48 protein-coding genes and 11 pseudogenes are annotated in these 54,065 nt (G+C 67.0%); 33 read left to right on the top strand and 26 right to left on the bottom strand.

Annotated elements, in window-relative coordinates; all coding sequences use genetic code 11:
- The 6 genes and pseudogenes from FNH08_RS04210 to FNH08_RS04185 all read right to left on the bottom strand — a co-directional run.
- A pseudogene (locus tag FNH08_RS04210) lies at positions 1–239 on the bottom strand (excalibur calcium-binding protein); the annotation flags it as partial.
- 97 nt (positions 240–336) lie between these two features.
- A complete protein-coding gene (locus tag FNH08_RS04205; RefSeq protein WP_322723639.1) occupies positions 337–1,032 on the bottom strand; it encodes a transposase family protein in 696 nt (231 codons plus the stop codon).
- Positions 1,033–1,335: 303 nt separating this feature from the next.
- Positions 1,336–2,012, bottom strand: a pseudogene (locus FNH08_RS04200) (reverse transcriptase/maturase family protein); the annotation flags it as partial.
- Positions 2,009–2,470 (bottom strand): hypothetical protein, encoded by a 462-nt coding sequence (locus tag FNH08_RS04195; protein WP_152769867.1) that lies wholly within the window; start codon positions 2,468–2,470, stop codon positions 2,009–2,011. The gene FNH08_RS04195 and the pseudogene FNH08_RS04200, both read right to left, overlap by 4 nt.
- 157 nt (positions 2,471–2,627) lie before the next feature.
- Positions 2,628–2,741 (bottom strand): transposase, encoded by a 114-nt coding sequence (locus FNH08_RS04190; protein WP_322723647.1) that lies wholly within the window; start codon positions 2,739–2,741, stop codon positions 2,628–2,630.
- A gap of 75 nt (positions 2,742–2,816) precedes the next feature.
- On the bottom strand, positions 2,817–3,884 hold the full coding sequence (locus FNH08_RS04185; protein ID WP_152769866.1) for an extracellular solute-binding protein: 1,068 nt from the start codon (positions 3,882–3,884) through the stop codon (positions 2,817–2,819).
- 288 nt (positions 3,885–4,172) lie between these two features.
- On the opposite strand from FNH08_RS04185, the gene FNH08_RS04180 reads away from it, so the two are divergent.
- The 4 genes from FNH08_RS04180 to FNH08_RS50575 all read left to right on the top strand — a co-directional run bounded on the left by FNH08_RS04180 (position 4,173) and on the right by FNH08_RS50575 (position 7,530).
- Positions 4,173–5,102 (top strand): ABC transporter permease, encoded by a 930-nt coding sequence (locus FNH08_RS04180; RefSeq protein ID WP_152769865.1) that lies wholly within the window; start codon positions 4,173–4,175, stop codon positions 5,100–5,102.
- Complete coding sequence (locus tag FNH08_RS04175; protein WP_322723637.1) at positions 5,099–5,899, top strand: ABC transporter permease; 801 nt, start codon at positions 5,099–5,101, stop codon at positions 5,897–5,899. The genes FNH08_RS04180 and FNH08_RS04175 overlap by 4 nt, the downstream gene beginning before the upstream one ends.
- 3 nt (positions 5,900–5,902) lie before the next feature.
- Positions 5,903–7,048, top strand: coding sequence for an ABC transporter ATP-binding protein (locus FNH08_RS04170; RefSeq protein ID WP_152769864.1), 1,146 nt, complete (start codon positions 5,903–5,905; stop codon positions 7,046–7,048).
- Between the two features lie 317 nt (positions 7,049–7,365).
- A complete protein-coding gene (locus tag FNH08_RS50575; protein WP_194238362.1) occupies positions 7,366–7,530 on the top strand; it encodes a hypothetical protein in 165 nt (54 codons plus the stop codon).
- A gap of 244 nt (positions 7,531–7,774) precedes the next feature.
- Here the strand turns inward: FNH08_RS50575 and FNH08_RS04165 are convergent, their stop codons facing one another.
- The gene (locus FNH08_RS04165) at positions 7,775–8,932 is read right to left on the bottom strand and encodes a saccharopine dehydrogenase family protein (RefSeq protein WP_152769863.1); all 1,158 of its coding nucleotides are present in this window, start codon (positions 8,930–8,932) and stop codon (positions 7,775–7,777) included.
- A 321-nt stretch (positions 8,933–9,253) separates the two neighbouring features.
- On the opposite strand from FNH08_RS04165, the gene FNH08_RS52975 reads away from it, so the two are divergent.
- The 7 genes and pseudogenes from FNH08_RS52975 to FNH08_RS04140 all read left to right on the top strand — a co-directional run bounded on the left by FNH08_RS52975 (position 9,254) and on the right by FNH08_RS04140 (position 14,943).
- Entirely contained in the window at positions 9,254–9,418 is a 165-nt protein-coding gene (locus FNH08_RS52975; RefSeq protein WP_194238361.1) for a hypothetical protein, read from the top strand.
- A 14-nt stretch (positions 9,419–9,432) separates the two neighbouring features.
- A pseudogene (locus FNH08_RS53910) lies at positions 9,433–9,576 on the top strand (hypothetical protein); the annotation flags it as partial.
- Positions 9,577–9,693: 117 nt separating this feature from the next.
- Entirely contained in the window at positions 9,694–10,146 is a 453-nt protein-coding gene (locus tag FNH08_RS04160; protein WP_322723635.1) for an acyl-CoA thioesterase, read from the top strand.
- A gap of 14 nt (positions 10,147–10,160) precedes the next feature.
- Positions 10,161–11,750, top strand: coding sequence for an AMP-binding protein (locus FNH08_RS04155; protein WP_194238359.1), 1,590 nt, complete (start codon positions 10,161–10,163; stop codon positions 11,748–11,750).
- A gap of 130 nt (positions 11,751–11,880) precedes the next feature.
- Positions 11,881–13,098, top strand: a complete 1,218-nt coding sequence (locus FNH08_RS04150) for an acetyl-CoA C-acetyltransferase (RefSeq protein ID WP_152769860.1) — start codon at positions 11,881–11,883, stop codon at positions 13,096–13,098.
- A gap of 57 nt (positions 13,099–13,155) precedes the next feature.
- Positions 13,156–13,380, top strand: a pseudogene (locus FNH08_RS04145) (transposase); the annotation flags it as partial.
- Between the two features lie 171 nt (positions 13,381–13,551).
- A complete protein-coding gene (locus FNH08_RS04140; RefSeq protein WP_152769858.1) occupies positions 13,552–14,943 on the top strand; it encodes an ISL3 family transposase in 1,392 nt (463 codons plus the stop codon).
- 62 nt (positions 14,944–15,005) lie between these two features.
- On the opposite strand, the gene FNH08_RS04135 is transcribed toward FNH08_RS04140, so the two are convergent.
- From FNH08_RS04135 to FNH08_RS53445, 10 genes and pseudogenes are all read right to left on the bottom strand, one after another.
- Positions 15,006–15,635 (bottom strand): TetR/AcrR family transcriptional regulator, encoded by a 630-nt coding sequence (locus tag FNH08_RS04135; RefSeq protein WP_152769857.1) that lies wholly within the window; start codon positions 15,633–15,635, stop codon positions 15,006–15,008.
- A gap of 246 nt (positions 15,636–15,881) precedes the next feature.
- Positions 15,882–17,106: pseudogene (locus FNH08_RS54325) on the bottom strand (IS30 family transposase).
- A 113-nt stretch (positions 17,107–17,219) separates the two neighbouring features.
- Entirely contained in the window at positions 17,220–17,957 is a 738-nt protein-coding gene (locus FNH08_RS04125; RefSeq protein ID WP_152769856.1) for an SDR family oxidoreductase, read from the bottom strand.
- Between the two features lie 149 nt (positions 17,958–18,106).
- A complete protein-coding gene (locus FNH08_RS04120; protein WP_152769855.1) occupies positions 18,107–19,942 on the bottom strand; it encodes an acyl-CoA dehydrogenase in 1,836 nt (611 codons plus the stop codon).
- Between the two features lie 9 nt (positions 19,943–19,951).
- Positions 19,952–21,181 (bottom strand): acyl-CoA dehydrogenase family protein, encoded by a 1,230-nt coding sequence (locus tag FNH08_RS04115; protein ID WP_152769854.1) that lies wholly within the window; start codon positions 21,179–21,181, stop codon positions 19,952–19,954.
- Positions 21,181–21,474 carry a hypothetical protein gene (locus tag FNH08_RS51570; protein ID WP_228033869.1) on the bottom strand — a complete coding sequence of 98 codons (294 nt, stop codon included), beginning with the start codon at positions 21,472–21,474 and terminating at the stop codon, positions 21,181–21,183. Before FNH08_RS51570 ends, FNH08_RS04115 begins: the two co-directional genes overlap by 1 nt.
- Positions 21,450–21,695, bottom strand: a complete 246-nt coding sequence (locus tag FNH08_RS53905) for a hypothetical protein (protein ID WP_407704331.1) — start codon at positions 21,693–21,695, stop codon at positions 21,450–21,452. The genes FNH08_RS51570 and FNH08_RS53905 overlap by 25 nt, the downstream gene beginning before the upstream one ends.
- Positions 21,696–21,971: 276 nt before the next feature.
- Positions 21,972–22,565 (bottom strand): MaoC family dehydratase, encoded by a 594-nt coding sequence (locus FNH08_RS04105; protein ID WP_322723629.1) that lies wholly within the window; start codon positions 22,563–22,565, stop codon positions 21,972–21,974.
- A gap of 214 nt (positions 22,566–22,779) precedes the next feature.
- On the bottom strand, positions 22,780–22,920 hold the full coding sequence (locus FNH08_RS53450) for a hypothetical protein (protein ID WP_322723649.1): 141 nt from the start codon (positions 22,918–22,920) through the stop codon (positions 22,780–22,782).
- Positions 22,921–22,975: 55 nt separating this feature from the next.
- A pseudogene (locus tag FNH08_RS53445) lies at positions 22,976–23,269 on the bottom strand (SDR family oxidoreductase); the annotation flags it as partial.
- A 782-nt stretch (positions 23,270–24,051) separates the two neighbouring features.
- Here FNH08_RS53445 and FNH08_RS51565 point away from each other — a divergent pair.
- The 4 genes from FNH08_RS51565 to FNH08_RS04075 all read left to right on the top strand — a co-directional run bounded on the left by FNH08_RS51565 (position 24,052) and on the right by FNH08_RS04075 (position 29,404).
- Complete coding sequence (locus FNH08_RS51565) at positions 24,052–24,624, top strand: transposase (RefSeq protein WP_322723643.1); 573 nt, start codon at positions 24,052–24,054, stop codon at positions 24,622–24,624.
- Positions 24,625–25,161: 537 nt separating this feature from the next.
- A complete protein-coding gene (locus FNH08_RS04085) occupies positions 25,162–26,493 on the top strand; it encodes a flavin monoamine oxidase family protein (protein WP_194238358.1) in 1,332 nt (443 codons plus the stop codon).
- Complete coding sequence (locus FNH08_RS04080) at positions 26,490–27,782, top strand: flavin monoamine oxidase family protein (RefSeq protein WP_194238357.1); 1,293 nt, start codon at positions 26,490–26,492, stop codon at positions 27,780–27,782. The genes FNH08_RS04085 and FNH08_RS04080 overlap by 4 nt, the downstream gene beginning before the upstream one ends.
- A 71-nt stretch (positions 27,783–27,853) precedes the next feature.
- On the top strand, positions 27,854–29,404 hold the full coding sequence (locus FNH08_RS04075; RefSeq protein ID WP_152769851.1) for an AMP-binding protein: 1,551 nt from the start codon (positions 27,854–27,856) through the stop codon (positions 29,402–29,404).
- Positions 29,405–29,419: 15 nt separating this feature from the next.
- On the opposite strand, the gene FNH08_RS04070 is transcribed toward FNH08_RS04075, so the two are convergent.
- A complete protein-coding gene (locus FNH08_RS04070) occupies positions 29,420–30,121 on the bottom strand; it encodes a TetR/AcrR family transcriptional regulator (RefSeq protein WP_152769850.1) in 702 nt (233 codons plus the stop codon).
- A gap of 248 nt (positions 30,122–30,369) precedes the next feature.
- Between FNH08_RS04070 and FNH08_RS04065 the strand changes: the two genes are divergently transcribed.
- Positions 30,370–30,984 carry a response regulator transcription factor gene (locus FNH08_RS04065; protein ID WP_194238356.1) on the top strand — a complete coding sequence of 205 codons (615 nt, stop codon included), beginning with the start codon at positions 30,370–30,372 and terminating at the stop codon, positions 30,982–30,984.
- Between the two features lie 186 nt (positions 30,985–31,170).
- Positions 31,171–31,956 (top strand): SDR family NAD(P)-dependent oxidoreductase, encoded by a 786-nt coding sequence (locus tag FNH08_RS04060; protein WP_194238355.1) that lies wholly within the window; start codon positions 31,171–31,173, stop codon positions 31,954–31,956.
- A gap of 4 nt (positions 31,957–31,960) precedes the next feature.
- On the opposite strand, the pseudogene FNH08_RS04055 reads toward FNH08_RS04060, so the two are convergent.
- From FNH08_RS04055 to FNH08_RS04045, 3 genes and pseudogenes are all read right to left on the bottom strand, one after another.
- Positions 31,961–32,371: pseudogene (locus FNH08_RS04055) on the bottom strand (helix-turn-helix domain-containing protein); the annotation flags it as partial.
- An 82-nt stretch (positions 32,372–32,453) separates the two neighbouring features.
- Positions 32,454–33,623: an NAD(P)/FAD-dependent oxidoreductase gene (locus tag FNH08_RS04050; RefSeq protein WP_152769847.1), complete on the bottom strand. Its 1,170-nt coding sequence runs from the start codon at positions 33,621–33,623 to the stop codon at positions 32,454–32,456.
- 8 nt (positions 33,624–33,631) lie between these two features.
- Positions 33,632–33,946: a 2Fe-2S iron-sulfur cluster-binding protein gene (locus FNH08_RS04045; RefSeq protein ID WP_152769846.1), complete on the bottom strand. Its 315-nt coding sequence runs from the start codon at positions 33,944–33,946 to the stop codon at positions 33,632–33,634.
- A 41-nt stretch (positions 33,947–33,987) separates the two neighbouring features.
- Here FNH08_RS04045 and FNH08_RS04040 point away from each other — a divergent pair, with 41 nt between their 5' ends.
- Positions 33,988–35,373, top strand: coding sequence for a cytochrome P450 (locus tag FNH08_RS04040; RefSeq protein WP_194238354.1), 1,386 nt, complete (start codon positions 33,988–33,990; stop codon positions 35,371–35,373).
- Between the two features lie 1,044 nt (positions 35,374–36,417).
- Here FNH08_RS04040 and FNH08_RS04035 read toward each other — a convergent pair.
- The gene (locus FNH08_RS04035; RefSeq protein WP_152769844.1) at positions 36,418–36,822 is read right to left on the bottom strand and encodes a RidA family protein; all 405 of its coding nucleotides are present in this window, start codon (positions 36,820–36,822) and stop codon (positions 36,418–36,420) included.
- A gap of 242 nt (positions 36,823–37,064) precedes the next feature.
- Here FNH08_RS04035 and FNH08_RS04030 point away from each other — a divergent pair, with 242 nt between their 5' ends.
- The 8 genes and pseudogenes from FNH08_RS04030 to FNH08_RS53900 all read left to right on the top strand — a co-directional run.
- Positions 37,065–37,706 carry a hypothetical protein gene (locus FNH08_RS04030; RefSeq protein ID WP_152769843.1) on the top strand — a complete coding sequence of 214 codons (642 nt, stop codon included), beginning with the start codon at positions 37,065–37,067 and terminating at the stop codon, positions 37,704–37,706.
- A gap of 11 nt (positions 37,707–37,717) precedes the next feature.
- Positions 37,718–38,632 (top strand): PDR/VanB family oxidoreductase, encoded by a 915-nt coding sequence (locus FNH08_RS04025; protein ID WP_228033865.1) that lies wholly within the window; start codon positions 37,718–37,720, stop codon positions 38,630–38,632.
- A gap of 41 nt (positions 38,633–38,673) precedes the next feature.
- The gene (locus tag FNH08_RS04020) at positions 38,674–39,672 is read left to right on the top strand and encodes a heme-dependent oxidative N-demethylase family protein (RefSeq protein ID WP_152769841.1); all 999 of its coding nucleotides are present in this window, start codon (positions 38,674–38,676) and stop codon (positions 39,670–39,672) included.
- A 137-nt stretch (positions 39,673–39,809) separates the two neighbouring features.
- Positions 39,810–40,586: an SDR family oxidoreductase gene (locus FNH08_RS04015; RefSeq protein WP_152769840.1), complete on the top strand. Its 777-nt coding sequence runs from the start codon at positions 39,810–39,812 to the stop codon at positions 40,584–40,586.
- Between the two features lie 137 nt (positions 40,587–40,723).
- Positions 40,724–40,933 carry a hypothetical protein gene (locus tag FNH08_RS04010; RefSeq protein ID WP_152769839.1) on the top strand — a complete coding sequence of 70 codons (210 nt, stop codon included), beginning with the start codon at positions 40,724–40,726 and terminating at the stop codon, positions 40,931–40,933.
- Between the two features lie 244 nt (positions 40,934–41,177).
- A pseudogene (locus tag FNH08_RS04000) lies at positions 41,178–41,647 on the top strand (restriction endonuclease); the annotation flags it as partial.
- A 43-nt stretch (positions 41,648–41,690) separates the two neighbouring features.
- Positions 41,691–42,404 carry a restriction endonuclease gene (locus FNH08_RS03995; RefSeq protein ID WP_322723624.1) on the top strand — a complete coding sequence of 238 codons (714 nt, stop codon included), beginning with the start codon at positions 41,691–41,693 and terminating at the stop codon, positions 42,402–42,404.
- 431 nt (positions 42,405–42,835) lie between these two features.
- A pseudogene (locus tag FNH08_RS53900) lies at positions 42,836–43,195 on the top strand (AAA family ATPase); the annotation flags it as partial.
- Positions 43,196–43,407: 212 nt separating this feature from the next.
- Here the strand turns inward: FNH08_RS53900 and FNH08_RS03985 are convergent.
- On the bottom strand, positions 43,408–44,961 hold the full coding sequence (locus tag FNH08_RS03985) for an ISL3 family transposase (protein WP_407704332.1): 1,554 nt from the start codon (positions 44,959–44,961) through the stop codon (positions 43,408–43,410).
- A gap of 74 nt (positions 44,962–45,035) precedes the next feature.
- Here FNH08_RS03985 and FNH08_RS03980 point away from each other — a divergent pair, with 74 nt between their 5' ends.
- The 3 genes from FNH08_RS03980 (at position 45,036) to FNH08_RS03970 (ending at position 47,693) form a co-directional block, all read left to right on the top strand.
- Complete coding sequence (locus tag FNH08_RS03980) at positions 45,036–45,398, top strand: hypothetical protein (protein ID WP_152769837.1); 363 nt, start codon at positions 45,036–45,038, stop codon at positions 45,396–45,398.
- Between the two features lie 332 nt (positions 45,399–45,730).
- Entirely contained in the window at positions 45,731–46,321 is a 591-nt protein-coding gene (locus FNH08_RS03975; RefSeq protein WP_322723622.1) for an IS110 family transposase, read from the top strand.
- A 391-nt stretch (positions 46,322–46,712) separates the two neighbouring features.
- Positions 46,713–47,693 carry an AraC family transcriptional regulator gene (locus FNH08_RS03970; protein WP_152769871.1) on the top strand — a complete coding sequence of 327 codons (981 nt, stop codon included), beginning with the start codon at positions 46,713–46,715 and terminating at the stop codon, positions 47,691–47,693.
- A gap of 1,089 nt (positions 47,694–48,782) precedes the next feature.
- On the opposite strand, the gene FNH08_RS03965 is transcribed toward FNH08_RS03970, so the two are convergent.
- On the bottom strand, positions 48,783–49,538 hold the full coding sequence (locus tag FNH08_RS03965; RefSeq protein WP_152769836.1) for an SDR family NAD(P)-dependent oxidoreductase: 756 nt from the start codon (positions 49,536–49,538) through the stop codon (positions 48,783–48,785).
- A gap of 128 nt (positions 49,539–49,666) precedes the next feature.
- Here FNH08_RS03965 and FNH08_RS03960 point away from each other — a divergent pair, with 128 nt between their 5' ends.
- Both FNH08_RS03960 and FNH08_RS03955 read left to right on the top strand, forming a co-directional pair.
- Positions 49,667–50,101, top strand: coding sequence for an Rrf2 family transcriptional regulator (locus FNH08_RS03960; RefSeq protein WP_152769835.1), 435 nt, complete (start codon positions 49,667–49,669; stop codon positions 50,099–50,101).
- 203 nt (positions 50,102–50,304) lie between these two features.
- Positions 50,305–50,891: pseudogene (locus tag FNH08_RS03955) on the top strand (transposase).
- A gap of 318 nt (positions 50,892–51,209) precedes the next feature.
- On the opposite strand, the gene FNH08_RS03950 reads toward FNH08_RS03955, so the two are convergent.
- Positions 51,210–51,584, bottom strand: coding sequence for a MerR family transcriptional regulator (locus FNH08_RS03950; RefSeq protein ID WP_322723621.1), 375 nt, complete (start codon positions 51,582–51,584; stop codon positions 51,210–51,212).
- A 64-nt stretch (positions 51,585–51,648) separates the two neighbouring features.
- Here FNH08_RS03950 and FNH08_RS03945 point away from each other — a divergent pair, with 64 nt between their 5' ends.
- Together FNH08_RS03945 and FNH08_RS03940 are read left to right on the top strand one after the other, a co-directional pair.
- Entirely contained in the window at positions 51,649–52,338 is a 690-nt protein-coding gene (locus FNH08_RS03945) for an alpha/beta fold hydrolase (RefSeq protein ID WP_152769834.1), read from the top strand.
- On the top strand, positions 52,335–53,159 hold the full coding sequence (locus tag FNH08_RS03940) for a TIGR03619 family F420-dependent LLM class oxidoreductase (protein WP_322723619.1): 825 nt from the start codon (positions 52,335–52,337) through the stop codon (positions 53,157–53,159). Before FNH08_RS03945 ends, FNH08_RS03940 begins: the two co-directional genes overlap by 4 nt.
- A 55-nt stretch (positions 53,160–53,214) precedes the next feature.
- Here FNH08_RS03940 and FNH08_RS03935 read toward each other — a convergent pair.
- A pseudogene (locus FNH08_RS03935) lies at positions 53,215–53,886 on the bottom strand (IS701 family transposase); the annotation flags it as partial.
- Positions 53,887–54,065: the final 179 nt, after the last annotated feature.

Raw genomic sequence — 54,065 nt, 5'->3', positions numbered from 1 at the left:
GTCGGGGTGGTGAGGGTGGTGGCGCGGCGGGGCAGAGCTTCGCAGGCGATGCCGTCGTCCGGGCCTTGGTCCTCGTCCAGCCGGTGGGGGTCGCTGGGGTCCTGGCCGAAGACGGCCTGGGCGTCTTCCTGGAAGGTGAAGTTGCGGCAGTCGAGGTCTTGAGCCTGGGCGATTCCGCCTAGCGGAATGATCGACGCGATCGCGGTGGCTATGCCTGCGATGGTGGCGCGGCGTGGCATGAGCGTCTCCTCTGGGCCAGGGTGGCCGTTGTTTCGACGCTAACGAGCTCGTGCACGGTAAGCGGCGAGACGTCGAGAACTTCGCCGTGACCTATCTTCACGTCTGCCGTGTCGAGTGCAGGTCCACGGTCTGCTGGTGGGACAGCAGAGCGGCGACGGCTTGCACGGTGTCGCCCATGTGCTCCCGGCGACCGAGGTGTCGGGCCAGGGCCCGCCAGTTCTTCAGATGCGCGATGCCGTGCTCGACCCGAATACGACGCGAAGAGTGTGCCTTGCGCTGGCGCTCGTACATCTCCTCGTACCAGTCCGGGGCGTTCTTCTTGAACTTCCGGTGCGGTGGTGTCACCACCCGGCCGCCGGTCTGTGCGCCCAGTCCCTGGTAGCCGGCATCGGCGAGAATCTCGACCGCAGGCCCGCCGGCCAGGAGCTTGACCAGCCCTAACTGGCGGGCGTGGGTGATGTCCGCGCAGCTTGCGGGGCGGGCCTGGCTGCACCACAGCACGCGGCCTTCGCCGTCCGTGACAACCATGGACTTGACGGCGTTCTGCTTGTTCTTGCCGGAGATGAATTTGTCCCGGCCCTTGCGTCCAGCGGCGGGCCGCCGGACCCGTATCTCCGTGCCGTCGATGATTCCGGTCGTTCCGCTTGAGCCGAGGTGATCGACGACCTCGGCCAGGGTCCGCAGCCGCACGTCAGGGCTGACGGTGCACCCTCGCTCGGCGAGCAAGGGCCGCACCTCGCTGATGGCCCGGGTAATGGTGGAGCGGTCCACGCCGAACCAGCAGGCCAGCACGTCGTGGTGGCACCGTGACGAAGATGGATGAGGGTGGCCAGAAGGCGGTCGACGAACACCAGACGGTGTTTCGCACCGCCGCCCACGGCCCGCTTCCGCGGTCGGGAAGCGAGCCTGGCCTCGTGCCGCTCATGCCACAACGGGCCTATCTCAGCGACAAGTTCAGCAATCACTCCGGACGTCAGGCCCGTGATCCGACGGTTGCTGATGATCACTGCACGAGTCGCGTTCCCCACCACTCGACCATGATCAACCATCCAGGGCCCGACGTCTCGCCGCTTACCGTGCACGAGCTCGTTAGGTCGGGTTTCGGGCTCGGCGCTTCCCTCGGGTGTACTCCGGAATCAGAACTGTCTCGACGAACTCGCCCAGCTTGTGCAGGGAGATGTTGGGCAGAACCGGGGACGCCACTCCGGAGAGCGTGACACCCCACTTCCAGTCCTCCAGATATCCGGCTGTCAGCATGTTGCGCACCAGCCGTAGAAACCGCTGGTCATGGATCTTCTCGCCGGGATCGACAGCAGGACCTGATGGTCCAGGCTGGCGAAGCAATCGGCGATGTCCTCTTCGATGAACCAGGATGTCCCGGTCCAGGTGGGGGCAACCTCCCGCAATACGGTGCGGCAACCTCGACGGGGACGGAAGCCATGCGAGCGGTCGGAAAACGTCGGCTCGTAATACGCCTCTAATAACAGGCGGATCACTTCACCGACGAGCTTGTCCGACCAGGTCGACAGCCCCAGCAGACCCATCTTCCCATTCTTCTTCGGGATATGGATGCGTCGGACCGGTTTGAAGCGGTAACGCTTGTGACGTATCGCCTCGATGATCCGATCGATCTTCCGTTGTGACATGCCGTCCACGGCCCCTATGGGATAATTTTTGCCGTTGGGTACTACTACGTATAAGCGTCCGTGCAGTACCCGGTACGGGTGCGGACAGGGCGGTCCGGCACGCGGGCAATGTCGGTGCCGGTCTATGACGCCTCGGCAGCTTGAACCGTCGTGGGGCGATGCGGCGGTGCCGAACCAGTCCAGTAGCCGCAGAGTCCTGAGCGGCAGGGGCGGGCGCGGCCTCCGGCGTCTTCGCCGGGACCCGGCGGCGCAGGCCCGCGCGCATGTGCCGCCCGGTCTGCGAGCAGCGAATCGTGCCGCTGGCAGACGCTGAACCAGTTGCGACTGTCGGAGACCAGGTATCGGACCTTCCAGCAGGCCGCGCACGCGGTGCCGGGCGGCCTCGCGGCGAGTTGCCGGGCGTTCTCGCTGTCGGCTGGGTCGGCGAGGGCATTCGAGCCTGTGCAGATGCCGTCGGCGTCGCGGCCGTCGAGGTAGGCGGTGTGGCGTACCTGGTTAGAGTGTTCCGGGTCGAACACGACGGGTGTGTACGTTCCTTTCGGGTCGGTCGCGGAGCTGGCCGGGATGTCGACATCGGTCTGCACAGGACCGGACGGTACGTCGAAGCGTACGGTCACGCCGATGATCGAGCCCTCCTCCGACCGGTCGCTGATCTTGACGACGATCGCGTCGGTTTGCCGACCGTGGTATCGCGGGTTCGCCAGCAGCTCGTACTCGTGGCTGGCATTTCTTGCTGGCCGACTATGTGGCCTGAGGGTTGAAGCGGGCCCAGGAAACCAGATGGTCCGCGGTGGGGAAGCGGCTCATGTTGACACCTACCTCAGCGATGATCTCCTGGGCGCCGGTCGCTCCGATGTCGGGTACCTGAGCCTGAGACTGGACAGACCCCTGTGAGGCCCGGGCGCCCTTGTCATGCTCGATGAGCTCGGCTCAGCCTGACATGATCTGCGTCCACTTTGTGATGCCGTCATCGAGGTTGTTGGCCCAGTAGCGCGGATCGTAGGTGAGGGTCTCTTTGATCTCGCTCTTGTGGGCCTCGGGCAGGAAAGGCTTGAACTGGTCGGGCACGGCCGGCGGGTTGGTGAACGGTGTGAGATAGGGGGAGTATTGGTAGAAAGGCGCTTGGCCCTTCTCGGTGGCAACGTACTGGAGGAACTTCCACTGGGCGGACTGGTTCTTCGATCCCTTGATCGCGTAAAGGCTGTCCCAGGCGACGTAGGTCTTGTCCCACAGCTCTCCGAACTTGGCTCCGTTCGCCTTTGCAGCGACGAGTGAGCCGGCGTAACACAGACACATGCCGTAGTCGCCGGACTCCAGGGCCTGGGTCGCAGCGGCGACGGAGTCCTGCGGGGTCATCTCGTTGCCCAGCGTGTTCGCGACCTGCTTCATCTTGGACCAGTCGATGGGGTACATCTTGTCCTGCGTCACCCCGGCGGTCATGAGGATCGGCTCGACCTGCCCTTCGACGTAGTTCAGGAAAATCCGCTTGCCGGGGAACTTCTTGACGTTCAGGAAGTCGGCGCTGCTCGTGGGAGGGTTGTCGCCGTACTTCTCGGAGTTGTAGACCACCTGCACGTTGGTCACGAAGATAGGGATCCCGCAGTCGTCGCCGATGTACTTCTGCTGCATCGCGGAGAGGTCGAAGTCCTTGGGTCGTTTTTCGAAGAGCGTCCCACAGCCGGCGCGGCCGGCGCCCGGCGCGAGGTCGATGATGTCCCAGGTGGTGTTGCCCGAGTCGACCATGGCTTTGACCTTCGCCGGGTCCGACGGGCTGTCGGTGGCGAACTGGACTCCGGTCTGCTTGCTGAAAGGCTCCAGCCAACCCTTCTGAGCCGCCTCCATCGAGCTCCCGCCATAGTTGACGAAGACCAGCCGGGATCCCTTCAGGTCGCCGTCCTTGCCAGCGCTTCCTACGCTGCTACCACCGCCGCAGGCTGCCAGGACGCTGACCGCGGCCGCTATGGCAATGCAGGAGGCGAGTCGCTTTCTACTCTTCACATCAAACTCCTTCTCACAGCCGCGTCAGGACTCAGCGGATGGCCGAATGTTAGGTGTGTCACCCCGCGTCCCCTCGTCGGCAAGCGAATCCCCCCCGCCTGGGGGAGGGGCGCTTCCGTGGACAGGACCGTCCGACTGTGCTCACATACGCCGGGAGCGGTCATGAACACCGCACAGCCGTGAGTCGCGCTCATCCCCCAGACGGGTGTGAGTGGCGTTGGCCCCAAGGAGGCGGTCGGGGCCCCACCTAGCGTAGGGCTGGATCCGCCACGAGATACGGAGCTCAAGATGACTCTGATCGAGAGGACCTTGGAGGCGGCGGGTCCGCCGTCCCCGAGTGCTGCCGGCGGTCAGCGCTGGTCGACCCGGCTCCGGTCTCGTCCGGGGTCCCTCATGGTCGCGCCGGCGCTGGTCTTCGTCGCTGTCGTGTTCGCCTACCCGGTGCTGCGGATGTTCGTTCTCAGCGTGACGAACATGCCAGCGGGCCAGGCGTCGAGCTGGTACTCCAACTACGAGTGGTACCTGACGAGCGGCAGTCAGATGAATATCCTGCGACGCACGTTCGTGATCAGTGCATGGATCACGGTGTCGTGCTTCGTCCTGGGCTTCCCCTACGCCTATCTCATGACGAGAGTGGGCACGCGCGCTCGCCTGCTGATGACAGGGGCGGTGATGCTGCCGTTCTGGTCCAACCTGGTCGTGCGCACCTATGCCTGGGTGATCCTGCTCTCGGACGTCGGACCGCTACAGGCTTTCCTGCGCTCGATGGGCATTCACGCGCCCACCCTGCTGGGCAACGTCGCAGGAATGACCATCGGCGCTACCCAGGTCCTGCTCCCCTTCTTCGTGCTGCCCGTGTACGCCGGGCTCCAGGGCATCGACCGGAGGCTGCTGGATGCTGCCGTGAGTCTCGGGGCGAGTCCTGGTCGTGCCTTCCGGAAGGTCTACCTGCCGCTGGCTGTCCCTGGGATCATGGCTGGTTCGACTCTGGTGTTCGTGCTGTCCCTGGGCTTCTACTTCACTCCTGCCCTGCTCGGTAGCCCCAAGCAGAGCATGATCTCGCAGCAGATCGTGCAGCAAACGAACGCTCTCCTCGCCTTCGGCCGTGGGGGCGCGATGGCTCTCGTCCTCCTGGCGTCGACTCTGCTGATCCTGGGCGCCGCTGCGCTCGTCACTCGCCGCCACACCCGCGCTCTCGGTATCGGAGGGGGCAGGTGAGCGCGGCGTCGAGGCGCGGGATCCTCTCCCGTTCAGTGCTTCGGGTCTGGTGCGTTCTGGTCGGTCTACTGCTGGTGCTCCCGACCCTGGTGGTGGTGCCGATCAGCTTCTCCGATCGACGGAGCCTCATGCTTCCCCGGGGATTCTCCCTGCAGTGGTACGTGAACTTCTTCCAGGATCCGCAGTGGTACGGCGCAGCTCTGCTCACCCTCCGCGTCGGCGTGGTCGTGGCCGTGATCGCCACGGCACTCGGAACCATGGCGGCGATGGCGCTGCACAGTGCACTGGGTCAGTGGCGCGGGCCTGCCCGTGCCTTCCTGATGGCGCCGATGATCGTGCCGGGGGTCATCACCGCCATCGGTATCTTCTACGTCGCGCTGAAGACCGGCCTCACGCAGTCGTACTGGGGCTTCGTCCTCGCCCACACCGTGCTGGCCATCCCGTTTGTCGTCGTCACCGTGACGGCATCGCTGGCTGGATTCGACGGCCAGCTGGTGAAGGCGGCGGCGAGCCTGGGAGCGGGGCCGGTCAGTGCCTTCCGCAAGGTGATGCTTCCGCTGATCGCCCCTGGAGTGGTGACGGGGGCGCTCTTCGCGTTCCTCACCTCCTTCGACGAGGCCATTGTCAGCATCTTCCTGTCGGGCCCCTTCGCGCAGACACTTCCCGTCAAGATCTACGCCAGTGTCACCCAGACCTTTGACCCCACCGTCGCAGCGGCTTCCACTCTCCTGCTGACCGTCACGACCGTGGTCCTGATCCTCTTCGGCGTGCTCAGCGTTGTGAGGGAGAGGCGGTAAGTAATGACCACCAACTACGGCGTCGGTGTCGAGCTTCGCGGCCTGACCAAGCGTTACGGCGACGTGACAGCCCTCGACGGGATCGATCTGACCATCGCCCCGGGGGAGTTCATGACGTTCCTGGGACCGAGTGGCTCGGGCAAGACGACGACCCTCAACCTCATCGCCGGATTCGTGGAGCCCGACGCGGGCCACATCGTCGTCGGTGACAGGCAGCTCGTCGGCGTGCCGCCTCACCGGCGCAACATCGGCGTCGTGTTCCAGAACTACGCGCTCTTCCCTCACCTCCGGGTCGAAGACAACGTGGCCTTCCCCCTGCGGGAGCGTCGGATGAAGAAGGCCGACGTGACCCGCAAGGTGGGCGAGATTCTGGAGGTGGTGGGCCTGTCGCACCTGGCGCGTCGCTCCCCCCGGGAGCTCTCAGGTGGGCAGCAGCAGCGAGTCGCACTCGCGCGGGCCCTCGTGTTCGACCCCCAGCTGCTTCTCCTCGACGAACCGCTGGGCGCGTTGGACAAGCGCCTTCGAGAGGACCTGCAGCTCGAGATCAAGCGGATCCACAACGAGGTCGGGGTGACCTTCGTCTTCGTGACCCATGACCAGGAGGAGGCCCTGGTCATGTCGAACCGCATCGCCGTCTTCAACAACGGTGCCCTCGAGCAGGTCGCGACGTCGAGCGAGCTGTACGAGCGCCCGCGGACCCTTTTCGCGGCTCAGTTCCTCGGCGACTCCAATGTGCTGCGCGGCCCGCTGCAGCGCCGGGGCGACCGACTCGTGCTCCAGTCGGGCACGCTTTCCGTGGAAGTTCCGGGCCACGGCGGAGCCGACCCTGCTGTGAACGAAGCCGCTCTGGTCGTCCGCCCCGAGAAGATGCGAGTCAGGCCGCACGGCCACGCGGTCTCACCAACGGACAACTCGCTGGTGGCCGACGTTGTGGACGTGATCTACCTGGGCGGCCGGCGCCGCCTGGTCCTCGAGGGAGCGGGGCAGAAGTTCCTGGTGGACGAGATGGCTCCCGAGGAGCAATATGCCCACGGTGACCGAGTCGTACTGTCGTGGCGCATCGACGCCGGGATCCTGGTAGACGTCCACCCGGGCGGATCGACACCGAGCGCTGACGCCCCACCATCCCTCGAACGAGCGACGCTGTGAGCTTGGAGGACCCGGTGATGTCACAGCCGCGCCTCACCTTGAGATCACACAAGTGAGGCCGTGACTCGCGATGCTTCGCGTCAGCCTGCTCGTCCCAGTGGAAACGGCCATCGGCATCAGGCCACGCGACTTGCAGCACAGGGAGAGGGGGCCGCCGGCAGAACCGTCTGCCCGAGGAAGGTGAGCTACTAGCAGCGACCAACCTGCCTGAGCGCGACTTTACGACCGACAACAACGCCAGGAGGGCTCTGGCCGTCCGCCCATACCTCGCCTGCGGGGGACTTCTCGCCGGGGGCGTAGAGCATGTGGGGCATGGTGTGGACATCGAGTCCGAAGATGGCGACCGGGACGAAGCGGGCCGCATGGATCTGACGGTCAACGAGCATGTGCAGCAGCACGGATGGCATGTCGTGGTGTTCGTGAAGACGAGATCGGTCCTGGATTCGCACGACCTGCTTTGTGCACACGCACGGGGGACCTGAACCAACCGTAGTCAGGCAGAGAACGCAGCGGCACCCGAACGGATCACCAGTCATGTGCGGAGGGTATGAGGGGGGCGTTCACGTCGAGCAACCAGGATTTGGACCCCTCGGCCGAACGGAGCCGTCACCCTCGGCGACGGCTCCCCATGATCTGTGCCCGACCTCCTTGAGATGACGAAGCCACCGCCCGGCGTGGAGCGCGCTGCCCACACGGGGTCGTGCGCCGTGGCTGTCCGGCACCGCGTCAGGCGTCGTCGAGCACGATCCGGACATCGAGGGGAGCCTCGCCTGCGCGTTCCCCCGCGAACGGCGCCAGCCGCTCGACGAGCGTGACGGGAACGATGAAGCCCTCGGGGCCCATCACTCCGTGACCGGTGATCTCACCTCGCGCGAGCATGACCGCCGCGAGCGCAGTGGGAATGCACGTCGCCCGGCCCATTCCCCCGCTGGGCATCAAGGGCGTGGTGACGAAGGCCCGTGCTCGGCGCTCGTCCTTCGTACCCGCGGCGTAGGCGAACGCCCCGGGGAAGTCGGGCAGCGCGCCGGCTGATGGGCCGTGGCGGCCCGGGGTCAGGAGGAGCTCGCGACTGGCCTCCGGAACGGACAGCTCTCCATTACGGACACGGTCGCGCAGCCGTCGAGCCACGTCCATCAGGCCCCGACGACCGAACATCGCGTTCACCGAGTGCTTGATCTCCGGGAAACTGCGCGGCAGCGAGATCGGCTCCGGGTGACCGCAGGTCCACAGTGTGGCCGAGCCGATGCCCGGGTAGTCGATGGCGAACTCTTCGAGGGCGTCAGCCGTCGTTGCCGCACCGTCACGCCAGATCTGGATCGGAACGGCGAGGTTGTGCAGCCAGTGGTCGATCGCCGCGGAGGGCTTCACGGTGGCCGGGTCGTCAGGCACGGGCGGGATGCCGACGCCACCGCGCCATACCGTGTTCAACGTGTCCACAGTGTCCAGCTGAGCGTGAGCGGCAGCGGCCAGAAGGTTCGAGATGCCGGGCGAGGCGCCCATACCGACGATCGCCGTGACCTCAGCACGCACGGCCTTGCCGTGCAGCTCGAACATCTCGATCGTCGGCTCCCAGTCATCCGCGATGTCGATGTAGTGCGTGCGTGAGGCGATGGCGGCTTCCAGGACGGGGCGACCGAAGAGATAGAAGGGACCAACGGTGTTGATCACCAGGTCGACGGCCCCCAGCGCCGAGCGAAGGCCCGCGTCGTCGGTGATGTCCAGCCGCTGGGAGGAGGCCTTGGGCCCTATGGCTTGGGCGACCTGGAGGGCGCGGGTCTCATCGCGGTCCGCCACGACGACGGAAGCGATGGAAGGGTCACCGGCGATGGTCTCGCACGCCACGCGCCCCATGTCGCCCGCTCCGCCAACGACCAGAACCTGCACGAGCGTCTCCTTCACGTCCGAGGCACGCGAGCACGCGCGCCCGCTGTGGCCACGATCGCTACGCGGTGACCTGGGCGGAGCGACTCCGGCGACAAAGCCGCCCGCCTGGGGGAGTCAGCCGAGTCATGTATGAGATCGCCGCAGAGGCCTCATCCCCCGGATGGGTCGGATTCGGGCTGGCCCCACCACGTCCCGCGACCACCGAGGTGCAGGATCGCGGTGGCGTGTCGCCGAGGTGGAGGTGGCCATAGGTGAGTCCGTCGCGGACCGGATCACGTCGCGTAGCAGACGGCGAAGATCGTCGCCTGGGTGGACGGGAGCGTGACTGCGGAGATGGCCGCATCGGTCGTCGGGCGACTGGTCTCGGCGTTCGACGCCGAGCTGCACATGGTGAGCGCCAATCGCCGTTTCAATGTCGAGCGCTTCGAAGGCGGAAAGCAGGAGATCACGATCACCGCTGCAGAACAAACAGGAGCGGTGCGCTAGCAGCACGGCGCCAGGTGCTGACGTCCTTCCGCGGGGTCGACGTCCGAGCCGTTGCTCGGCATGGTCGTCCGGCCGAGGCCCTGATGAAGCGCGCCGAGTTCGAGCACGCTGCTCTCTTCTGTGTCGGCAACAAGCGCGTCCAGGGCCTGGCCCGGATCCTCGGCAGCGTCGCGCACGAGGTCACCGTGAAGGGACCCTGCGGCGTCCATGTCGCGCGCACGCACGCTGCTGGTGGGAGCTGGTTCAGACTGTCGGGACGAAAGGAGAAGGGTAGCGTGACGCACGAGCCGGCGAGGCGCTTGACGGTGCCGTCGGGATATGAGTACTGGTGGTCGGTCGAGCTGCAGCCGTGGTGGCGTGACATCGATTACCTCGGCCACGTCACCGCCGCGGTTTACGGGACCATCTATGAAGAGGCGATGGCTCGGTTCCTCAGCGAACGCTGGGAGACCGGGGACGCGGATTACGTCGTGGCCCACCTCGCGATGACGTACGTCCGGGAGGTCAGGATGAGCGAGACCCCGGTCCGTGTCTTCGTCCGCTGCGAGGAAGCCCGTCGCAGCACGTTCGTCAGTTCCCTGGTGATCGCGGGCTCGGACGGGGCGCCTCGGAACGTGGCCCACGCGGAGCACGCCGCCTGGGACCGTCAGCTGCGTCGCTCCCGACCGCTGACCCCCAAAGAGCGCAACGGGTTGCTGGGCACTACGTCCACGACCGTCGCGGAGTGAGGAGAAAAATGACTGTGAGCACGAGGCACACTCATCTGACCGAGCTCCGGGCAGCGGTGGAGGACGCCGGTGACGAGGCGTTCGTCGTCATGGACGACGTGACGCACACGTATGCCGACGTGGGCCGCGCCGTCGACAGGCTCGCCTCGGGCCTCCTGCGATTGGGTCTGACCGCGGGAGACCGTGTCCTGCTGATGCTTCCTAACTCGATCGAGGCACTGTGGGCCTGGTGGGCCGTCGACCGTCTCGGCGCCATCGACGTCCCCGTGTCTGTGGAGGCCGTGGGCTCCTCGTTGCGGCACGTGCTGCTGGAGACCCGACCGCGAGTGGTGATCGTCACCGCCGACCTCGTCTCACGCATCGCGGACGTGATGCAGCGTGCCTCTGACGCGCCGGAGATCGACTTGGTTGTGGTCGTCGGCGACGACTTCGGTGCACCACGTCTCGGCACGGCCCAGGTGACGACGATCAGTGCTGTGATGGACGCGCAGGACGGTGCAATCGAGCTCCCGACTCTGCTGGCGCGCTCGACCACCGCGACGGTCATGTTCTCGTCCGGAACGACTGGTCCTCCCAAGGGCGTCATGCTGTCCCACGGCTACTACGGTCACGCCATGCACGCCTACGACGAGGTGCTGGAGCTCGGTCAGGGGCAGCGGATTTACTGCACGCAGCCCCTGTGCCACATCGACCCGCGACTCGTGCTCGTGCAGGCGATGGCCTCACGCGCAACTGCGATCCTGACGCGGAGGTTCAGCGCCTCGGCGTACTGGGCCGACGTCGAGCGGTACGACGTCCACGCCTTCGTCTACATCGGCGCGATGCTGCACCTGATCAACAAGCAACCCCGCGGGGCGTCCTCGAGCCGGCGAAGGATTGGGATGGGCTCGGCCATCCCGCCATCCATCCATCGCGCGTTCTGCGAACGGTTCGACGTCGACTTGCTGGAGGGGTACGGCATGACGGAGATGTACACCATCCTGTGTCAGTATCCCGGCGAGCACGGGCCCGGTGACGTGGGGAGAGAGCTTCCCGGGACCACAATCCGCATCGTGGACGGCGAGGACGAGCTCGTCGACGACGGTGTGCCGGGTCAGCTGCTCGTCCGGCCGGACGACCCGTCAGCCATCATGCAGGGGTACTGGAACCAGCCCGAGGCAACCGTCGCCGCGTGGCAGGGGCTGTGGTTCCGGACCGGCGACGTCGTGAGGCGTCTGGCCAACGGGCGCATCCAGTACGTCGGCCGGGTCAAGGACTCGATCCGACGCCGTGGAGAGAACGTCTCGGCCTGGGAGGTCGAGACTGCCGTCAACCGTCTCGACGAGGTCCTGGAGAGTGCCGCTATCGGCATACCGGCCGACGTAGGTGACGAGGACATCGCCCTGTTCGTGGTGGCCCGACCTGGGATGGTCCTGGACCCGGCGAAGATGCGCGATGCGATCGCACGTGACCTCCCACGCTTCGCGCTCCCTCGCTACATCGAGGTCGTCGACTCACTCCCGAAGACATCGTCTGAGCGCGTGGCCAAGGCCACCCTCCGCGAACGAGGACTGTCCGCCCGCGCGCTCGACTTCGACACGGCACCAGGTCGGGGCCGGCGCTGAGGCCACGGCCTCCGGCGCAGGGTTGCCCGGGAGCCTCATCCCCCGGACGGGCCGTTCCCGGGCCTCGGAGCCACGCCGTAGCGACGGGTGCGGCACCCTGGCCGGACACCCCACCCCCTGAGGAGAGTCGATGCCCGAGGCCGTGATCGTCGCCACCACCCGATCCCCGATAGGCCGCGCCCACAAGGGCTCGCTCAAGGACCTGCGACCGGATGATCTGGCGGTCCAGATGGTGTCCGCCGTCCTGGCCGACGTGCCGCAGCTGGATCCTAGAGAGATCGATGACCTGCACCTGGGCGTCGGTCAACCAGCCGGAGAGTCCGGGAACAACCTGGCACGAGCGGTGGCGGTCCAGGCCGGCATGGACCACCTGCCGGGCGTGACCGTCAATCGCTACTGCTCCAGCAGCCTGCAGACCACGCGTATGGCCCTCCATGCCATCAAGGCAGGCGAGGGCAATGCGTTCCTGTCCGTCGGCGTCGAGACCGTGAGCCGTTACACACACGGCATGTCGGACAATCCCGAGGGCCAGAACCCGGTGTACGGGAGCGCGCAGGCGCGAACAGTGGCACGAGCCTTCGCAGGGACCGGGCATTGGGTGGATCCGCGGTCGACGGGCGAGCTTCCGGACCTCTATATCGCCATGGGTCAGACCGCCGAGAACGTTGCCCAGGTTCTCGGGATGTCCCGAGAGGAGCAGGACGAGTTCGGGGTCCGCAGCCAGAATCTCGCCTGTCAGCGCATCGAGCAGGGGTTCTGGGCTCGCGAGATCACGCCCGTGACCCTGCCCGATGGCACCGTCGTGTCCGTTGACGACGGACCGCGACCGGGGACCACGATGGAGAAGGTCAGCCAGCTGAAGCCCGTCTTCCGCCCGGACGGGACCGTGACCGCGGGCAACGCCTGCCCGCTCAACGACGGTGCGGCCGCGCTCGTCGTGATGAGTGACGTCCGGGCACGCGAGCTCGGCATCACCCCGCTCGCCCGGATCGTCTCCACGGCAGCCACCGGACTCTCTCCGGAGATCATGGGCTTGGGGCCGGTCGAGGCCATCCCCGCCGCGCTCGCCCGGGCAGGTATCGGTCTCGGCGACGTCGACCTGTTTGAGATCAACGAGGCATTCGCCGTGCAGTCTCTCGGCTCTGCTCAGAAGCTCGGTATTCCTGTCGAGAAGCTCAACGTCAACGGTGGCGCTATCGCCGTCGGGCATCCCTTCGGCATGACCGGCGCGCGCATCACCAGCACCCTGATCAACTCGCTGCAGTGGCACGACAAGGAGATCGGGGTCGAGTCGATGTGCGTCGGAGGCGGGATGGGCATGGCGATGGTCCTGGAGAGACTGTCCTGAGTTTCCGGGGCCGACGCGGAGACGCCGCATTCCCCAAACGGGGCGGCTTGTCCACCGGCCATCGACTCGCGGCTGTTGATGGCCTCGTGGGATCCCGCGTCGCCGGACGCAGGTCCGGCCAAAGTCGCCCACCACAAGCGATGCCAGATCCCTGTCGAGGCCACCCACGAGGAGAAGGAGCAGCTGGTCCTGGACACGATCGACGAAGCCCGCATCTGCGGCGTCGACGTCCCCCTGGTCGTCGCCGACGCCGGATACGGCCACGCCACCGCCTTCCGCCTATTGAGCCTGTCTTGAGATCTCGCTTCGCTACGTGAACTGTCTTGCGTTTCAGATCGTGGCCGGGCCGGTGGCAGTGCTGCTGTTCTTCGCTGTGCTGACGGGGACTGTAAATCGTTCGGCTCTGTCCCGTAATCGGTGGTGACGAAGCGTGACCGAGCTCGTTGGCATCGCATGCGCGATGTCAACTGCCTTGTGGGGACCGTGTTTTCTGGGCTATCGGCTCTGGTCATTGAGAACGTGACGAACCAGGATGAGGCGATCCGCCTGTCGGCGCGAACCCGGCACGAGGCGGTGTCGTGCCCGAAGTGCGGGACGCCGACCTCGAGAGTGCACGGCTTCCACGAGCGTACGGTGGCGGACCTGGCGGTGGACGGCCGACGAGTCGTGGTGTCAGTGCGGGTCCGGCGCCTGGTCTGCCCGGTGCTGGGCTGTCCGCGGCAGACCTTCCGCGAGCAGGTCCCCGTGACGCGGCTGCCACTGCCCCCGCTGCGCGTGCCGCGGGTACTCGGCGTCGACGACTTCGCCCTGAAGCGGCGCCACCGCTATGCCACCATCCTGACCGACGCCGAGACCGGCGAGCGGATCGACGTACTGCCAGGCCGCAGCGCCGACACGCTCGAGACGTGGCTGCGTGAGCATCCCGGCGCCCAGATCGTCTGCCGCGACGGCTCGGGGGCCTACGGCGAGGCGGTCCGCCGAGCCCTGCCTGACGCGGTGCAGGTCAGCGACCGATGGCACATCTGGAAGAACCTCTGCGACAAGGCGCTGGCCGAGGTCCGCTCCCACAGCTCCTGCTGGGCCACCGTCAACCCGCCCCGCCCCGCAGGAGTACATGAGCAGACCACCCGTGAACGATGGCAGCAGATCCACGACCTGCTCGGCAAAGGCGTGGGCCTCCTCGAATGCGCCCGACGCCTCAACCTGGCGCTCAACACCGTCAAGCGTTACGCGCGCACCCAGGAACCGGAAGCACTGCGCCGGGCTCCTCGTTACCGGCCCACCCTCGTCGATCCCTACCGCGACCACCTTCGCGCCCGCCGGGCCGCCGACCCCGCCGTCCCCGTTCTCCACCTCTTCCACGAGATCAAAGAGCTCGGCTACACCGGCAGTCTCAACCTCCTCTACCGCTACATCACCCAAGGCCGGGCCGAGGGCAACCGCCCCGTCCTCACGCCGCGCCGCTTCGCCCGCCTTCTACTCACCCGCCCCGACAACCTGCGGGACAAGGACACGGAACTCCTGAGAGAACTCATCTCCGCCTGCCCCGAGATGACCGAACTCGCCCGCCTCGTCCGGCAGTTTGCCGCACTGCTCACCCCTGCCACCGACAACGCCATCAGACTTACCGAATGGATCAACGCCGTCCGAGCCACCGACCTGCCCCACCTGCACGCCTTCGCCAACGGCCTGGAACTCGACCGCACCGCTGTCGACGCCGGCGTTACGCTCCCTCACCACAACGGACGCACCGAAGGCGTCAACACACGAACGAAGAGGATCATGAGGCAGATACACGGACGGGCCGGGTTCACCCTGCTCCGCCACCGCATCCTCCTCCAGTAGCCGCCACGCTTCGTCACCACCGATTACGGGACAGAGCCGCTCGTTTGACAGACCCCGATACCTCACTGACCGAGGACGACCCTGGGTGTGCTCGTCGCCGGCGCTTGTGGGACCAGGGAGCGCACGGCCAGCTCTGCGTAGGAATCGGCGATCTCGTGGGGACTGATCCCGTCGTCCCTGTACCAGCGGCAGATGTCGACGCACATCGAGATCAGGGCGTTGGTCGCCATGCGGCGGTTGGAAACTTCGAGGACACCGGAATCGGCCCCCAGATCGATCACGGCGCGGAACTCCACCACGATCTGTCGTCTCAGTGCGCCGATCTCGCGCAGGTGCTTGCGGTTGAGGGCGTTCAGCTCGTAGTTGACCACACGCGATCGCAGGTGCGACGTCGCGTGGTGCATCACGAAGTCGTGCATGAGAGCCCGCAGCTGCGCGACCGGGTTGGGGCTCGATGCACGGGCTGTCCGCACAATGCGCACGGCCTCCTCGTGTCCATCGAGGGCGATCAGGTAGAGCAGATCCTCCTTGGACTCGTGGTGCGCGTAGAGGGCGGTGGGGGAGATCCCGGCGGCCTTGGCGATGTCGCGCGTGCTGGCCGCGTGGTAGCCCTTGGTCGCGAAGCACTCGATCGCTGCGCTCAGGAGTCGCGCGCGGGTCTCCTGCCCTCGTCCCGCGTTCGTCGTCTTCATGGGCGCCTCTCTGAGCCGGTCCAGCGGCCCCGTCCGGGTTCGGCAACGGGGAACTCACACAGCATGGCGGGAGAAGAACCCGCTGAGTGAGCCCGATCCCCCACGAGCGCCCGGGTGGGGGATGCGTGGCGTGAGGAGTGAGTCTTGGCCCCTTTCAGGCGCTTGGGTTCTAGAAGTGGTGGCAACACCAGACCCTGAAGGATGCTGCATTGACCGGCAGGTTCCGATGATCATCGCAACAGGCGATCACTCAAATGTTGCGACGAGCCCAGCGCAGAGCTGCGTGGGCGTCTGCCAGCCGAGGGTCCTGCGGGGGCGGTCGTTGAGTTCGGCCGCGAGGTAGGAGAGGTCCTCGGCGCTGTAGACCGCGAGGTCGGTGCCCTTCGGGAAATACTGGCGCAGCAGGCCGTTCGTGTTCTCGTTGGAGCCGCTGTCAGGGACTCGCGGGCTCGCAAAGGTAGACCAGGATGCAAGCGGCGCAGGTGAACTCGTTGTGCCGCTCCATCTCGCTTCCCTGATCCCAGGTCAGCGAGCGGGCGAGGCCGGCCGACAGGCCGGCGAAGGTGTGCATGAGGGCGTCACAGACGTGCTCGGCGGTGCGGCCGTCGAGCAGGTGCAAGAGCTTGACGTAGCGGGTGGTGCGGTCGCACAGGGTGCCCATGACCGAGCGGCTGCCCTGGCCGACGATGAGGTCGCCTTCCCCATGCCCCGCGACCAGGCGGCCGTCGACCTTGGCCGGGCGCTGGCTGACCGGCGTGCCGGGGTATATGAACCGAGTGGTGCGCTGGTCGGCGCGGCCCCTGCGGCGTCGGGCACGGCGGCCAGTGCGCAGCACGCCAGGCGTGCGTTCCAGGCCGCCGCAGTGCGGCAGGTGGATCGCCTGGTAGATGGTCTCGTGGGCCAGGTGGCGGTCGGGCTCGTCCGGGAAGGCGGAGCGCAGGACCTGGCTGATCTGCTCCGGGCTCCAGCGCCGGGTCGAGGTACTGCTGGACGAACTCCTTCAGCTCCGGATCGCGCCGTATCTTGCCTTCCTTCGAGCGGGCGCGGCGCACGGCGGCTCGCCGCAGGGCCTGGAACGGGTGGTACTTGCCGGTGCGCGGGTCGCGGTAGCGGCGCACCGCGCGGCTGATCGTGGCAGGTTCCCGGCCGTGCTCGCGGGCGACGGCGCGCAAGGACTTCCTGGCCCGCAGCAGGTCGGCGGTGACGATCCGCTCGTCCCCGACAGGAACCGCGGCGAGCCCGCAGCGGAGTCCCGCTCCTTGGTGATGGGCAGTCAGACGTGCTCACGGCCGGATCGGTCGACGACCTTCCGTCCGTACTGCCATCGGTTCCCCGCCCTGCGGTTGATGCCCACCTTCCGGCACGCGGCCGAGTTGCTCAATCCCTGAGCCATGAGCCGAAGATATTGGGCACGCTTGTCCGCCAACGGGGCAGGTCCACGCTTCGTACGGGTCCGCTGCGGCTTGGTCAATGCAACACCCCTCAGGGTCTGGCGTTGCGACCACCTCTAGAACCCAAACCCCAGGTGGGGCCGGTTTTCACTCCTGAAGTCAGGATGCGCCCCGGCTTCGGTGTCGAGCCGGATCACATGGCCAGACCGCCGTCGACAGGAAGGACGGCACCCGTGATGTACCCGGCCTCCTCGGATGCCAGGAAGGCGATCGCTGCGGCCATCTCCACTGGATCGGCGAACCGTCGCAGGGGAATGTCCTCGGTGACCTTCTTGCGCCGTTCCTCGGGTATGGAGGCGATCATCCGCGTCTCCGCGTTCGGAGACACCGCATTGGCAGTTACGCCGAAGCCCGCCAGCTCCTTGGCGACCGTCTTCGTGAAGCCGATGATGCCGGCTTTCGCGGTAGCGTAGTTGGCCTGACCGACGGCGCCGTGGAGACCGGTGTAGGAGGTGATGTTGACGATTCGGCCGTAGCCGGCCGCTCGGAAGTGCGGGATGGCGGCTCGCGTCATCCGGAAGGTGCCCCCGGCGTGGACAGCCAGGACCGCTTCCCAGTCCGCGTCGGTGAGCTTCCACACGACCCGGTCGCGGAGGATGCCGGCGTTGTTCACGACGATGTCGACCTGTCCGGTCACCTGCACGACGTGGTCGATCGCAGCGTGCGCATCCGTGGTGCTGCTGACGTCACCCACGATGGCCGTCCCTCCGATCTCCTCGGCGGCATCGTGCACCTCGGAGGCGTCAGGGTCCATCAGGAAGACGTCGGCCCCGCTGTCGGCGAAGGACCGAGCCACCTCCTTGCCGATGCCTCGAGCCGACCCGGTCACGACGACCGAGCGGCCGTTGAAGTCGAAGTGTAGGTTTCCCATGTGTCAGCCGTCCTATGGTTGATCGATGTGCGGCTCCATGGCCGTGGTGGCGGGGAGTCCGCCGACGAGAGCCCGGAGGGCGCTCGCCGGCACGGTCGTGACGTCGCGCAGCAGCCACGATGACGCGGGAGCGTCCGTGCAGCCTCATCTCAGAAGGCATCGAGGGGCAGATCGCGACAGAGCGACTCACGACTGGCGGCGAGGTCGAGCCAGGCCTTGGCTCGGGGCAGTTCGTAGGAGAAGAAGTAGCGCGCTGCGGCGAGACGTCCCGCACTCTCGGGATGAGAGCTCACGAGTGCTGCAGCGGCCAGGTCGAGGTGCACCCAAGCGAGGACCACGTGCCCGAAGCCCTGCAGGTACGGCGTGGCATTGGCCAGCGCGTCGGCGGGATCGCCGGTCGACCAGGCCTGCTTGGTTGTCTGAACGACCAGGCGCCATGCCTGCAGGAGCTGATTGGCGAGGTCGTCCAGGCCGCGTGCCCGCGCCGTGTCGGCGGTGGTCTCCACCCGTGAGCCGAGAAGGTCGAGACCTGCGCCGCCCGCCATACGCACCTTCCGACCCAGCAGGTCCAGGCCGTGGATCCCGTGCGTGCCCTCGTGGATCATGTTGATCCGTTGGTCGCGCCAGTAGAGCTCGACGGGGTAGTCCTTGGTGTATCCCGCACCTCCCAAGACCTGGATCGCGAGGCTGTTCCCCTCGAGGCACCACTCACTGGGCCAGCTCTTGACGACGGGCGTCAGGATCTCCAGCAGGAGCAGCGCGTCCTTGGCCTGCTCGGGTGAACCGGTCTGCTGCTCGTCGAGCAGACGCGCCGCCTGGAGCGCCAGCGCGACGCCGCCTTCGGCGTACGCCTTCTGCGCCAGCAGCATCCGCTTGACGTCGGCGTGCTCGATGATGGGCACCTGCGGCTGGGACGCGTCCTTGCCGCGTGGGCCTGCGTGACGTCCCTGTCGGCGATGGCGGGCGTAGTCGAGAGACACCGCATAGCCGGCGAGGCCGATCGCCGCCGCCGAGAGGCCGATCTCGGTGCGGGCGGCGTTCATCATGTGGAACATCTGGCGCAGACCGTCACCGACCTCGCCCACGAGGTGACCGACCGCTCCGCGTGCCCCGCGAGGTTGGTAGGTGCCGTCACCAAGCGCAAGGGCCGTGTTGGGTACGCCGGTCTGACCGAGCTTGTGGTTGAGGCTGATGAGGCTGATGTCGTTGCGCTCGCCGAGCGAGCCGTCCGACGCAGGCAGGAACTTGGGCATGATGAAGAGCGAGATGCCTCGCGTGCTGGGGTCGACGACACCGTCGGCGTCGGGCACCTTGGCCAGCACCAGGTGCACGATGTTCTCGGTGAGGTCGTGTTCCGCGGCGCTGATCCACATCTTGTTCCCGGTGATGCGGTAGCGAGGCCCGAGCGGGTCGCTCCCGAAGTCCGGGCCGTCAGGCACGGCCTTGGTGGATATGTCGGACAGGGAAGATCCCGCATGCGACTCCGAAAGGCACATCGTGCCGGCCCACCTCCCGGTGAGCTGGGGCAGCGCGAAGACTCGCTTCTGCTCCTCGCTCCCGTGCTCCAGGATCAGGGAGGCGTTGGCGTCGGTCAGCAAGGTGGGACCCAGGTGCGGGCCTGACGCGGCGAAGATGACCCGTGTCGCCATGTCGACGGTCTTGGGCAGCTGCATGCCGCCATAGGCCTCGTCATGGCTGGCTCCGAGGAATCCGAAGCCGTTGTACGCGCCCCACGCGGCGTGGCTCTCCTTCGGCAGCTTCACGCCGCCATCTCGCATGACCGGCGGCTGCTCGTCGCTGGTGCGGTTCGCCGGCTCGAAGTAGTCGGCAGCGATCTGTGACGCCGCACGAAGTACCTCGTCGCAGGATTCACGTGTGTGCTCGGCGAAACGCTCCCGCTCCAGGAGACGCGGCACGTCCAACCACTCGTGCAGGAGGAAGTCCAGGGTGGGTAGCAGCTTGCGCTGCAGGACGGTGTGCGTCATCGAGCTCTCCTATGCGCCGCGCCGCGACGCCTGGTGTCGCAGCTCGTTCTTGGCGAGGGCGTTGAGGTGGACCTCATCGGGACCGTCCGCGAACCGCATCGTGCGCACGTGCGCGTAGTCGTAGGCGAGGGGGAAGTCCTGCGAGAGCCCACCGGCGCCGTGGACCTGGATGGCTCGGTCGAGGATGGTCTGGACCGTGGTCGGGGTGGCGATCTTGATGGCCTGGATCTCGGCGTGCGCCCCCTTGTTGCCGACCGTGTCCATCAGCCAGGCAGTCTTCAGCACCAAGAGCCGCAGCTGCTCGACTGCGACTCGCGCCTCAGCGATCCAGGTCCGGACGACCCCTTGGTCAGCGAGCCGGCGCCCGAACGCTTCTCGGTTCGCCGCCCGCGCAGCCATCAGCTCGATAGCCCGTTCTGCGATGCCGATCAATCGCATGCAGTGGTGGATGCGGCCCGGGCCGAGGCGGGCTTGAGCGATGGCAAAGCCATCACCTTCTCCAGCGATCAGGTTGCCCACCGGCACCCGTACGTCTTCAAGCTCGATCTCGGCATGGCCACCGTGCTGGTGGTCGTCGTACCCCAACACGTGCATGCCGCGCTTGATCACTACTCCCGGTCGATCACGTTCGACGAGGATCATCGACTGCTGGCGGTGTCGGGGCGCCTCCGGGTCGGTCTTCCCCATGACGATGAAGATCTTGGCGTTGGGATTCATGGCGCCGGTGATCCACCACTTGCGGCCGCTGACGACGTACTCGTCACCGTCCCGCACGATGCTTGTCGAGATGTTGTTGGCGTCGGAGGAGGCGATCGCCGGTTCGGTCATCGCGAAGGACGATCGGATCTCGCCTTCCAGGAGAGGTGCAAGCCACTTCGCCTTCTGCTCCTCGGTGCCGAAGAGAGTCAGCACCTCCATGTTGCCCGTGTCTGGTGCGGAGCAGTTGAGCGCGGGAGGCGCGAGATGGATGCTGCGACCGGTGATCTCCGCCAGGGGCGCGTACTGGAGGTTTGTCAGCCCGCCGCCCTGCCACCCGGGGAGGGCGAAGTTCCACAGGCCGTGACGCCTGGCCTGGGCGCGAACCTCGGCCACGACGGGGGCCGAGTCCCAGGCCCAGCGGTTGTCCATTTCGGAGAGCTGTTCCTGGAGGACGGTCTCATAGGGGTAGATGTGCGAGTCCATGAACTCGAGCAGCCGCTCGCGCAGCTCAAGCGCGGTGCTGTCGAATCTGAAATCCATCAGATGTGCTCCTTCAGGGACGTGAGGCCGAGGGCGATGGCCATCTCGGGTGTGTCGGCGAGGCGGGAGAAGCCCGGGCCGACGGTCTTTCGTAGGTGGCGAGCGCGAACGCCCTTGAGGGCGCCTGCGAGCTTGAGGGCCGCGAGAGCGAAGTAGAAGCCGAACCCCACGAGGTCGTGCCCCGAGACCGCACTGGCGGAGTCGGTGAACGACTCGTTGCCGGCCTGCTCGCCGAGCCGCTTGTAACCGACCAATAGCGCGAGGTCGGTCAGTGGGTCGCACAGCGTCGACATCTCTCAGTCGACGGCGGCGGCTGCGTCGTCGCCCAGGGCGTTGCCGAGCTTGTAGTCGCCGTGCACGATCGCGGTTCGGCTGGGGGCAGCGCCGTCGTCTCCAATCGGTGGTGGAGGTCGTCCAAGCCACTGAGCTCGCCAGTCTTGACCGCCTTCAACTGCTGACGCCAGCGACGCACCTGGCGGGCAAGGAAGCCAGTGGGTCGGCCGAAGGCGGTCACGCCGACCTCCGCGGGGTCCGCGTGATGCAGGGCAACAAGGGCGTCCCGACATCACGCGGTGCTCGCGACCCACGTCGTGCGTGGTGGCGAGGACCTCGCCCACCGTCGGACGACGCACCACGTAGAGGCGGTCATCGATCCGTACCTCGTAGGTGTACTTCGACTTGCCACCCGTCAGGTGTCGCGCCGTCCACTCCTTCCCGATGAAATCGGGTCCTTGGTGCGACAACCACGCCCGCAGCCGGGCCAGGTCGAGACCTCGAGGTGACGTGGCCATCAGTTCGGCTCCTCGGGTACGAGGTAGCCCAGCGTCTCTGCCACGCACAGTGGCTTTCCCTCGTCTCGGCCCTCAACGACCACCTGCAGCTTCAGCAGGAATGCCGCTCCTGACGGCTCGACAGACTCGAGCCGGACCCGTGCCCTGATGTCGCACGGGATCCTCGCCGGTGCGGGGAAGCGCACACGGTCGAGCCCGTAGTTGATTTCCATGGCGATGCCGGTCGTCTCGAACACCTGCCAACACAGATGTGGGACGAGGGCCAGCAAGAGGTACCCGTGTGCCACCGTGGTGCCGAAGGGCCCGTCCTGGGCTCGCTCGCGATCGACATGGATCCACTGGTGGTCCTCGGTCGCGTCCGCGAAGGCGTCAACTCGTGCCTGCTCGAGCGGATACCACTCAGAGGTGCCGAGGTCCTGACCGATGGCTGCGCGCAGCGCGTCGATCCCGTTGACGGTCTGCATGTGAGGTACCTCGCGGTTGCTGGAGTGATGGTCGGGAGACGTGCGGTCGTCGTGGCCAGTGCCGGTGCTCGTGAAAAAGTCGTCACGTTGACGGTGAGCGCGCGACAGCTGCTGCTGCGACTGGTTCATCCCAGTGAGCCAACTGTCGCGGCCGGCGGCTCGACCAACCGCGTAGTCCTGCACCTGTGGGTGGGCAGGATCAGGAAGCGCTCGTCCTGGAGTGCCGCCCAGACGTCATCTGCCAGGGCGTCAGGTTCCAGCGCATCGTCGTGGCTCAGCGTCTCTTTGAACCGTGCCCGCTGCGGTCCAGCATCCCGGTGCGGACTCCTTGCGGGCACAGCGACTACACGAAGATCCCAAGGTGCCTGTAGGCGGCCCACCATTCGGCGAAGGCCACCGCGCCGTTCTCGGTGACGGAGTACGCCGGGGCATCGAGCATGGTCAGGAGTCCGGCAGGGGACACCGTGATGACGAAGCGGGCCACCACCCCTCGAGGCCCAGTCCGGGACGGGCAGGCGAGCCGCCCGGACGTGGACCATGACGTTCACCTTCCACGACGTCGCCCACTCGTCCTCGCCGGTGCCCAGGCCGTGCCCCTGGTCGCCCCAGGCGTTGCCGAAACACACGTCGATGTCACCTGGGCGGGCTCGAGCGGTGGCGTGCAGCTCCGGGACACCCGCCGGCGAGGTGGCGTCGACCGGCACCGCCAGGCCAGGACACTGCTGCGCCACCTGTGCGTCGGCGTCGGTGTCGTTGACTACGACGTCGCCCCGGACCCGGGAGAGTCTGCGTGCGATGGCTCGCCCGATCCCGGGCGACGGCAGGTGGTGCATGGCGTCATCCTGGACGCGCAGGATCTACCCCCGGCCCGGCTCGAGGAGGAAGTCGGCCCAATCGGGGGATGCCCTGCTCACCCCTACACCCGACTGAATGGGGTGGCACGGAGCTGTGTTCCGGATGGCGCCGATGACGCATGACTTGCAGCCGTGGTGTCGCCCGAACTGCCAAGGAGCGTGCGGCCTCGTCCAATCCGTCTTCCGTCCGGGCCCCGGCGCCCATGTGGCAGATGACGATCGACCTGGACGACGCGGACTTGGACGCGGGGGACCGTGTGCCGGCCGCGGCTTGCTTCCGCCACCTGGAGGGGGCGCCTTGATGTAACTCGATCAGCACCCGACGGCCGCCGACCACACCGTCGACGAGCTGGCGTACGTACCGGCTGTGAGCCCGGGACGACAGGGTCCCGCACGCCGGACACGCGGCCTGCTCCCCACCTGTCCGGGCCCGGACGATCACCAACTCGCCTTCAGACACGGCGTTTTCTACCTCGACACCATCGATCTGGTGGAACCACAGGTCCTTGAGGAGCACATCACCCACGGCCGTTCATGATCGCGGTTCCGGTGCCCCTCCGTGGCCCTTGCACTGAAAGTGATCCAGTAACCCAAGGTCAGCCGCCGCCGACACCACTTCCACGTCCAGCGCCGGGTCGAGACGCCCCTTCGTACGTGGTCGAGCAGACCGAGGTCAACTCTCTGTTCGTGGTGTGGCGGGAGACGCTTGGGCTGAGGTTCCCCTCCTACTGTGGAGACCGTGGCCCGAGGGATAATTGAGCGTGACGGCATCCAGGAAGCGCATCTACGACGCTGAGTTCCGCGAGGGAGCGGTACGGATCGAGGCGGAGACCGGGAAGCCGATTTCGGAAGTGGCTGAGGATCTGGGTATCCACTCGGGGACCATGTACAGCTGGGTGTCGCGGGCGCGGCGCCACGGGTCGCCGTTGTCGGATCGGCCGGTGACCGAGCCATCTCCCGGCGGTCGGCCACGCGAGAGTGAGCGGGCGGAGTCGGAGCGGCTGCGCGCCGAGGCCAGGGAGAAGGACAAACGCATCCGCGAGCTGGAGATGGGCCGCGGAGGCGATGATCTCCTGGTCGATGACCGCGCTCATGACCCGCCGCCCAGCCGCACGGCGCTGAACCGGCCGTCCGGCTGCCTGACCGGCCAGTACCTTCGCGACGCCGTGCGGCACACGGACCCGCAACGCCACTTACGCGACCGTCGTCGGCTGCTTGCACACCGCGACGATGTGCCGTCGTTCGAAGGCCAGCGTCTCGTCGGGCGCCGACGGCCACGACCAGCGTCTCCAGTTGAAGGTTCGCCCGGAGTGGCTCGGACCGGCCGCGGGTGATGATGGACGGCCGGACGAAGGCCGCGTCTTTAACCGGTGCTACGCCCCTGGGGAGTTCTCCCCGCTCGGCCACCCGCCGGGCCTTGGCCCGCACCCGCTCCACCCGGCGGCTGAGGTCTCCCAGCCCAACCCCGCGAACGTCCCTCACGACGAGTCCTTTACGGCGTTCCGCGCTCGCTTCGAGGAGGCGTGCACCGCATTGACCCGCTCGCTCGACCGCGCCGGCTCGGCCGTGGTCTTCTCCGGAGGAACTCGGGGTCAGATCGGCACTAACGGCTGCGGTTCATCTGTGCCGCGGTGAACATCGGAGCGACGACGGTGGCAGTGGGCCGTCGAGGAGCCTCTCTGATCAGCTGCAATGAGCACGGACACCTCGTCCGAGCGAGCCTCAGCTATCGCTGACGAGGGAGATCTCTTCCCGGACGATCCCCCAGCTGGGCGGGATACGCGCCAGGCAGCGCACGCGCGCGGAGGCAGCCAGTTGACTGATGAGGGGGCCAGTCAGCCCCCTCACTGACGGACCTATGGAGGAACGACGTGCTGCTCAGAGACGAAGCACCGGTCATCGTCATAGGCGCGGGACTTGCGGGGCTCACGGCCGCGCGGCGCCTCCACGACGCCGGAACTTCTGTCGTCGTGCTCGAGGCGGCCTCTGTGGTGGGTGGTCGCACGCTCACCTCCTCAGCGGGATGGTCGGGGAGTCAGTACGCCAACTTCGGCGGAGAGCTGATCGACAGTAGCTACCGCGCTCTGCGGGCTCTTTGCGACGAGCTAAGCGTCGAGCTAGCCGCCCCTCAGGTCTACAGCCGTGTTGCGGAGGGCGATCTGAGCCCGATGGAGGGCTACCTCCGGGTCGCGCGCTTCGTCGTTGACGGGCATCTCCTGGACAGGCAGGAGGCAGCTCGCGCGGGGGATGAGCTCCGCGCTGCGGCTCGCGCCACACCACCGGCACACCACGAGATCGTCGAGCAGTGGATCCGTCGCGCTCGGCTGTCCACCATCACAGCGGGAGTTGTCAGGGCGCTGGCCCGGTTCTTCACGCAGCTCGATCCCTGGGACTGCGACGTGCACTTCGTCTTCGGTGCCCACAGCGGCAGCTTCCAGCGCATTCACGGAGGCACCCAGCAACTGGCGTTCGCGCTCGCCGCGGGGCTCGACGTGAGGTGCGGCAAGCAGGTCGTCCGAGCCCTGCGCGGAGGCACGGTGCGGGTCGTCACAGCCGACGGAGAGGAGTTCGAAGGCAGTCGACTGGTGTGCGCCGTGGGGCCGTTCGTGGTCAACAACATAGGGTTCGACCCTCCGCTGTCCGAGGCCAAAGTGATGGCCACCACGTCCATGTTGCCTGCGATGGCAGGCAAGGTGATGGCTCAATACGCCGAGGGAGACCTCGTCCGCTCGGCCTTCGGTTCCCTCGTGTGCACCGACGGAGATATCGACGTGGCGTGGGTCAGCGTGACGGAGCAGGACGGCTCGCCCGCGATCGTCACCTCCTTCTTCGCGGGAGCAGGACGAGGCCCCATGGCGGACCCCGGCACGGCGCTTGCCCAGCTGGACGACCTGGTGGAGCAGGCCGTTGGCCACCGTGTCGACCGGCTGCACAGCGACATCAAGGACTGGTGGGCAGATCCGCTGCAACTCGGTGTCACCATCGCGCCTCCCGAGAATGCGCGCAGCCAGATCAGCGCGGTCGTCAGCGCAGTGGAGCACAAGACGCACTTCGTCGGCGATTATACGGATGCGCCCATGGCCGGGACGCTCGAGGGCGCGGTCCGGTCGGGCCTGCGCGCTGCCGAGGAGATCCTGCGGCAGCAGCCCACCTACCACACGGACTTCATCACGGAAAGGCTGTCGCGAGCATGGGCACAGTGATCATCGGCGCGGGGATCGCGGGCCTCTTCACCGCGCGTCGGCTCCACGATGCAGGGGAGGACGTAGTGGTGCTGGAGGCGACTCAGCACATCGGCGGACGCACCCGCGGGGACCGGGAGAGCCTGCTGCACGGCGCCGTGGCGGACCTCGGTGCGTCGTTCCTCGACCGCGGGCAGGACCGCCTGCTCGCGTTCTGCCTGGAGCAGGGACTCGCGCTGTCGCCTGAGATCCGGATGTTTCCCAAGGGGCCTTCGGAGAAGTACAGCGGAGCCTCCATCATGCTCGGCAACTTGGTGCTTCGTGGCCGCGCAGTGTCCGAGGAACGTCGGGCCGAGCTGGCGGTAGAGGTGCAGAGCGCACTCGACGCGGCGCCTCCCACTCCGGCCGAGACCATCGCCGCGTGGGGGGCCAGAGTGGGCTTGTCCGACGACGCCTACCGGGCGTACGTCGCCCAGGCCGGCTTCAACCCCGTCCACCGGGAGACCCTCACCTCTTCGTGGCACGTCCACCCAGGCGACATCGGCCGCCTGTGCTGGGTGCTGGCCGACAGCACGGACGCCATCGCGCATGCCGCAGCGCGCGGGCTGGATGTGCGTGTGGACCAGCCCGTCCGTCTTATCTCGCGGGTGGGACGGTCCTACCGGGTGGTGACCGACAACGACGAGCTGGTGGCCGACGACGTCGTGGTGACGTCGTCGGTGACTGCCACGCGTTGTATCGGCTTCGATCCGGTGCTGCCGGCGTGGAAGACCGAGGCGCTCCTAGGTACCCCGATGTCCCAGGGCGGCAAGATCATCGGGCAGTACGAGGATGGCTCTCGCATCTTGGACGGTGTGGGTCCCAGCACGATGACGGATAGCCCGATCAGCATGTTCTGGTTGCGGAGGACTGCACACGACTTGGTCACCGTGCTTGGAGTGATGCCTGACACAGGTGACGGTCTGCTTGACGACCAGAGCGGGGCGCTCGACGTGCTGGACCGCCAGATCGCCGCGATGACGGGCACGACACCGCGTCGCCTCGCCGGCGTGGTGTACAACTGGACCAGGCAGGAGTTCTTCGGCGGTGTCGTGAGCCTCGGGACGGGGGGTGCCGCACGGCGAGCAGCACTGGCAGCGTCCATCGGCGGGCTGCATTTCGCGGGTGAGGCGACCAGTGACCACTGGACGACCGCCATGGAGGGCGCAGCCCTGTCGGGCGAGCGTGCGGCGGACACGATCCTGCTCAAGCGACGCGCGAGGCAGAACTCAGCACTGCCTCGCCCCAGCGTGTCTCTCCAGGGGAGCTGATTGCGTTGCCGGCCGAAGAAGGGGTGCCCGGACGGCTCGACAGGCTCTCCCAGGCGACGCTCGGGAGCCACGTGGCCGTCCTCGAGCGGGCTTCCCGCTCGCGTTCCACCGATCCTCTGCTCGTCCTGGCTGACCGGACGTACTCCTGTGCGGACGTGCTCGCCCATTCCTCCAGAGTCGCCTCTCTCCTCGTCAGCGTCGGGGTCCAGCGTGGAGACAGAGTGGTGATCATCCTGCCCACCGTGCCCGAGTCGGTTTGGGCTTGGCTCGGGACGAACATCTGCGGCGGCATCGACGCACCGTTGTCTCCCGACGTGTCGGGGGTCATGCTCGACTACTACCTCCAGGACCTGGAGCCTCGCGCTGTCGTCGGCACGCGAGAGGCACTGGAGAGGGTGGCTCGCTCTGCCTTCGTCCCGGACTTCGCCGTGGTAGTGGGTGCCTGGGACGGCTCACCGTGGGCGGGACCCAGGGTGCAACACGTCCACATCGATGACGACAATGCCGGCACGTCCCCGCACCAGCGTCCTGAGGAAGGCAGTCCCAGCGACGACGAGGTAGCCACGATCCTGTACACGTCGGGGACGACCGGCCCGTCCAAGGGCGTCATGCTGTCGCGCGGGTACTACACCGAGATGGCAGTCAGCCACCTCCGCGCGGTTCCTCTGGCGCGCGGCGCCAAGGCCTACTGCGCTCAGCCGCTGCACCACGTAGATGCAAGATCAATGGTGGTCGACTGCCTCGTCGCCCAGGCGACTCTCGTCCTGGCCGAGCGCTTCAGCGCCAGTGGCTTCTGGGCCGACGTGGAGCGCCACGACGTCGACGTCTTCTACTTCATCGGGACGATGCTCCACCTGATCCACCTCCAGCCGGACCGTGAGTCGGAGCAGACCATGCGGCGCCGGATCGGAATAGGGTCAGCGGTACCTGCGGCGATCCACGCGTCGTTCCAAAAGCGCTTCAACGTCGCGCTCGTCGAGGGCTACGGGATGACTGAGGCGCCCTTCATGACAAGCCAGACCTTGGAATGCTCCAGTCCTGGCAACGTGGGCCACCCGCTGGACTCGATCGAGGCTCGGCTCGTGGACCACCAGGACCAGGATGTCAGGGGGCACCAGGTCGGTGAGCTGGTCATCCGGCCGAAGCGTCCGCACGTCATGATGCTGGGTTACTGGAGGAAGCCTGAGGCCACTGAAGCGTCGATGCGCGATGGCTGGTTCCACACCGGCGACCTCATGCGTCGCAGAGAGGACGGCTCGCTCGTGTACGTCGGGCGGCGCAAGGACTCCATCCGGCGACGTGGCGAGAACGTCAGCGCTTGGGAGGTCGAGCAGATCGCCCTGCGCCACCCGTCCGTCTGTGAAGCGGCAGCGTTCGGTGTTCCCTCTCCACTCGGTGAGGAGGACGTCGCCATGCTTCTCGTCCCCGCCGAGGATCAGGTGATCGATGTCGAGCAGCTCCACAGGCACCTGGGGGAGCACCTGCCCCGGTTCGCCGTCCCCAGGTTCCTGGAGGTAGTCGACTCGCTGCCCAAAACACCGTCAGAACGGGTGGCGAAGGGCGCGGTGCGGGAAAGAGGCCTGACGTCGCGCGCCTTCGATGCCCAGATCCGTCGGGGCTGAACCTGGGGCGCCGGCTCACAAGGCGGGTGGCGTGCTCACCATGCGCACCGCGAGGTCGGTGTAGAGGGCGCACACGGCGTCCTGGCTGAGTGATCGGTTCGCCCGGAACCACGTGAAGACGTACTCGCACATCGTGCTGATGGCGAAGGCGGTCACCCTCACGTCTGCGAATTCGAACACGCCTGCTTCTCGCCCTGAGGTCAAGATCCCCCGCAGCAGGTCGATGTAGGGGGCCCCCAGCTTCAGCATCTCCTGCCGGAGTTCCTGGGGCAGGGACGAAATCAGCGTGGAGTAGCTGAAGTTCCGCGTCTCCGCCTCTCGGATCTGTTGGCGCACGAATGCATCGACGTACTCGCGCAGGCGCTGACGAGGCTCCTGGGACCGCACGGCCTTCTCGACCTCGGCATAGCCCTCGCGAACGTCTCGCTCCAGGACGGCGAAGAGGATGTCGATCTTCGATGGAAAGTGCCAGTACAGCGCAGCGGCGGTCATCCCGGTGGACTTCGCGATGCTGCTGACCGAGGTCCCCTCGTAGCCACCTTCAATGAAGAGCGCCGCTGCGGCATCGAGTATCCGCTCGGCCGAGTCATCCTGCAGCACGGTGCGCCCAGGTGCTGGAGTCGGCGTCATGGTCAGACCATACACGCTGGAATGCCCCTCCCAGTGCCTTGTCGCCGAGGCCGACGCTTTTTCGCCGGGCGCGAGCGGTTGCTGCATGACGCACTAGGGGGCGTGTGCCTGCTCGGGGGCATCGAGCACGAGCAGGCTGCGACCAGGGCGCGTCTGGGTCTTGTCTCCTTAACGAGCGCTCGGTAACTTCTACTAAACGCTCATTAAGGGAAGGAACGCGGATGATGCCCCCCTTTGCTCAGAGCACGCTTGAATCTCGCGACGACACCGCACACGCCGAGGCGCGTCCCCAGCGCGGCGACGCCCACCCCGTCGCGGCGCCTCCCCGGCGGGCCATGCTGTCCGACGAATGCCGACCCCAGCGGGTTCTGGTCGTCGACGACCAGGAGCTCGTCCAGGCAGGCCTACGAGCCCTGCTCTCGCGCGAGTCCTGGGTCGCGGCGTGTTACTCGGCCGGATCGGTCGACATCGCGTGGGAGGCCGCTCTCCGGTGGCATCCACAGATCGTCGTGGTCAGCATGTCCATCGCTGGTCGCTCGGGCCTGGAGGTGTGCCACCGGTTCCGGGAGCGGATGCCTCACGTCCGGGTCATGCTGATGTCGGGGGACGGGCGGGTGTCGGCGTCGTTGGCGGCCACCCATGGCGCGGTGGGGTTCTTGCCGAAGCGGCTGCCCGCCGCCGCCATCGTTGGCGCAGTGCGTCGCGTCGCCGAAGGTGGACGCGCGTTCCCCCACGAGTCTGAGTGTCAGCCCGCGGTGCAGCTCTCGCGTCGTGAGATGGACGTCCTGCAGCACCTCGTGTCTGGTCTCAGCAACCCGGAGGTCGCGGCGCAGCTGAACCTCTCGCGCCACACGGTGAAGCAGCACACCAGCGTCGTCTACAGGAAGCTCGGCGTCCGCAACCGTGCGCAGGCTGCGAGCCGCGCGCAAGAGCTCGGCTTTGTGGCCTGAGCCGCTTCACGCCGAGCAGCAGCCGACGTGATGACGGAGGTACGTCGAGCTGGGCTGGAGACCAGGCGATGCGCTTCGTCGCAGCACTGACTCACCCAACCGGGTGTGGATGCACGCGACCTGGCGGCGCTGCCTCGTCGGCGCACGACGATGTGTGGAGCCCCTCGACGCAAGGAGCCTCATCTGATGTTCGCCGAACCCGCCATCGACCTCCGATCAAACCTGTTCGACGTGACCGGGAAACGAACCGTCGTGACCGGTGCCAGCCGTGGCATAGGGCGGGCGTTGGCACTGGCCTTCGCCGCTCAGGGCGCCCAGGTGTTCGCGGTCGCCCGGTCGGCTGACGGACTCGCCGAGACGCGCCAGCAGTCCGCGGGGTATCCCGGGTCCCTCGTGACCCACCAGGCCGATCTGCGGCACCCTGACCAGATCGAGGGCACGGTTGCGGCGGCCGTCGCCGAGCTCGGTGGCATCGACATCCTGGTCAACAACGCCGGCTACGACGTCGAGCACACGGTCGAGGAGACCTCGATCGAGGAGTGGAACGACGTCATTGACCTGAACTTGCGCTCCACCTTCTTGTTGTGCAAGGCCGCCAGCCCGCACCTAAAGGAGGGAGGCGGCAAGGTCGTGAACATCGCCTCGATGCTCGGGCACATCGCCATACGCGGTGACGTCGCCTACATCGCCTCCAAGCATGGCGTCGTCGGACTGACCCGCGCCCTGGCGCTCGACTGGGCGCGATCCGGGGTCAACGTGAACGCGGTCGGGCCCGGCTTCGTCAAGACCGACATGTTGGCAAGCGCCCTCGAGGATGAAGCCGCCCAGAGGTACATCAAGCGCCAGACCCCGCTCGGGCGATGGGCGGTCCCCGAGGAGATGGCCGGTGCCGTGCTGTTCCTCGCCTCCGCAGCGTCGGACTTCATGACGGGCCAAATGATCCTCGTCGACGGTGGTGTCACCGCACAGTAGCCCGGCGCTTCCATCGGCGGTCCTTGGGCTTGTACCGCTGAGAGGCTGGAAGGCGGCCCGTGGCCAGGCGCTTGAGGATCCGTCACACGCCCGACTTGCTGATCGCGACGTCGTGGTACCGCTTGAGGTACATCGCGATCTTCTCGGGCCCGAAGTGGTAGTTCGACCTCAGGTAGATGATCTTCCGTACAACCTCGACGTGCGTGGCGTTCGGGCTGTGCTTGGGCGCCTTCGAACGCGTGCGTAGCCCCTCGATGCCCTCGGCTTGGCAGCGGCGATACCAGATGTAGTACGCCTGCCGGCTGATGCCGAAGGACCGGCAGCTCATGGCGACGTTGCCGGTGACCTCTTCGACATGCCGTATGACGGCCAAGCGTCGCTTGGCCTCACGATCGAGCGGGAGAGTCTTCGGCATGTGGATCTCCGTGGTGATCAGAGCCCCAGGTGTCAATGATGATCGGCAGTTTTAGACGGCGGGAAGCTTCGCATTTCCGCCGTCACCAGACCCCGAGGGGAGCCTCAGGCAACGCTCCGCGCGGGAGTGCGCAAGTCGAACTCGGCGGCCGCGCATAGATGTCTGCGGTCAGGACCCCGTCGGTGAAGCAGAAGACGTTCTGCCGACCTCCCTCGGCGCGGACCAGGACATCGTCGGATGACGCCGTGCGCAGACCGACAATCTGGAGCTTCAGCGAGCCCTGATGGCTCCAGAACGTAGCCGGGAGTTCGTCGGGCGTGGCTTGCCCGCACAACGATGACACCAGACGTTGCGCCTGTGCCTGAGCGCTCGCCACGGACTCCAGCCGTGCGGTCGGCTGTCCGTGCCGCGCCACGGTCGCGCAGTCCCCCAGCGCCGAGATGCAGGGGTCGGTCGTGCGCAGGTCCTCGTCCACCAGGACGCCTCGGGCAGCCGCGAGGCCGGCGTCGCGACCCAGCTCGTCGCGGGGCTGCATCCCGACGGCCACGAGCACCGCGTCAGCCGGGATCGACCGGCCGCCCTCGACAAGCGCTCCGGTGACCTCAGAGTCTCCCACCAACGACTCCACCGATGTCCCGAGCCGCAGGTCGACCCCGGTGCGGCGGTGATGCTCGTAGACGGCATACGAGGTGCTCGGACTGACCGACCGGGCCATGAGTCTGTCGGCCGCCTCGAGCACCGAGACCGCGACACCTCGGGAGCGCGCCGCAGCTGCTACCTCAAGGCCGATGAAGCCGCCCCCGATGACGATCACCTGCGTGCTGGACTCCAGACGCCGACGCGTCACCCTGGCGTCAGCGGCGCTGCGCAACCGCAGGACCCCGGGCAACGTCGCCCCGGTGATCGGAACGGCTGCCGGGCGCCCTCCGGTTGCCAACACAAGGTGGCCGTAGGGCCATTCGCGTCCGTCACGCGTGACGATCCGTCGGCGCTCCCGATCGATGCGCAGGGCGTGAGTGCGGTGGATCGCGATGCCGTGCTCGGCGTGGTACTCCGGGGCGCGCAGAAGTGGTGGCTGGTCCAGGTCGCTGAGGAGCATGTCCTTGGACACGGCTGGACGGTCGTAGGGGAGACCATCCTCCTCGCCCAGGATGGTCACGGTGCCGCCGAAACCCGTCTGACGTAGGCAGCTCGCCACGGCGATGCCCGCGTGACCAGCACCCACGACGACGACTCCCTCAGGTCGAAGCATGTCGCCCCCTAGTACTGCGTGGGGGGGACGAGGACCACCACGACGTCCTCGGGGCCTGGGACCAGCTGGCACGACAGCCTGCTCGTCGGGAGGCGCGGAGAGGCTGTCCACGCCAGCATCTCTTCCTCGTCGTCCGAGATCGGGAGCCCCGCGGCGCCAGACTCCACGTAGACGTGGCAGGTGGCGCACGACAGCGACCCGCCGCATTCGCCCACGATCCCGGGGATGCCGTGCTCGACCGCGGTCCGCATGATCGAGTCGCCGGCTCGTACGTCGCATGTGGCGTCATCGCCGTCCGGCTGGACGAACCTCGCTATGGGCATGCTTGAGTCCCCTCGGGGTCGTGTCGGCAAGGATCGTCAGCATGGTCGACGGATCCCAGATCGACAGGTCAGTCGACCCCGAAGCCCCCGTTTGGGGGATCTGGGAAAGGACCTTGCGCATCCCCCATCTGGGCACGATCGGGAGCATTCGTCACCCACACGGGACGAGCGCGGGATTGGATCCCGCCATGTCGAGTCACGATGAGCCGTCGCTCGGCTCCCTGCCGGTCATGGACCGATTCGGTGACGCGTGGCACGGGCCCGCGCTACCCGGCATCCTGCGGGAGTCCTACGCGCGTTCCTCCGGCCTGATGAGGACGGCGCGCGGCGACCTGGTCGTTCTCAGAAACGCCGACCTGGACGTGCTGAGAACCCATCCGGCTGTGGGTCATCAGACCTGGGAGGCGCTCTACGGGAGTCCGACGGGGAGCAGTGACTGGCCCGGCCTGCACATGTTCTTCGGGGCTTCCACTTTCAATCTCCGCGCTCCTGAGCACCGCCCGGCGAAGCAGACCCTGGGGCACGTCATGAGTCCGCGGGCGATGGCGTCCCTGACGGCTCACGCCGACGCGGCCGTGCGCGAGAACGTTGCTCCGGCTCTGGAGGCCGAAGTGGTGGACTTCCCGCGTCGCGTGGCCGATGCGATCGCAGCCACCTTTTGGAGCAAGGTCCTTGATGCGCCGGTGGCCTCGGTGGCACCGCTCGTCAGAGACGCCCAGCGCATGATGAAGTTCTTCGCGAAGCGTCCGACTGCGGAGCTGTGGGCGACGGCGGACGCTGCAAGCGCTCGTTTTATGACAGCCTTGGTCGAGATAATCGACCGTGCGGCAATCTCGGGTCGCGCACCCCTCGTCACGGATTTCGACGACCACTTCGCCGCGCACGTGCGATCAGAGCGCTGGGCCAACCCGCACCAGCTCCTGGGGGCAGGACTCTTCGATGGCTTCACCGCGCTGAGCTCCATGCTGACGCTGTGCGTCGTGGCGTTGCTCGAATCAGGCTCCCGCCCCGTGGACCTCTATGAGCACGAGTCCTTCGGCCGAGACGGCTTCCTGGAGATCTCGCGCCTGCACTCACCGGTGCCGATGATCACGCGGCAAGCGCTTCACGACTTCAAGTACGCCGGCGTCACCGTCGCGGAAGGCACGAACATTCACCTCCTCTGGATCTTCGGCAACCGAGACCCATCGGTCTTCGACGATCCACATGCGTTCCGGTTGGAACGGGACCAGCGTTCGAGGCAGTTCTCCTTCGGCGGCGGTTCCTACATATGTGCCGGTCGCAACCTGGTGCGCATGGTCTGCGAAGTCTTCCTCGGGTACCTTGCGGCGAACCGTGTCCAGCTCGACCAGGCCGGGGAGGTCGAGTGGGACGCGGACTCGAAGCACGGTGTCGCCCACCTCCCGGTCCACCTGGAGCAGGGCTGACGTCCGAACGGCCGTCCGGACCGGCAGCGCATTCCCCAAAGTCCTTCCCGCTCACTGCGACCGTGCCAGCCCTCGCCACTGTGCTCTTGGCCGCGGGTGGAAACTGTCCGGCTACAGGTGCCGGGCACGCAGACGACAGATGTCCTCCGTCCGCCTCTGAACCGCTCCCGGGCGACACCTCCTCGACGCTCCGCTGGAGCCCCTCATGGGTCAGGTGCCCGAACCAGGTCCTCCAGGGCACGCACCAGCACGCGGGCTAGTGCTGGAGATACCGCCTCGCTGGTACGGGGACGAGACATGCTCAAGATCGGTTGTCGGCGTAGCGCCTTAGCCGGCCCTGACACGAAAGATGCAAGCGACTGTGCAGGTCAGGTTGTTGCGATGGGTTCTAAGCGGACGGCAATTCGAAGGCTGTTCGCTTCCTTGATCATATGGCGCATGGCGCGCTCGGAGTCACGCTTGGTGAAGTAGTCGGCGCCGGGGTCGCAGTAGGGGACGTCGTCGTGCAGGACGTGCCAGATTGCGATACGGATGACGCGCCGGGAACCTGCGCACGACCTGCACGCCGGACTCACCAGGCGACGTCAACGCGCGGCGTGACCCGGACGTGCTCTGCCGACCCGGTGTCCGCCAAGTTCCACCGCCTCACGGCCGTCCCCCGTGTCGGGGGACGATCCCAGGTGCTGGTGCTCAGTCCCTGGCCGGTATCGGTGTCCTCTTCGTCCCGGTGTCGATGGAGCAGATCTACCAGCGGCAGGTCGATCGGCACCATCCGGGGCAGCTCCTCGTGGAGCGGGCGATTAGGACTACAGGGCACTCCGAGTTCACTCCTGCCCAAGGTCGGCTTCGCGTGGGACTACCTCGTCCGCTGGGGCGGGCACCGTCGGCACGGACGGCACGGTGTGTGTGGGGGGTCGGGCCGGCGACGACCTTCTCACGTCGGACGAGGTGGCTTCGCCCACCTTCGGGTGCAGGTTCACCGCCCTGACCCACAGGCGGTTGACGGGAGGAGGGAGCGAGCGCCGACGCGGCGGATCGGCCTGCTCAGGCGTAGGCGACCCCATCGACCTCGACCAACGCGTGCTGGTGACCCAGCGCGGAGACACCGAGCAGAACCAGCGCTGGGGTGCGGAACTCGCGCTCGGCCACGGCGTCGCCGAATCCGGCGAAGACGGCCGCGTCGGCCTCCGGACCGTAGTCCACGACGTAGATCCCGATCCTGGCGATGTCGGCCAAGGACGCGCCTGCGCCCTCGACCGCGTTGAACAGGTTCGCCATGGCCAGATTCATCTGGCCGCGGTAGTCGCCGACGTGCTGAAACTCCCCTTCGACGTCGATCGAGATCTGTCCCCCGACATGGATCGCGCGGGCTCCGGTGGAGACGGTCACGTGGACGAAACCACGAGGGCGGTAGAGCTTCTCGGGCTTCAAGTAGTCAATGACGGGCACAGGATGTCCTTCCGACGAATAAGGAGATACGCGAAGCGGTTACGCGGATTGTCCGCCCGCGCGCACCGACTCGTGCCCGCTCAGCGTGATGTCGGCCCAGTTGGGGGAAGGCCGAAGCGAGTCGACACGGGCGCCCTTCACATCCCCCACCCGGGCGGCATGAAGCTGTACCGCCCGCGAGGCCAGGCGCAGCCGGGTCATCCTGGATCTGCCTACGAGAGTGATCGAGGGGGTGTTCTGTGATGGGCGCTCACGTACCCGTCCCCGACATGACCCGCGGGTGCCCGGCCGTGGCTCTGCGGCGGCATGCCGTGCGCCGCCCAGACGGCATCTCGCGTTCGCAGACGAACGTCCCCGAACACGAGCCGGATGGCGCACTGCCGCGTGCTCGCGGGTTGCTGCTGGTGCAGGTGCTGGATCTACCGGAGAGCCTGGGCGGCGCCGAAGCCGTGCGCCGCGAGGCCGCCGAGGTACGGGCTTCCGGACCGGCTCGCGTCAGGGACGTCGAGTACACCGCCTTCGACGAGTCGGTGCGTGAGGACCTCGTGGCGATCACGGCCCAGATGACTGTCGGCGAGATCGTGGCTCTGGTCGGCAGCGAGCGCGACGTCTACGCACTCAGGTCTGTCGCACTTTCGCTCGGATTCGAGCCGGAGGAAGTGGTCACCCGCTGCCTCGACAGGGAGACGCAGTCGGCCGACGGCGTCCACTGGTCGTCGACCGACGCTGTCCGAGAGCTCTTCTGCGTCCACTGTCGCGACATCTTTCCAGCGCGGGCGGCAGTCGGGGACGCGGTTCGTTGCCCGACCTGCCAAGTCGTGCTGGTGGTGGAGTACAACTTCTCAGGACATCGCGCCGCGTACCTCGCGAGCCAGCTCCGATGACCAGGGAGCTGATGCAGCTGGTCGTCGACGGCATCGTCGAGCACTCGGCTGAGGTGCGGACCCTGGCGTTGGTGCCTGCCGGCGGAGACCTGCCTGGGTACGTGCCCGGAAGCAACCTGCCGGTCGAGTGGCGGACGGGACGCTTCAACTCCTACTCGCTGACAGGTGACGGCTTTGAGCCTGCGGCGTACACGATCTCGGTCCGGCGCCAACCCGACGGAGACGGGGGCTCGCTGTGGATGCACCAGCTCCGAGTCGGGCAAACGATCCGCGCACGGCAGCCGGTGAGCGAGTTCCCTCCTGTGTGGTCGGCGCGTCGACATTTGCTGCTCGCCGGCGGCATCGGAGTCACCCCCATCGTGTCGCACGCGCGGTCACACGCACGGTGGAACCACGACTTCGAGGTGCACTACGTCGCGCGCGACCACGTCTTGGCCGCCGAGCTCGCGGCGGCCGCGGGCGACAAACTGCACCTGCACGGGTCGAGGTCGGATTTCGCCACCACCCTGACGGATCTGCTGGTGCGCCAGCCCGTCGGCACGCACCTCTACGTGTGCGGACCCGAGTCGATGATCGACGCTGTCCGGGAAGCGGCGCTCGCGGCCTGCTGGCCGTCGACCCGGGTGCATTCCGAGCCATTCGCCGTGACGCTGGCCCCTGGCGAGCCATTCACCGTGAGGACCAGTCGGTCCGGTCGCCGCGTCCAGGTAGCGCCGGACGAAACCGTCCTCTCTGCGCTGGACGCAGCCGGACTATCCGTGCGGAGCCAGTGCCGGCGCGGCTTCTGCGGTGAGTGTCTCACCGGCGTGGTGTCAGGAGACGTGATCCACCGGGACGACTACCTCGAAGCAGCTGACCGGGACGCGGGAGAGCAGATGCTCATCTGTGTCTCGCGTGCACGTGGCGAGCTGGTCCTCGACCTGTGACAGCTTCCGAGAGCGAGAGCGAGAGCGAGAGCGAGACGAGGATGAACGTACTGGCAGACGATGAGTACGAGAACAGCCGCATCGAGGACTTCCCCTTTCCGCTGGAGAAGGCGAGCATCGAGCCGCGCGTGGACGTCGAGCCCGCGTTGGCGCCCCGGTCGACCGCGGCGGGAACGTGGGGTGGCAGGGCGCTCCTGGTCAACCACAACTACGAGCGCTGCGTGCGGATACGCAGTCGCATCCTCGACCGAGACCCGGTTCGCTTCACCTCACTCCCGCACATGCTGCCGGCTCAGTGGGATGCGATGCTGTTCCTCATGCGCCGACTCGGTTCCGAGTACCCGGACGACTTTGCGTTGACGCGGCGCGCCGACGGATGGCTCTGGACGAACCGTCGACTCGGGCTGGAACGTGAGTTCGCATTCGGTGATCTGAGCTCCCTGGGCATGGAGCCTCTGGAGTACATCGGCCGGCAGGTGCAGGAGGACCTGTTGCTGCTGGACCACCGGTCCGCTCGGCTGTACGTCGACACTGTGCTGGTCACGTTCTCGATGGGTTGGTCGCCCACGTTCGTCGTCGGCATGAACTTCCACGAGGTGCACGGGACCGTCCCGCGCGTGATGGACGACGGGACCGTGGACCGATCAGAACGCTTCCTGTCCACGATGCCGATCGGCGAGCTCTACCGCAGGAATCCCTGGGCCTTCCAGATCGGCGGAAGGCTCGATCGATCCAAGGACGCGTTCCCGGAGTGGACGCCGAAGGCCGATGCCTACCTGGCCGATCCCCGGCTCGACACCGTCGGCACCGACGTCCGGATGCGCAGCGAGCTGTCGCACTTCGTGCGGCTGCCCCTGACCGGTGCCGTGCTGTACACCATCTCGGTGCAGTCGATCTCGCTGGAGCAGATCGCGTCGGTGCCAGAGTGGTCGGCAAGCTCCATGCGGGTTATCAAAGAGGTGCCCGACGACCTGGTGCACCACAAGGGCTTCCACGTCTATGGCCCGCTTGTGCTCCCGTACTTGGAGCGGTCTTCCTGATCCGGTGATCGAAGTGTCCCCCGAGCGGGTGGAGTTCCCTGCCCAACTCGCCTGCACCTGGTGGACGCGCGCCTCACGATGAACGTGGTCCGATGCCTGCTGCCCTCCTGGCCGGGCACTGCTGAGAGGAGAGGCTGATGGAGACGCTGTTCGATCTGAGGGGGAAGACCGCGATCGTGACGGGAGGCAGCCGGGGCATCGGCCTGATGGCCGCTCGGGGGCTTCTCCGAGCCGGTGCCACGACCTACATCGCCTCCCGGGATGCCGAGGCCTGCGACCGGGCCGCCCGGGAGTTGTCGGCGTACGGGTCGGTGGTGCCGCTGGTGGCAGACCTGTCCTCGCCGGAGGGCTGCCGGGACTTCGCGGACGAGGTCATCAGCCGCGTCTCGGCGGTGGACATCCTGGTCAACAACGCGGGCGCCGCCTGGGGTGCGCCGGTCGAGTCCTATCCGGTCTCCGGCTGGGACAAAGTCATGAACCTGAACCTCCGTGCACCGTTCCTTCTGGTGCAGGCCCTGTTGCCACTGCTGGAGTCCACCGGCACGCCCGGTGACCCGGCACGGGTCATCAACGTCGGTTCGATTGACGGACTGCGCGTGCCGCTCATGCCCACCTACGCCTACTCGGCAAGCAAGGCCGGGCTGCACCACCTGACGCGCAGCCTGGCGATCACGCTGGGGCCGTCAGGCATCACGGTCAATGCCATCGCCCCCGGACCGTTCGAGTCGAAGATGATGGCCGCCACCCTCAAGGAGGAGCGGGCCAACCTGGAGCGCGTGGCTCCCCTGCAGCGCATCGGTGCAGCAGATGACATCGCCGGCGCCGTGGTGTACCTCGCGAGCCGTGCCTCGTCGTACGTGACCGGAGTCGTCCTCCCGGTTGACGGGGGCATCAGTCTCGTCGGCGCGGGCTGACCGGCGGGTTCCACGACCAGAGCCCCGTGACCTGCGAGGGGACTATTGGGCGGCTCCGGCTCCGGCGGTCACCTCTCGTGGGCAAACGGCTTGGCCGCGGTCGCCGGCTCGGGGCTGCTCACGCTCCCCTGGACTGCATGGCCCGCGTGGCAGGCCGCGGCTACAGAGGCATCCCGGAGGCAGTGACCGTGGCGGGCGGCACGACCGCCGTCTGGCTCGCCCACGGCTTCACCTACGGCCATCTCTATGCTTTGGGGACCGTCTCGGCATCCGCGGCCAGGACCCGGACGACTTGGGAACACCCCCGCATCGGCGGGGACCACGCTGACAGCGGGCTGGAGCCGTAACGGCACTACGGAACACCGCTCTTATAGACACCACAGTGATCACGAGGTGACCCGTGCCTGCTCTGTCATGCGTCCCAACCGGTCACAACCCGACCAGCCGCACGACCCCGGAACTTGCAACCGCCCTGCACCGGGACCGGACCACGGGCCATGGCGATCCTACGCAAGCGCGCCATCGGCGTCCTGAAAACCCTCGGAGCCGACAACATCACCAAGACCACCCGGGCGATTCCGCGACGAGCCCCAGCGAGCACGCCGGGAGCGGCTGGCCACTCTGTGGATCACGCTCGCGGAGTTCGACACCATGGACGACCGTCGCTTCGAGTACGCCCTGCGGGATCTGCTGGTCCGCGACGGCTGGCTGGCCCGAAGAGTGGGTGGCGGCGGCGACCAGGCCGCCGACGTCATCGGTGACCATCCGCAGCGCGGCCGGATCGTGGTGCAGGCCAAGCACACCCGCGTCGGCGGGAGGTGGGCTCAGCTGTGATGTACGCGGTGAAGGGGACGGCCGGGCCGGTCCACAAAGCCGATCACGCTGTCGTCGTCACCAACGGATCCTTCACCCGCGATGCCATGGCGTGGGGCGACCGGCACGGCGTCCACTGGATCGACCGGGAAAAGCTACGGCGCTGGGCCGAGGACGGTGCCGCTCTGCACGAGCTCCTCGGATTGTCCGCGCGCTCTCGACCGAGCCGATTCAGGCGTGCGGCATGACTGGCAAAGAGCGTGTTCGCTGCCCAAGACGTCTGGAGGTGTGGTGTTCGACGAGGACGGGTCGCTCGACCCGCTGCTGAAGTTCCTGCTGTATACGGTCATCGCGCTGGCCGTCGGAAAGATGCTCTGGGAGTGGCTCACCGAGGACGTCGGTCAGTGGATCACCGTAGATTTGTGGGGGCTGATAGCCGATCACCCGTGGTGGACCGGGCTCTTCGTGGTCGGCGGACTGCCCATGCTCCTCCTGCTCGGCAGAATCCTGTCGTTTCTGTTCGGCGCCAACACCTACGCCAACGCGGACGACACGTTCGCCGCGCCCTCTGGCGATGCGATCGAAGAGGACGCGCTGACCTTCAAGATGAAGCAGCTTTACGCGATGAGCGCGACGGGTTTCGAGCAGGCATGCACTGATCTCCTGGCCCGTGACGGATTCCGGCGTCCCAAGCGGGTCGGAGGCGCTGGTGACCTCGGCGTGGACATCACTGCCCGCGATGACGAAGACCGCCTCCTGATCGTGCAGTGCAAGCAGTATCAGAGCCCAGTCGGGTCAGGCCACGTGCAGAAGTTCAACGGGACGGCCCGCCCGCACCACGGAGCCGATCTCCCGATCATGATCGCGCTCAACTGCTTCACGCAGCCGGCGATCGACTTCGCCCAGCATCACCAGCTCATCCTCATGGGCCGCCCGGAATTGAAACGATGGGCCCACGGTGAGCACCTTTACGACGTCCTCGGCATCCAAAGCACGACACACTGACGCCAGCGCACACCGCGCTGAGTCCGTCCCCGAAGATCCCGCCTAGTGGCCGGTGGTCCCGTTTCAGGCTCAGTCCGGTGCGGTGCGTTGTCATGGAGATCGGCCCGGGCCCCTCCCGGCGAAGAGCCCCCCACAGCGAGGCGGCCTTGGGTCGAGAGATCGTGAGGCGACACTCCTGTGATGACGCCGCGGTCTCCGGCATGCCGGTTCTCCTCAATGGGCTCTCTACCCCAGCCGCTCACCGTCTGAAGTGCGCTCCCTGACGATCCGTGACCTTGCTGCTCGGCGGGAGTAGGTACTGAGGCTGCCCCGTAAGGCCGCAGTAGCGGACCCACTTTCAGCAGTCGACTGCTTTGTGTCTGCTGATGATCTAGCGTGATCGAAATTGACAGGTATGAGGGAAGTGTGAAACGGGAGGCGTTCCCGGTGGCATGATGCAGCCCCAGGGCCTGAGGAGGCGTGAGCGCGGTACGGGGCTCATCCGTTCGTCGAGTGCTCGAGTTCAAGTCCTCATAGGCATCGGTGCGCGGCAGGGAGTTGGGGTGTCTCAAACCGGTATGAGTGGTGTCATTCCGGGCCAACGAGCTGGCTTGAGCGAGTTGCCCAGCCGCAAGACTCCGATGCCACCCCACCTGACCAAGGCCGTAATCCAGAATTTCAGGTTGCTGCGTGAGACCGAACTGTCCTTCACTGACGACGTGACATTGTGCGTCGGCCGCAACAACACGGGAAAGACCTCGCTGGCCAAATTATTCAAGCTCTTCCTGGCGAAGAAAGACAGCGTGCTGCGCATCGAGGACTTCTCTGCAGAATGCTACGCGGAGTTCCTTGACGCGCACCGCCTCTACGTTGCGGGTGAGAAGGAACAGGCGCGCGGCCGGATCCCGAAGGTCACCCTGACCCTCCATATCGGATACGACGCGAACTGCGTGTCGGCGACGCGTGAATCGTGGTTCTGGATCACTTTCAGTGCCAGGGCCACGGAGGGTTACCGAAACCGCGATCATGAACGGCCTCGCGCGCTGAGGAGGACCCGTTTGCGGAGCAGGTCGAAGTTGGCGCGGCCGAACATCTGCCGCTTCAGCATCTTGATCTTGATGTTGTGGCCTTCGACAGCGCCGGAGCTGTAGCGCAGGCTGAGGCCGGCGACGACGGCGTCGAGGTCCTGGCCGAGGCCGGTGACGAAGGTGTGCAGGGCAGGTAGGTCGTCGGCCTTCACGCTCGTCATCCACTGGTCCAGGGCGTGGCCCTGGCGGTTGTTCATGAGCTCCGCGAACGCGCGGACGTGATGCGCGGTGCGCTCGAGCGCGGGGCAGCGGGCCAGAATCTCCTTGAGTCGCTGGACCTGGTCGTCAGTGAGACGGTCGGGGCGGCGGGTGAGCCAGCCGGTCACGTCGCGCACGGATGGTGCCTTGCGGGGCGGATCGAGGGGGAAGGCTTCGCGGAGCCGGGCGACGTACTTCTTCACGACGCTCTCGCCACCGGTGTAACCGCGCGCACGTATTTCCTCGAACAGACGGCGGGCGACGGTGCATCCCTCGGCCCACCGCTCGTGGAGGTGGGGCTTGTAGGGGTCGAGGATGCTGGTGCGGCCGGTCCACTGGCCGACCAGGAGTTCGTCCGGGCTCGTCGAGTAGGCGAGGCGACGGACGGTGTTGCGGGCCAGGCCGAGGTCACGGCCGATCGCTCGCAGCCCAACTCCCTTGCCGAGGAGGGCATGGACGGCTGTGTGCTGTTCCCGGATCCGGTCGGACAGGCGGCCTGCTGTCCGCGGCCCCGGCGCGGCGTGCGGTTGGAGTTCCATCGTCTTCATGGCCGCACTGATCGGTGTGGCTGCGCAGTCGTGCGGTTCGCGGAGCAGGGCGCGGTGCTGGACGACGGTCTTTTCGACGGCCTCGGAAAGGTTGGACCAGATGTGCCAGCGATCCGCGACATGGACCGCTTCGGGGGCGCCGATCCGTCCGGCCTCGGCAAAGGCGGTCGAGCGGTCTCTGCAGATCACTTCGACACCAGGGTGACCGGCGAGCCACCGGGCCACCGTCGTCGTGGTCCGGTCCGGCAGCAGGTCGATGGGCTGACGGGTCTCGATGTCGATCAGGATCGTGCCGTAGTTGTGCCCCTTGCGCAGCGCGAACTCGTCCACTCCCAAGACGCGCGGTGTGGTGGGTTCGGGCTCGGGCAGGCGGCGGATCAGCCGCAGCAGCGTCGACTTGCTCACCTGGGCCGTCAGGACCTCGGCGAAGCGGGCGCCGGCCCGACCGGCCAGCATCACCGCCAGGCGTTCAAGCACCTTCTGCAGACCGGCACTTCGCCGCCCATGCCGGAAAGTCAGCCCGTCGACCTGCTCGGCGAACGTCGCCTGCCGGCAGGCACGTTCACGACAACGCAACCGCCGCACCTGTAACTCGATCAGCACCCGACGGCCGCCGACCGCACTGTCGGCGAGCCGACGCACGTACCGGCTGTGAACCCGGGACGACAGGGTCCCGCACGCCGGACACGCGGCCTGCTCCGCACCTGTCCGGGCCCGGACAGTCACCAACTCGCCTTCGGACACGGCGTCTTCTACCTCGACACCCTCGACCTGGTGAAACCACAGGTCCTGGAGGAGCACATCACCCACGACCGTTCATGATCGCGGTTTCGGTGACCCTCCGTGGCCCTGGCACTGAAAGTGATCCAGAACCACTTTTTCAGCCGTCGCCGACAAACTGCGGACAGTACGGCCCTCTGGCCTCCTTCATAGTGGACCTCGATCCCGACTGCTCCGAGGTCGTGATCAGGCTCACCTATGCATTGAAGGATGGCGCCCTGGACGTGTTCCTCAGCGACCTGGTCAGCAGTGCGGACGCTGCGCCTCTTGAGCGGCTAGCCAGACGCATTCCGGCCTATTTCGGGCTGTCTGTGACGGCGGTAGACCCCACTGACGACGCGAACGTCCGCACAGTCGACCTGGCGGACGTCAAGAAGCTCCTAAAGGTGGACTTCCTCTAGAAAATGATCGGTGCCGGGGTGCGAGACGGTGGTCCGAATGGGTGGTCGACGAGGGAGCTACCCGCGGGTGCGGGACGACTGTCGACCAGGGGTGAGCTTGGCCTACCTTCCAAGCGTGGGTATGAGACGGTCATTCGTAGGATTGTCGGGCCCAGGGGTTCCGGGTATGGCTGTGAGCTTGTCGCCGTTGGATCGCTCACTTGACGTGGCCGCCGGGAGCCCCGCGACGACTCGACCGCTCATGGGGATACGCGACTCGATCGCTGTGCAGGACATCGTCGGCGAGGCCGTCTGCGGGACTGCAGTCGGACGATTAGCTGGCGGAGGTGACCGTGCCCAAGAGCTGGGCCGGGGTGGACAACTGCAAGGAACATCACCACTGCGGGGTGATCGACGGGCAAGGCGAACGCCTCTTGTCGCGGCGGGTCCTGAACGACGAGTCTGCGCTCTTGGAGCTGATCGGCGATGTCCCCGTGTTCTCCGAGGACACGCTGTGGGCGGTGGACATCAACCACGGCGGTGCGGCCCTGCTTATCGGCTTGCTTCTGGGCCACGACCAGCCGATGGTCTACCTCACCGGACTCGCCGTTCACCAGGCATCAGCCGCCTACCATGGCCAGGGCAAGACGTACGCCACGGACGCCTTCGCCATCGCCGACCAGGCCCGCATGCGCAAGGAACCCGGCACTCTGCGGCCCGGCGACGAGATAGCCATCGACCTCAAGGCCCTGGTCAGGCGCCGCACCGACCTCGTCAACGACCGCACCCGCCACGTCAACAGGCTCTTGGAGCAACTCCCGAAGATCTGCCCGGCTTTGGAGCGGGCCCTCAGCCTGACGAACAAGGGGCCCGTGCCGCTGTTGACCGGCAACCAGACGCCGACAGCCATCCACCCCAGCGGCGTCAGGCGCATCGAGACCTGAGACCTGGCTGAAGAACCGCAAGGTCAAAGGTGCCGCCGCGCTTGCCCAGGCCGCTGTCGAGACGGCCCCCACCAGGCCCGGCCCTGGCAGCGCTCGGGTTCCCTGGGGATCTTGGCGTGGGGGATGGGCTGCTGCGGCTCCAGGCGATCCCACAGCTCATCCGACACGATCTACGGCGACATCCCCACACCGGACCGAACGCTCAACTGCCGCCATGGACACGGTGACCAGGACCGATCTACCACTTTGTGTCAGCCGTTGTTCGCAGGAAAAAATAGATCGGAGTGATCAGTCTCCCGACGCATCCATCAGGCGTAGGACGGTTCAGGCCGTACCCAGGCAGGCTACGAGGGACGAGCTGGTCGAGGTGACCAGGAAGCGAGGAAGAAGCATGTTGATGGAGAGAGTATTTCGGAGCGAGGACCTGCCGACTGCGGACCGCTTCGACTACTGGCGCCAGCTAGTTGGACAGACGCACGCACCGTTGGAGTTGCGCAGCGACAACTGGGCCGACTTTCGGGCTTCTCAGCGCGTGATCGACCTCGGGAGTGTGACGGTGTGGCCGACAACGTTCCAGCCGGTGTGTTTCAGGCGGACGCCGAAGCTGATCAAGCAGTCTGATCCCGAGGGGCTGCATCTGTCTCTACCGTCAAGCGGACCGCTATACGTGACACGTGGCGAGCAGGAGACCGTGTACAGCCCGAACACCCTGTGCGTCGTCGACACCTCTCGGCCTGTCGACGTTCGTGGGGGCGATGACTCGGGCTCGCACACGGGAATAGGCATTGAGGTTCCCAAGGCGCTGCTGCCGCTGCCCCGGAACCAACTCGACCAAGTGGTCAGGCTGCGGCTTCCGGCCCATGAGGGTTTCGGTGCTCTGCTGGCACAGTTGCTCACGCAGCTCTCAAAGGGCACCGGCTCTTACCGGCCTGAGGACGGACCCCGCCTGGGAACTGTGGCGGTCGACCTCCTCTCCGCGCTGTTCGCCCACGTCCTCGACGCCGGCAGCTCCCTCCCCCCGGAGACCCACCGACAGACTCTCGTACTGCGCATCCGGGCCTTCATCCAGCAGCATCTACACGACCCGCAATTGACCCCGCGCGCCGTCGCCTCCGCACACCACATCTCCCCTGGCTATCTGCACCGCCTCTTCCAGCAGGAAGAGCACACGGTCGCAGCCTGGATTCGCAGCCAACGCCTGGAGCGCGCGCGCCGCAGGCTCGCCGACCCCACGATGCGCGCCACCCCCATCCACACCATCGGTGCGTACTGTGGTTTCCCACGCGCGTCCGACTTCACCCGCGCTTTCCGCACGGCGTACGGCATCCCGCCCAAGGAATACCGCCAGCAAGCCCAGCACATCGCCGACTAGACGCATCGCCAAGTAGGTGTGTACTCGGCGCTAACGAAATCCATGCTGCCGCCGCATAGCCTGATACATGCGTGGACAGAAGGCCGATAACAAGGAGTCCTCAAACACTGATCAATCGTGCGTCAAGTATGGCGCTCGAAAAGTCAGCTGGTGTTTGATCCTCTCGCGGCCGCACGCCTGGCAACATTGAGCCATAATCCTGGAAAGTCGAACAAGGAGGAAAATGTGCGTAGGGCAATGACGGCAATTGCTGCTTCGAGTATGGCGGTAACGGCCTTTGTGGGGATCGGTTTTGCAGGCGCCGCGCCTGCCCATGCGAGTCAGTACGACTGCTACGAATACGTCAAACAATACATGACCCGTTCAAGCGAGCAAGCGCGTGCCCACACGGTTTGCGGGCTCGGCGAATCGATGTCGTGGGAAAAGTGGTGTACTCGCGAGCTGGACAAGCTTCACGGGGTCAGTAACCTTATAGCCGAGTCCTCTTGCGAGTTGGCGTGGCGAAAGTAAAGGCTCTCGCAAACTCCTCTGAACCCGATCCGCGCCGGCTCCCGCCCGCAGGCGGCTGCGTCGTACTGCCCGATACCCATCCGACTCCCGCCTCTGAGGCAAGGGTGGAATGGGCAGCCGCCCAGAGTTGAAGGTCCGCGAGAGCGCTCGCGACCTCGTCCTTGCACCGTTCCCGCGGCGAGTCGTGGCGCAGGCCGGCGCGGCATTGCGCCGTCGTTCCAAGGATGAACTGCTGCGCATGGCCGATGAGGCCGACTCGCTGGGCCGCCGTACGCGCGTGGCGCGCGCGATACGGGCCTCAAGTTCTTCCTCGGACAGGACAGGACCCTCAAGAGCACGGGAGGGAACTGGATAGGCCACAGGCCCTTCCAACGGACGGGCGATTCGTCGGGCTGCTCGGGCACGCCCTCACCTTGACGGTCCGGACGGGCGGCGAGGTACTTCGCCCCGCCCGCCGCCTCCGACCGAGGCCAGGCCCTTGGCTGCGCCCTCTACGCCTGGCACCGCCCTGCCGGCGGTCGTCGGCGGTGCGCGCCCCGAGGGCGCGATGTCCTCCGGGGCGCGCGGCAGGGTTCCGGTTCAGGCGTTGTAGCCACCGTGGGCGTCCAGCACCGCGCCCGTGACGTACGACGCGGCGGGGCTCGCCAGAAAGGCGATCGCCGCGGCGATTTCTTCGGGGTGACCCACGCGTTGCAGGGACAGCGAGCTGACCAGGGCCTTGAGGGTCTCGGGGCCCGGCCCTTCCATGCCTCCCTCCATCAGTCCGGCTTCCACGACGTTGGCCGTGATGTTCCGGGGCCCGAGGTCGCGTGCGACGCCCATGGTGTACCTCTCGATCCCTGACTTGGTCGCCGCGTAGTCGGCAAGGCCGGGGGCGCCGACCCGGGAGCCCAGTCCGGAACTCACCGTGATGATGCGGCCGCCCGCGCGCAGTACCCGGGAGGCGGCCCGGATGACGGCGATCACGCCGAGGTAGTTGGTGGCGTGCATCCGGTCCAGTGCGGCGGTGTCGGCGTCCGGGTCGTCCACCGTGCGGCCCTGCTCCACCGAGATCGCCGCGTTGTTGACGAGGATGTCCAGGCCGCCGAAGTGCGCGACCACGTCGTCGATCAGCACCGGTGCCCGACTCGTGTCTGCCTGGTCGGACTGGAAGGCGACGGCCTTGGCTCCCTTGCCGTGCACCTCGTCGACGACGGCCTGCGCCTGCTTCTCGGAGCTGACATAGGTGAAGGCGATGTCGGCGCCCTGCTCGGCCAGCAGTCGTACCGTCGCGGCTCCGAGCCCGCGCGACCCCCCGGTGACGAGGGCGACCTTGCCCGTGAGTGGCTTGCTCATTCTTCTCACCTCGTTGATTGACCCTTCCCGGCAGTCGCAACATTAATTGTTACGACAGTCAGCTGCAACCTTAGCTGTTACGACTGGGCTGTCGTAACATGAAGCGTTGCGGCCGAGAGGAGGGGTTCATGAGCGCCAACAGCAGGTTGACCATTGCCGCCCACGCGCTGGCCTGGATCGGTCTCTACCAGCGCCAGGGCCATGAGGTCGCCACCTCCGAGCAGATCGCGACCAGCGCGAACACCAACCCCGTGGTGATCAGGCGGCTGCTCGGCGAACTGCGCAGGGCCGGGCTCGTGGAGTCCCGGCGGGGCGTGGGCGCGGGCTGGTCGCTGGCGCGCGAGCTGGGGTCGATGACCCTGCTCGACGTGTACGAGGCGGTGGAACCCGGCCCGCTGTTCGCGATGCACCGCACTACCCCGGACCAGGGATGCGTGGTGGGTTACGGCATCCAGCCGGCGATGCAGGGCATCTACGAGGGCATCGAGGAGACCCTGAGACGCGAGCTGGCCCGCGTCACGCTCGCGAACGTACTGCGGGACGTACTCGCGGCATCTCGCTAGCCTCCTCGTTACGCCCTGACATCACCAAGATCCCCGTCCATGCTCAGGCCGGCGAATAGCCTGGCAACCAGTCACACCAAAGACCGTTGCAGTATTGGACCGTGTCCTACGAGCTCGTAACTTGATCTTGTTGAAGTGCCCTGGTCCGGCGTGACCGATGTGACGATTCCGCCCTTCAGGAGGATGTGAGCACCCGGCCGTGGATCGTGGACGACGACTTGCGGGCGCTGATCGAGCCGCTGCTGCCGCCCTCCCCGGAGAAGTCGCCGGGCCCGCTGCCGGTGGCGGACCGGCTGTGTCTGCAGGGCATCCTGTACGCCCTGCACAACGACATAGCCCGGCAGCTCCTGCCGCTGGAGCTGGGGTTCGGTTCCTGACAGACCTGCTGGCGGCGCCTGGAGTGGTGGCAGCAGGCTGGAGTCTTCGGCCAACTGCACCGCATCCGGCTCGCCGAGCTGAACGCCGATGGCGAACTCGACTGGTCCCGCGCGTGCGTGGACGGCTCCCACGTCCGCGCGAAACAAAGGGGGTGCCGACACTGGTCCGTCGCCGGTCGACTGGCGGAAGACGGGCAGCAAACACCACCTGACCGGATCATTTCCCGCAGGGCGCCCCGAACATCAAGGGCCTGGGCAAACTCCGCTACGTCGTCGAGCAAACCTTCGCCCTGCTCCACCAGTTCAAACGCCTCGCCGTCCGTTGGGAACGCCGAACCGAGCTCCACGACGCCTTCGTCTCGTTGGCCTGCAGCCTCATCTGCTGGAGACACCTCAAGAAGGCCCGCCCATGATCGTGTTACGAGCTCTTAGAGATTATCTAAGCGGGGGTGAATGCGGTTAACCCCGGCTTCCTGGAGACAGCGCTACACATACTCCTTTACAGAGCACTTCCACGAACATGTGCGTAGGCTGACCTTCGATAATTCTCCTGACTGGTAACACCCAAGATCCCCGCTGGAGGTTCCGCGACTTGATGCGCACTGTCGGTGCTCGGTGCGCAGTAAATGCGCAGATCCGAGCCTCGGTGCGCAATGACACCGTCGATGCCAAACAACCGCTGGCGGCGACACTGGAACGCCCCCTGGGAGTGGTGGAAAGAGCAACGCCCTTCAGCGAGCGTGCGCCCGCTCCTGCCGCGCCTCGGTCGCGTCACGGAACACGGCCAGCGCGGCCCGGCGGCGGCGCAGCTCCGCGATGTCCGCGTCGATCTTTTCCAGGTGCGTGGTCATCGTTCGCAGCACCTCTGGGCAGGGCTCGATCCCCGGCCCGGCGCCGGTGGCACATGGCAGCATCTCGCGGATGGCCTCGGTGGTCAGCCCGGCCGCCAGCATGCCCCGGATGCGTGCGACGACGTACGGAGCGTCGGGTGCGTACACGCGGTATCCGCTGCTGTCGCGGTCGGGGCACAGCAGGCCCTGCTCGTCGTAGTAGCGCAGCATCCGGGCCGCAACTCCGGTCCGCCGCGACAGTTCGCCTATCAGCACTGACTCTCCTCACCACACCTGGGACTTGACCTTCACACCTGTGTGATGGGTCAACGTACGAGGCATGCGCGATTCATTCCCCACCCTCGCCACCACCGTCACCGGAACCGGCCCAGGACTGCTGCTTGCCCATGGAGCCACCGGCAGCATCGAAGGCAACTTCGCACCGGTCCTGCCCGCCCTCACCGCCGCCCACACTGTCGTCGCCCCGGACTACCCCGGCTCGGGTGAGACCCCGGTCGCCGACGCCCCACTGGACCTCGACCAGCTCACGGACTCGGTCGTCGACTCCGCCGTACGGCGCGGCGTCGGGCGGTTCGCGGTGCTCGGCTTCTCGCTCGGCACGCTGGTGGCGGTGCGCGCGGCCATACGCCATCCCGAGCGGGTGACCGCGCTCGTACTGACCGCCGGATTCGCCCGGCCCGACGACCACCTGCTCGGCCTCCTCCCTGACTGGCGGGCCGAGGAACCTCCCGCACTCCACCCGCACATCGACCTGATCCCCTCCCTCGACACCACCGGTGACCTGGCCGAGGTCGCCGTCCCCACCCTGGTCGTCGCGACGACCGCCGACAGCATGGTCCTGCCCGGCGGCTCCCGCTCCTTGGCGGCCGGAATTCGGGGCGCGCGGTACGCGGAGATCGACAGCGATCACGTGGTCATGGTCGAGCGGCCGGAAGAGTGGCTGAAACCGGTCCTCGACTTCCTCCACTCCCTTCCGCTTTCGGACGGGAAGGACGGTGAGGGGGAGTGAAGCTGCAGGTCGTCCTCCCGAACGAGGCCGCGGGCGCCGACCCGCGCCGGCTCGCCGACCTGGCACAGCAGGCCGAGGCCCTCGGCTACGACACGGCATGGCTCCCCGACCACATCCTGCCGCCCGGCGAGTACGGACCGGTGTACGGAGGTGTCCTCGAACCGCTGGTGACCATGGGCTGGCTGGCGGCCGCGGCCAGCCGGATCCGGTTCGGCACCTCCGTGCTCGTCCTGCCCCTGCGCAGTCCTTTCGTGGTGGCCAAACAGGTTGCGACCCTCCACGGACTGTCCGGCGGACGGATCACCCTGGGTGTAGGGATCGGCTGGGACGAACCCGAGTTCACCGCTGTCGGCGCCGACTTCAGGAGCCGGGCGGCCCGCACGGACGAGGCAATCGCACTGCTCCGGCACCTGTTCCTTGTCGGCCGGGGACCCTTCGAGGGCCGCTGGTACGGCTTCGAGACGGGCGTCTTCGAGCCGCGCCCCGACGGTGCGGTGCCGGTGATGACCGGCGGTGTCAGCGACGCCGCCCTGCGCCGGGCAGCCCGGTACGCCGACGTCTGGCAGGGTGTGGGCCTGGACCCGACGGCGTTCGGCGAACGGCTGGCGTACCTGCGGGCCCGTACGGACGGCCGTACCGTGTCCCCCGGCACCCGGATCGACTGGCACGGCCCGGACCGAACTGTCGGCGAGGCCGCCCGCACTGCCGAGGCCTTCCGGGCCGCTGGAGCCGAGCACCTTGCGGTGCACTTCGGCGACCCGGACGGATACGCCCGGCGGATGGCCGCCTTCGCTCAAGCGATCCGGCATCCATGCGGCTGAGGGCGCCCCGTCTTCCCTGCTCCTCCCGATACCTCGACCGGCTAGTAGTGCTTCGTTAGGTTCTGCTTCTGCCTGTGGTGAGGAAGGCATGGGCGGCGGTGGCGAGGGTGACGTGGTGGTGCCAGCCGCGCCAGGTGCGGCCTTCGAAGTGGTCCAAGCCCAGTCCGTGCTTGAGTTCCCGGTAGTCGTGCTCGATGCGCCAGCGCATCTTGGCCCACCGCACCATGTCAGCGACGGGTGTGGTCGCGGGCAGATTGGTCATCCAGTACCCGGTCGGCTCCGCTGCTCGTTCAGGCTGTTCGACGAGCAAGGTCCGCAGCGGCAGCACGCCGTCCCAGCGGTTGCGACCGCCGCCCAGTTCCTGGGCGGTGCGTTCGCGGTAGCGGGGCAGAGTCGGCGGCCCAAGCCCGGCATAGGCCGGCTGATACGGCTCGGCCACTGCCGGCCGGGCGATCTCCTTGGGGTCGACGGCCATCACGTATGACCTGCCGCGTTCCTCCAGTGCCAGCCGGAAGGAGACACTGCGGCCGTAACCGGCATCGGCCGCGATCACCGGCACCGTCGGCAGCCGTGCAGCCAGTCGGTCGAGCAGTCCCAATGCCAACTGGGTCCTGGACACATGCCCGACCTCATCGGGCACCCGGGCCTGCTGCCGTCGCCTGGCGTCACCTGCCCATTCCTCGGGCAGGAACAGCTCCCACTCCAGCGGACAGGATGCAGTGTCCGTGGGGCCCCATGTGGCAGGGTCACGTCCGCTGGAGTGGTGTATTGACGGCCACTCGGTGATCTCGGTTTGAGGCTATGCGGTGAGTTCGGTGGGCAGGGCGGTCTCGTCGGTTTCTGACTCGATCGGGTGGAGGCGGGCCTTGCCGAGCAGGTCGAGTCCCATGTAGCGGCGGGCCTCGG

This window comes from Streptomyces spongiae (assembly GCF_009377185.1).
Lineage (GTDB): Bacteria > Actinomycetota > Actinomycetes > Streptomycetales > Streptomycetaceae > Streptomyces > Streptomyces spongiae.
This window is presented reverse-complemented; position numbering and strand designations above follow the sequence as displayed.

Bases quoted from the DNA above. Each gene is read 5' to 3' on its own strand.
- FNH08_RS04025 (WP_228033865.1), top strand. From the start codon at position 37,718: ATGCAGCTGGTCGTCGACGGCATCGTCGAGCACTCGGCTGAGGTGCGG.
- FNH08_RS04015 (WP_152769840.1), top strand. From the start codon at position 39,810: ATGGAGACGCTGTTCGATCTGAGGGGGAAGACCGCGATCGTGACGGGA.
- FNH08_RS04070 (WP_152769850.1), bottom strand. From the start codon at position 30,121: ATGCAGCAACCGCTCGCGCCCGGCGAAAAAGCGTCGGCCTCGGCGACA.
- FNH08_RS04040 (WP_194238354.1), top strand. From the start codon at position 33,988: ATGGTCGACGGATCCCAGATCGACAGGTCAGTCGACCCCGAAGCCCCC.
- FNH08_RS04060 (WP_194238355.1), top strand. From the start codon at position 31,171: ATGTTCGCCGAACCCGCCATCGACCTCCGATCAAACCTGTTCGACGTG.
- FNH08_RS04135 (WP_152769857.1), bottom strand. From the start codon at position 15,635: ATGAAGACGACGAACGCGGGACGAGGGCAGGAGACCCGCGCGCGACTC.
- FNH08_RS04150 (WP_152769860.1), top strand. From the start codon at position 11,881: ATGCCCGAGGCCGTGATCGTCGCCACCACCCGATCCCCGATAGGCCGC.
- FNH08_RS04180 (WP_152769865.1), top strand. From the start codon at position 4,173: ATGACTCTGATCGAGAGGACCTTGGAGGCGGCGGGTCCGCCGTCCCCG.
- FNH08_RS04115 (WP_152769854.1), bottom strand. From the start codon at position 21,181: ATGGATTTCAGATTCGACAGCACCGCGCTTGAGCTGCGCGAGCGGCTG.
- FNH08_RS04120 (WP_152769855.1), bottom strand. From the start codon at position 19,942: ATGACGCACACCGTCCTGCAGCGCAAGCTGCTACCCACCCTGGACTTC.
- FNH08_RS04170 (WP_152769864.1), top strand. From the start codon at position 5,903: ATGACCACCAACTACGGCGTCGGTGTCGAGCTTCGCGGCCTGACCAAG.
- FNH08_RS04050 (WP_152769847.1), bottom strand. From the start codon at position 33,623: ATGCTTCGACCTGAGGGAGTCGTCGTCGTGGGTGCTGGTCACGCGGGC.
- FNH08_RS03980 (WP_152769837.1), top strand. From the start codon at position 45,036: ATGATCGCGGTTTCGGTGACCCTCCGTGGCCCTGGCACTGAAAGTGAT.
- FNH08_RS04045 (WP_152769846.1), bottom strand. From the start codon at position 33,946: ATGCCCATAGCGAGGTTCGTCCAGCCGGACGGCGATGACGCCACATGC.
- FNH08_RS04030 (WP_152769843.1), top strand. From the start codon at position 37,065: ATGGGCGCTCACGTACCCGTCCCCGACATGACCCGCGGGTGCCCGGCC.
- FNH08_RS04065 (WP_194238356.1), top strand. From the start codon at position 30,370: ATGCTGTCCGACGAATGCCGACCCCAGCGGGTTCTGGTCGTCGACGAC.
- FNH08_RS04125 (WP_152769856.1), bottom strand. From the start codon at position 17,957: ATGGGAAACCTACACTTCGACTTCAACGGCCGCTCGGTCGTCGTGACC.
- FNH08_RS51570 (WP_228033869.1), bottom strand. From the start codon at position 21,474: ATGTCGACGCTGTGCGACCCACTGACCGACCTCGCGCTATTGGTCGGT.
- FNH08_RS03960 (WP_152769835.1), top strand. From the start codon at position 49,667: ATGAGCGCCAACAGCAGGTTGACCATTGCCGCCCACGCGCTGGCCTGG.
- FNH08_RS03965 (WP_152769836.1), bottom strand. From the start codon at position 49,538: ATGAGCAAGCCACTCACGGGCAAGGTCGCCCTCGTCACCGGGGGGTCG.
- FNH08_RS04140 (WP_152769858.1), top strand. From the start codon at position 13,552: ATGCGCGATGTCAACTGCCTTGTGGGGACCGTGTTTTCTGGGCTATCG.
- FNH08_RS04010 (WP_152769839.1), top strand. From the start codon at position 40,724: ATGGCCCGCGTGGCAGGCCGCGGCTACAGAGGCATCCCGGAGGCAGTG.
- FNH08_RS04020 (WP_152769841.1), top strand. From the start codon at position 38,674: ATGAACGTACTGGCAGACGATGAGTACGAGAACAGCCGCATCGAGGAC.
- FNH08_RS03970 (WP_152769871.1), top strand. From the start codon at position 46,713: ATGTTGATGGAGAGAGTATTTCGGAGCGAGGACCTGCCGACTGCGGAC.
- FNH08_RS04105 (WP_322723629.1), bottom strand. From the start codon at position 22,565: ATGAACCAGTCGCAGCAGCAGCTGTCGCGCGCTCACCGTCAACGTGAC.
- FNH08_RS03945 (WP_152769834.1), top strand. From the start codon at position 51,649: ATGCGCGATTCATTCCCCACCCTCGCCACCACCGTCACCGGAACCGGC.